The organism is Pseudomonas sp. NPDC077408 (assembly GCF_050269105.1).
Lineage (GTDB): Bacteria > Pseudomonadota > Gammaproteobacteria > Pseudomonadales > Pseudomonadaceae > Stutzerimonas.
In genome coordinates this window covers 1-54822 of the sequence record NZ_JBNNHS010000008.1, presented here as the reverse complement: position 1 = coordinate 54822, position 54822 = coordinate 1, and the positions used below count along the sequence as shown (strand labels likewise).

Sequence of the window (54822 nt, the reverse complement as noted above, 5' to 3'; positions counted from 1 at the left end):
AGGATGCCCTGTAGGGTTTCGTCCGCCTTGGCCAGGCTCCTGTCGCCGTGCTCGCGGCCGCTCAAATAGCGATTTTTCAACTCTTCTTGAGCCAGCAGCAGATGCCGGCGCAGCGCCGCCTGTTCGACCAGCAGCAGGGCCGCGCTGGCGCGCAGGTCGGCTTTTTCGATCCAAGGACGGCGTTGTTCGGCGCTGAGCGCTAGCCAGGCTTCGACATCGGTCTGCGGCAAGCCCAGACGCTCGCGAAGCACGGTGAACATGGCCTGGTAGCGATCACGGTAGGAATCGAAGCGATACCCCAGGCGCAGCGCCTCTTGTGGGTCGTCGAGTACGCTGGCATCGGCCAGGCCACGGCTGATCAGGAGCTCCAGCAGGCCGCTGGGCAGGATGCTGTCCAGCGCAACGAGTTCGGGGCGGGCGGTGCCGCTGCGTAGCAGCTTGAGCGTTTCCACCGCGCAATTGTTGGACAGGAAGTAGTAATTACCGTCGTAGCTCCAGTGCATTTCGGCGCTGCGGGTCACCAGGTTCTCGATCTCGTCACGCTGCAGTTTCAGCGGGATCGAGGCGAGGCTGCGCAGTTCGACCTTGGTGTACTCGTCGATCACCTGGCCCAGCGGCAGGACGAACAGGCGTGACGGATAGACGCCGGTGAGTCCGTCCCAGCTCGACAGCTGCACGTCGCCAACGAAGGCGCGGAAAGACAGCACCAGGTGATGGTCCAGATCCAGGCGGCAGTCTGCTCCGCGCGGCCGACCGGGCGCACAGATAACCAGGCGCAGCATGCTGTGGCCCCAGCGACTGACCCATGCGTCGTTGGCCTCGGCGAACAGATAATCAACGGCGTAGACGCGCGCGGGGTCGAGCTCGATCAGCGGGGTGCGCGCAAAGTCGTGTCCGGCATTGAGGATCGGCAATGCGCCTTTGCATGCCTCCGCACTGGCCGGGTGCCAGCCGAAATGCTCAGTGAAATAGCGATGCAGCAGCGGCCGACGACAGGCGTAGCTGGGGTCCAGAAGAAAGTACTCCAGGTTCACCGCAACGAATTCCAGTGGGCTGGTCAGCTCATAGGCATCGGGGCTGCGCGCCTGTTGCGCATTTTCGCGCTCGCGCTCGCCACGCTCGCCGACGCGTTGCGGCCAGCCGGCAAGATCAAGCAGATATGGATCATCACTGAGGGTAAAGCGGCGCTCGGTCTGGCCGCGGCAACTGTCCGGCAACCCGACCAGGCCGAGGCTGCCGGCGCGTTGATTACAGAAACCCAGTTGCCGATGGGTTTCCGCTGACCAGAGGTGGGCGCGGTCATACAGATGGGCAACCTCATGGACCAGTGTCGCCAACATCTCGCGCCGCACCGTGCCGTGCGGTCGTTCCGTTCGTTGATTGGCCGCGCTGCCATCGGTCAGTGCTGGCAACAGGCGCCGATTGAGCAGCAGCAGGTCGCCGCCGGCACTTCCATAAACGTCGTGGGTCAGCCCGTCATGCCAGCGGACGCGGACGTCCCGGTCCAGGCGTTCCATCATTCGCGGCGGCAGCGCGGCTACCGCTTCGTCCAGCAATTGCTGGCTGGCTGCCCGTTCGGCCGGTTGCAGGTCGGCGTCATCCAGGGTCAGGCGCAGTTCGGCCAGGCACACATTGCCGAACGCCATGACCGCAGTGAGCGCAACGCCCAGCCAGCGGGCCCAGGACGGTTTCACTGAGCGAGGATGGCTTCGGCCAGCGCCAGGTCACTGGCTTGCTGTGCTTCCGGGAACGCACTGCGCAAGCGGCCGAGCGCGGCTTCCAGTCGCGCGCCACGAATCTCACCACCGCTGGCGACAAAGCCGGCGGCTTCATCGCGGGCTTCGCTGACGACCTTCATGTCGCTGATGCGGCTGGTCACGTCGGAGGTGAAATTAATGCTGCGGTCCAGGGCATTGACGACGATATTGCTGGTAGCCACCAGCGTCTGTGCCTGAGCACCGCTGGCAAGAAGGGCCAGGGCAAAAGGCGCGGCGATCAGCTTGAGGTTCATGAGTCTTCTCGAGGGAACGGAGTGGGTGATTGGACGAGGATTGCCTCGGCCAGTTCAAGGTCGCTGGCCGTCAGCTGCGGTTGCCGCTCGCGCAGCCAGCGCAAGGCACCTTCCAGGCGAGCGCCACGAAGCTCGCCGTGGCTGGCAACGAACCCGGCGGCGTCGTCGCGGGCGTTGAGGATCAGCTTGTTGTCGAAGGGGGCGCTGGTCACCTGGCTGGCGACGTAGGAAGACGCGACGGTGCTGCCGATGAGGCTGTCGAAGGCCTGCGCGCTGCCGCCGACGCAGCAGCCAGCGAGTACAAGGTAAAGCGAACGCATGTGAATCCTGAGGCTGGACAATCAGCCGGCAAGGCTAGCGAAACGCCAGCCCCAGAGCCAGCGTCATGCTCGCTCACGCCGCGGATCAGAGCGCCAGTATCGCGCCGGCCAGCTGAAGGTCAGTGGCGTGCAGGGCCGGTGCCTGGGTGCGGATGTGCTTCAGTGCCGCTTCCAGTTGAGCGCCACGGGATTCGCCATTGCTGGCAACGAAGCGGGCCGCATCGTCCTTGGCATCGATCACCAGCTTGTCATCGCCCAGGTTCGAAGTGATATCGGAGGTGCCTTCCACGGTGTTGACCAGCGAGGCGCCGATGGCGTCGATGGTGCCGGTGATGCTTCCCGCCGATGCGGTGCCTGCAACCAGGCAGGCAGCGGTGGCAACTGACAACAGATACTTGTTCATGGTGTTCTCCAGACTAGACGCGGCTTCCCGCCGATAGTCGCTTTGACCGTCGCGCGGGGCATGCCGTTCAGCTTACGGCTCGACGACATCGCCTGGAAAGCACCGTATCAGCGCCAGAAAGGCTTGTTCAGCTCGTCCAGGCGCTCGCTGTGGCTGATCCCGACGTCCGCCAATTGGCGCTCGTCGAGCACCGCCAGCTGCCGCCGGGTCCGCATGCGTTGTTGCCACAGGCGTAGCTGCTGCAGCACCCGATGCAGCGGCGGCAGGCCGATTGCAAGTGTTTGCTTCCGAGTCAGTATGCGCTCCATGAGCCGCTCCTTCCCGCAATCAACGGGGATGGGTTATGGGCAGATAGAGTCGCGTGCCGGGCTGTTACGTAACAGTCACAGGGAGCTTGAATTGTGTCGGTTCAGTTGCGCGAGCAGCACTACTGTACCGGTGCTCCAGGCGCCGAAGTGTTCGGCTGCTGATGGTCTTAAAAACAAAACCCCTCGCGGCAGGCCGGGAGGGGTTTCGGTGTCACGGTGTCGCTTACTCCACGGCTTTAACCATGTCCTCGACGACCTTCTTGGCATCGCCGAAGACCATCATGGTCTTGTCCATGTAGAACAGTTCGTTATCCAAGCCGGCATAACCGCTGGCCATGGAGCGCTTGTTGACGATGACCGTCTTGGCTTTGTAAGCCTCGAGGATCGGCATGCCGGCGATGGGCGACTTCGGATCGTTCTTCGCCGCCGGGTTGACCACGTCGTTGGCACCGAGTACCAGCACCACGTCGGCCTGGCCGAACTCGGAGTTGATGTCGTCCATCTCGAACACCATCTCGTACGGCACTTCAGCTTCCGCCAGCAATACGTTCATGTGACCTGGCATCCGACCGGCGACCGGGTGGATCGCATACTTCACGGTCACGCCCATGTGGGTCAACTTTTCGGCCAGCTCCATCAGCGCGTGCTGCGCGCGGGCCACCGCCAGGCCGTAGCCCGGGACGATGATCACGGTGTCGGCGTTCGACAGGAGGAAAGCGGCATCATCGCTGGAGCCGGATTTGACTGGGCGTTGCTCTTTGCTTCCCGTCGCCGGGCCGGCATCCACGTCGCCACCGAAGCCGCCGAGGATGACGTTGAAGAACGAGCGGTTCATCGCCTTGCACATGATGTACGAGAGGATTGCGCCGCTCGAACCTACCAGCGAACCGGCGATGATCAGCATCGAGTTGTTCAGCGAGAAGCCGATACCGGCCGCGGCCCAGCCCGAGTAGCTGTTGAGCATCGAGACCACCACCGGCATGTCGGCGCCGCCGATGGGGATGATGATCAGCACGCCGATGACGAACGCCAGCGCCACCAGAATCATGAACGCAGTGAAGTTGCCGGTGAAGGTATAGAACAGGCCCAGCACCAGGATCGCCACGCCGACGGCGAGGTTGATCTTGTGCTGGTTGGGGAACGACACCGGTGCGCCCTGGAACAGGCGGAACTTGTACTTGCCCGACAGCTTGCCGAACGCGATCACCGAACCGGAGAAGGTGATGGCGCCGATGGCTGCACCGAGGAACAGTTCCAGACGGTTACCGGCAGGGATCGGATAGCCGATGGCCTGGACGATACCCAGCGACTGCGGCTCCAGCACTGCGGCGATGGCGATGAACACCGCGGCCAGGCCGATCATGCTGTGCATGAAGGCGACCAGCTCGGGCATCTTGGTCATCTCGACGCGCTTGGCCATCAGCGTACCGATGGTGCCGCCGATCAGCAGGCCGAGGACGATAAAGCCCAGGCCGCTCCAGGGGCTGGCGCTCTCGGCCAGCTGTGAGCCGAGCTTGAACACCAGGAACACCGTTGTGACCACGGCGATGCCCATGCCGATCATGCCGAACAGGTTGCCGCGGCGCGAGGTGGTGGGGTGCGACAGGCCTTTAAGGGCCTGGATGAAGCTCACCGAAGCGATGAGGTACAGCAGGGTGATCAGGTTCATGCTCATGGCTTGGACTCCGCCTTGGCGCCAGCGCGCTCCTTCTTCTTGAACATTTCCAGCATGCGCCGGGTAACCAGGAAGCCACCGAAGACGTTAACGGCGGCCAGGGTCACCGCCAGGGTGCCCATCAGCTTGCCCATCGGGGTGACGGTCAGGGCGGCGGCGAGCATGGCGCCGACGATGACGATCGCTGAGATGGCGTTGGTGACCGCCATCAGCGGGGTATGCAGCGCGGGGGTGACGTTCCAGACCACGTGGTAGCCGACGTAGATCGCCAGCACGAAGATGATCAGGTTGTAGATGCCATCAGAAATCATGTCCATGTTCAGGCTCCCTTAACCGTTGGTGCGTACGACCTGGCCGTCACGGCACATCAGGCACGCAGCGACGATGTCGTCTTCAAGATTGAGCTGGAACTTGGCTTCGCCATCGATCACCAGCTTGAGGAAGTCCAGCAGGTTGCGGGCGTATAGCGCCGAAGCGTCCGCCGGCACGAGGGTCGCCAGGTTGGTGTAGCCAACCAGGGTCACGCCGTGCTTGACCACCACCTGATCGGCTTCGGTCAATGGACAGTTACCGCCCTGGGAGGCGGCGAGGTCGATCACCACCGAACCGGGCTTCATCTGCTGCACGGTTTCTTCCTGCAACAGGGTCGGCGCCTTGCGGCCCGGAATCAGCGCAGTGGTGATGATGATGTCGGCCTGCTTGGCGCGCTCGTGCACGGCCTGTGCCTGGCGGGCCATCCAGCTGGCCGGCATCGGCCGGGCATAGCCGCCGACACCCTCGGCACATTCACGCTCCTCGTCGGTCTCGCACGGCACATCGACGAATTTTGCGCCGAGCGATTCGATCTGCTCCTTCACCGCCGGACGCACGTCCGAGGCTTCGATCACCGCGCCCAGACGCTTGGCCGTGGCGATGGCCTGCAGGCCGGCAACACCGGCACCGAGGATCAACACGCGTGCGGCTTTCACCGTACCGGCGGCGGTCATCAGCATCGGCATGAAGCGCGGGTACTGGTTGGCAGCGACCATCACGGCCTTGTAGCCGGCGATGTTGGCCTGGGAGGAGAGCACGTCGAGGCTCTGCGCGCGCGAGGTGCGCGGCGCCGCTTCCAGGGCGAAGGCAGTGATGCCGCGTTCGGCCATGCGTGCGATGTTTTCGTTGTCGAAGGGGTTGAGCATGCCGACCAAGACCGTACCTGGCTGCATCTGAGCCAGTTCGGTTTCGCTCGGTGCGTTCACCTTCAGCAGGATCTCTGCTGCGAACGCCGCAGCGGCATCGGCGATGGTTGCGCCTGCCGCTTCGAAGGCACTGTCCGGAACACTGGCCTGTACGCCAGCTCCGCTCTGCACCGTCACCCGATGCCCTTGCCCGATCAGCTTTTTGATGGTTTCCGGTGTCGCGGCAACGCGCGTTTCACCGGGCCTGGTTTCGAGAGGAACACCAATGTGCATTGTTCTTGTTCTCCTGCTTGATCGTAACCAGCGTGCTGCCCGGTAAACCGGTTATCGCACCGCTGGTGTTACTTTTCGCCCGGCCACTGCGGATGGTGACTGGGTGTGGATCGGCTAACGGGCCCTGCACTAGTTGGTTTGAGCCTGCTGCGGCGCGGCATTCTGCAAGGGCTGCGGAAATCAAACAACTGTTTTAATCGGAACGCAACAGTGGCGATTCGTTCACGACGTGACCATTAGGTTGCTTTGTATCGCTGCAGGCTGCGTCGGTATTGGGTTCGACCTTCGTCTAAGGTTCCGTGCCCGGTTATGCGCGGCGCAATCATGAATGACGGACCATAGACGTTGTATTCGTCGGCGGGCTTGTCTGTATGCGACCTTGGTGCCGGTCGGCGCGGCGCATGTGCAAAAAAAATCGGATCAGGGCCTGTAATGTCATGGATTCCCTGTAGTCCAATGCATTTGGTTGCGCTGGCTTCGGAATGCCGACGACGTTCGATCGCATTACTCATGAGAAATTCACATGGCCGATCTAGACGTGAATGAAATGATCCTGATGGAAGAAGCGCAGCCCAGGCGGCTGCCGTTCGCCTTCGCTCGCCGCCACGGCGTGCTTCTGTTGGAACGCCCGGAAGGCCTGCGTTTGTGCGTGCGCGAAGGTGCGCCACTGACCGCCTTGCAGGAAGCACAGCGCGTCGCCGGCGGGCCGTTGGCGATGCAGTGGCTGGCGCAGGACGAGTTCGAGCAGGCCTTGAGCGCGGCCTACCAGCATGACTCTTCGGCTGCGATGCAGATGGTTGAAGGCCTCGGCGACGACATGGATCTGCATAGCCTGGCCGATCAGATCCAGGAAACCGAAGACCTGTTGGAGCAGGAAGACGACGCGCCGATTATCCGCCTGATCAACGCGATCCTCGGCGAGGCGATCAAGGAAAACGCCTCGGATATCCACGTCGAAACCTTCGAGAAGCGTCTGGTCATCCGTTTTCGCATCGATGGCATCCTGCGTGAAGTGGTGCAGCCCAAGCGCGAGCTGGCGGCTTTGCTGGTATCGCGAATCAAGGTCATGGCGCGGCTGGACATCGCAGAGAAGCGCATCCCGCAGGACGGTCGGATTTCCCTGCGGGTCGGCGGGCGGGAGGTCGATATCCGTGTGTCGACGCTGCCTTCGGCCAACGGCGAACGCGTTGTGCTGCGTCTGCTGGACAAGCAGGCCGGTCGCCTGACCCTGCGCCATCTGGGCATGAGCGACCGGGATCGCAAGATTATGGAGCAGGCGGTGCAAAAGCCGCACGGGATCATCCTCGTCACCGGCCCCACCGGCTCGGGTAAGACCACTACCCTTTACGCCAGCCTGGTCACGCTCAACGACCGCACGCGCAATATTCTCACCGTTGAGGATCCGATCGAATACAACCTCGAGGGCATCGGCCAGACCCAGGTCAATACCAAGGTCGACATGACCTTTGCCCGCGGCTTGCGCGCCATCCTGCGTCAGGACCCGGATGTGGTGATGGTCGGCGAGATCCGCGACCAGGAAACCGCCGACATGGCGGTGCAGGCGTCGCTGACCGGTCACCTGGTGCTCTCGACACTGCACACCAACAGCGCCATCGGCGCCGTGACCCGCCTGGTGGACATGGGCGTCGAGCCCTTCCTGATCTCGTCGTCGCTGCTCGGCGTGCTGGCCCAACGCCTCGTCCGGGTGCTGTGTAATGACTGCAAACGCGCCTATGTGGCCGATGAAGCTGAGTGCGCGCTGTTCGGCCTCGACCCGAGCGAGGCGCCGACGCTGTACCACGCCGAAGGCTGTGAGGTGTGCCGGCAGCTAGGCTATCGCGGGCGGACCGGGATCTACGAGCTGGTGATGTTCGATGACACCCTGCGCAGCATGATCCACACCCGAGCGGCCGAGCAGGACATGGTTCGCCATGCCCGCCGCCTGGGCCCGAGCATTCGTGACGACGGCCTGCGCAAGGTGCGTGAAGGCGTGACGACTATCGAAGAAGTGTTGCGCGTGACCCGCGAGGAATAAGCGCATGAGTTGTACCGGCACAAGGACCGCTACCCAGGCCATGACGGTGTTCGAATTCTCACTCTCGGCCGACGGCCGCTGCAATCATCGCGATGACGCCGTAAATGGCGTTGCGCCTGGCCTGCTACTGTTGGCTGAACACTGATGGCAGCGTTCGAATACATCGCCCTCGATCCGCGTGGTCGCGAGCAGAAGGGCCTGATCGAGGCCGATAGCGCGCGCCAGGCGCGGCAGCTGTTGCGCGAGAAGCAATGGTCGCCGTTGGAGGTCAAGCAGGCCAAGGCCAAGGAGGACATCAGTGGCGGAGGTTTCGCGTTTGGCCGTGGGCTGTCGGCGCGCGACCTGGCGCTGGTGACCCGGCAGCTGGCGACCCTGGTGCAGGCTGCGTTGCCCATCGAGGAAGCGCTGCGTGCGGCAGCGGCGCAGTCGTCGTCACAGAAGATCAAGTCGATGCTGCTGGCTGTTCGGGCACGGGTGATGGAAGGCCATAGCCTGGCGGGATCGCTGCGTGAATACCCGTCGGCGTTTCCCGAGCTTTACCGCGCCACCGTTGCGGCCGGCGAGCATGCCGGTCACCTCGGGTTGGTGCTCGATCAGCTGGCCGATTACACCGATCAACGCCAGCAGTCGCGGCAGAAGATTCAACTGGCGCTGCTGTATCCGGTGATCCTGCTGGTGGCTTCGCTGGCCATCGTGGTGTTGCTGCTGGGCTATGTGGTGCCGGACGTGGTGAAGGTATTCGTCAACACCGGGCAGGCGCTGCCGGCCCTGACCACAGGGCTGATCGCGGTAAGCGAAGTTGTGCAGAATTGGGGTTGGCTGATGCTCATTGGGATTGTGGCGGCAGCCCTGGCGATGCGGCAGGCGCTGCGTGATGAAAAGATAAAGCGCCGCTGGCATGCCTTGATCCTGCGCATTCCGCTGGTGGGTCGGCTGGCGCGGGCGACCAACACCGCGCGTTTCGCCTCGACGCTGGCGATTCTGACGCGCAGTGGCGTGCCGCTGGTAGATGCGCTGGGGATCGCGGCGGCGGTGATCGCCAACCTGCGTATCCGTGGCAAGGTCATCGAGGCGGCGCAGCGCGTGCGCGAGGGCGGCAGCCTGACCCGTGCGCTGGACGCCACCGGCGAGTTTCCGCCGATGATGCTGCACATGATTGCCAGCGGTGAGAAATCCGGTGAGCTGGATCAGATGCTGGCGCGCACCGCGCGCAACCAGGAGAACGATCTGGCTGCGCAAATATCGCTGATGGTGGGACTTTTCGAGCCCTTCATGCTGGTGTTCATGGGGGCTGTGGTATTGGTAATCGTGCTGGCGATCCTGCTGCCGATCCTTTCTCTCAATCAACTGGTGGGCTAGTGAGAATGATGTTGAACGAACGCAAACAGGGTGGCTTCACCCTTATCGAAATCATGGTGGTGGTGGTGATCCTGGGGATTCTCGCCGCGCTGGTGGTACCGCAGGTGATGAACCGCCCGGATCAGGCCAAGGTCACCGTGGCCAAGGGCGATATCAAGGCCATCGGCGCCGCCCTCGACATGTACAAGCTGGATAACTATTCCTACCCCAGCACGCAGCAGGGGCTGGATGCGTTGGTCGAGAAGCCGGGCGGCAATCCGCAGCCGAAGAACTGGAACCGCGACGGCTACCTCAAGCGTGTGCCGAAGGATCCATGGGGCAACGAATACCAGTATCTGTCGCCCGGCACCGAAGGCGCGTACGACCTGTACTCCTATGGTGCCGATGGTAAGCAGGGCGGCTCCGAGCTGAACGCGGACATCGGTAACTGGGACCTCTGATCCATGCCCCAGGCGCGCCGGGACGGTGGCTTCACGCTGATCGAGCTGCTGGTGGTGATCGTCATCCTTGGCAGCCTGGTGGGCCTGGCGGTGCTATCGACAGGTAACACCAGCTCATCGCGTGAAATCCGTGATGAAGCCCAGCGTGTGGCGACGCTGATCAGCCTGATGGCCGACGAAGCCGTACTCGATAGCCGCGAATATGGCCTGCGGTTCGACCGGGACGGTTACCGGGTGATGCAGTACGACGAAGCCGATGCGCGCTGGCGCGATGTTGGTGATCGCGAGGCGCACCAGGCTCCCGAATGGATGCGCCTGGAGCTGGAACTCGACGGCACGCCGTTGCAATTGGTGGCGCCGGTCAAGCGCGAGGATGACCCGGCCGGGCTGTCCAACGACGAGGATCGAGAGCGTCGGCGAGCCCCTCGCGTGCAGCCGCAGCTGCTGATCCTTTCCAGCGGTGAGCTGTCTCCGTTCACCCTGACCCTGTCCGATCAGCGACCTGGAGGGAGCCGCTGGATGGTGTCCAGCGATGGCTTTCGCATGCCTCGTGCCGAACCCGTGGAGACCCGTCGATGAGCCATCGTCCGGCGCGCTCGCGCGGCTTTACCCTGCTTGAAGTGCTGGTGGCGCTGGCGATTTTCGCCATCGTCGCTGCTGTGGTGTTGACCGCGGCCGCGCGCAGCGTGAGCAATGCCGGGCGGCTGGAAGCGCTGACTCTGGCCGGCTGGATCGCCGACAACCGCCTCACCGAGCTGCAGCTGCAACAACCGGCACCGAGCGTTGGCCGCGAAGATACCCGCCTGGAATTCGCTGGCCGTCAATGGCAGACCCTGAGCGAAGTGGAAACCAGTGGCGCGCCCGGTTTGCTGCGTATTCGCGTCTGGGTCGCGGCCGTCGAGCAGCGGCGGGGTGTCGGGGCCGGCTCTATCGAAGAGCGCGCGGTGACCAGCCTCACCGGCTTCGTTGGCGTTGACCCATGACGATCCGCACACCTCGTGCCACCGCAGGCTTCACGCTACTCGAATTGCTGATTGCCATCGCGCTGTTCGCGCTGTTGGGCTTGGCCACCTACCGCATGCTCGAAGCGGTGATGCGCAGCGATGAGGTGGTGCGGGCGCAGGAAGTGCAGCTGCGCGAACTCGGTCGCGCGATGTGGAGTTTGGAACGCGACCTCATTCAGGCCATGCCACGACCGGTGCGCGACGGCTATGGCGACGAGCAGAACGCGTTCATCGGCCAGATGGCCGGCGCCGCAGACGGCGTGTCGCTGGAGCTGACCCGCAGCGGCTGGCGAAACCCCACCGGTATGCGTCGGGCCAACCTGCAGCGGGTACGCTGGCGGCTGGTTGGCGACACGCTGGAGCGGGTCTATTGGGTGGTGCTCGATCGCGACGTGGACAGCGAACCACGGGTGCAGCCTGTGCTCGACAATGTGTTGGCGCTGCGGCTGCGCTATCTGGATGCGGAGAACACCTGGCACGAGGAATGGCCGCCGTTCGAATTCGGTCGCGGTGACCCGGCTGAGCAAGCGCGGCGGCTGCCGCTCGCCGTGGAGGTCTCCATTGACCATCAGCGTTACGGCACCATCACCCGCCTGCTGCGGTTGCCGGATGGCCCGACGCCGGCTCCGCAATTCATCCAGCCCGACTCCCAGGGCGTACCGGAGCCCGGCGGCGTGGGAGAGATGCAATGAAGGCCCAGCGCGGCGTCGCGCTCATCACCGTGCTGCTGGTGGTCGCTATCGTTACGGTGATTTGCGCCGGGATGATTGCGCGTCAGCAGCTGTCCATCCGTGGCACCGGCAACCAGCTGCAGGCGCGCCAGGCCTGGCACTACGCGCTGGGTGGGGAGGCATTGGCGCAAACCATGCTGCGCCGTGATCAGCAACTGTCCGGCCAGGGCACAGGGCAACCGGCGGTGGATCATCTGCTGGAGCCCTGGGCGCTGCCGCAACCAGCGTACGATCTTGACGAGGGTCAGGGGCAGGTCCAGGTACGAATCGAGGACCTGGCCGGGCGTTTCAATCTCAACAGCCTGGTGCAGGAACAACAGCCCAACGCGGCAGCGCTCGCACAGTTTCGCCGGCTGCTGCTGCGCCTGCAGATCACCGAGCCTTATGCCGAACGGCTGGTGGACTGGATCGACAGCGATCAGCAGCCCAGCGGCGAATTCGGCGCGGAGGACAACGCCTACCTGCTGCTTGATCCGCCGTATCGCACCGCGGGCAGACGGCTGGAGGATCTCTCTGAACTGCGCCTGCTGCTCGGCATGCGCGATGAAGACTTTCAGCGTCTGGCGCCCTATGTCAGTGTGCTGCCAGCGGATACACCGCTGAACGTCAACACGGCCAGTGCCATGGTGCTGTCGAGCCTTGCCGACAGCCTCAGCCCCAGCGCCGCCGAATCGCTGGTGAAGGCACGACAATCTGCCCCGTTCCGTGACACGGCCAGTTTCATGGCGCAACCAGCGCTCAGCGGTGTCCAACTTCAAACCACCAACATCGCTGTGACCAGTCAATTCTTCCAGGCCATCAGCGAGGTGCGCCTGGCGGACCGCCGTCTGGCACTGGTGAGTCAGCTGCGACGTGAGGACGACGGTGATGTTCGCGTGCTGCAGCGCAACCTGGGACAGCCGCCACGGCTGCCCCGACCAACCAATGACGGAGATCGATAGCCGATGGACTGCCTGTTTCTGCCCGCTGATTGCGGTTCCCGGATCGACAGCGATACGCGCGTCTACTGGCTGCCGGGTGAAGGGGATGACGGCTGGATGCCGTTGGCAAACGTCATCGAACGGGCGCCAGCGGCTGTGACTCTAGTGCTGCCAGCTGAAGTCTGCAGCTCGTTCGCGGTCAACCTGCCGACGCGCAAGGCGCGCTGGGTCAATCAGGCACTGGCCTATGCCGTGGAGGAACTGCTCGCCGAAAACGTCGATGACCTGCACCTGACCCATGGCGATGCGCTGGAAGACGGGCGGCGTCGGGTCATCGCCATTCGCCGGCAGCTGCTGGCCGACTGGCTGGAGGATCTGCAGGCGCTTGGCCTGACCCACGTTGCGATTCATGTCGATGCCGACTTGTTGCCGCGCGACGGTACACAGCTACTGTTCATCGACGGTCGTGCGCTGCTCGGAGGCAAGCCGGAAGCGCGGCTGGCGTTCGAGAGTGCCCAGTGGCCGCACCTGGCTGGTCAGTGCCCTGCGCCGCATCACGGACATGGCACGCTGGAAGCAGCGCCCTCACCGCTGGACGACTACCAGCAGCTGGACGAGCCCTATCGTTTCCTGGCATCGGGGCGCGCTGCTGCGCTCAATCTGGCGCAGGGCGATTTCGCCATTCACGCCGCGGGTAGCGGGCTGGGTCAATGGAAGCCGGTCATGATCGTGCTGGCGCTGGTGTTGGCAGTGCAACTGGTGTTCAACCTGGTCCAGGCCTGGACGCTGGAAAACCAGGCCGAGCAGTATGCAGAGGGAAGTCGGGCGCTCTACACCGAGCTGTTTCCCGAGGACCGACGCATCGTCAATCTGCGTGCTCAGTTCGACGACCATATCAGCCAGAACGCCGGTGCTTCGGCAGAGTTCATGCGCTTGTTGAATGAGGTGGCGCTGGCATTGGCTGAGGGTATTCCGGTGTCGATCGGGCAGCTTGATTTCAACCAGGCCCGAGGTGATCTTGCCCTGCAGGTGCGTGCCAGCGATTTCGCTGCGCTCGAGCAGCTGCGACAGCGACTTGGGCAAACCGGGGAGAGCGTCCAGTTGGGGTCGGCCAGTCGTGACGGCGATGCCGTCAGCGCGCGTGTGGTGATCGGAGGCCGAGGATGAATTTGAGACAACAGATGCGCGTGCGCCTGGCCGAGTCGCCCCTGTGGCTGCGCTGGCAACGGCTGCAACCCCGCGAGCGCCTGTCGCTTACCTTGCTTGGCGCCTTTTTGCTGGTGGTGCTGTTCTACGTTCTGCTCTGGGCGCCTGCGCAGCAGCGCGTGCGGGACGCGCAAGCGTACTTCCAGCAGGAGCGTGAGCTGCATGCCTATCTCGAGCAAAACACCGAGTTGGCGCGACAGATGTCGCGTAGCAACCCGGTTTCGCTGGCACCGGATCAGTTGCAAGGGCTGGTAACGCAAAGTGCGCAGCAGAGCGGCCTGATCATCGAGAGCTTCGATTTCGGCAATGACGGTAGCCTGCAGGTAACTCTACCCAGTGCGTCCTATGGGGCGTTGTTGCGCTGGTTCGACGAGCTTCAGGCCGCAGGTGCGAGCCTCGCTGAGGTCAGCATCAGTCAGGTCGGAGAGGGGCTGGTTGATGCGCGCGTAAGTTTTCGTGCAGAGGGCTAGACCGTTGCACAACGGAAGGGGGCAGGGCTCGGTGGCCAGCAGCGCCGCGTAGGCGCTGCTGGTCAAGGCTCACGGCGCAGGATGGATCTGCATCGCCAGGGCGCGTAGCGCGGCTTCGGCCTCAAGCACCTTGTTCAACACCTCGTTGGCCTTCTCACGGCTCAGCCCAAGGCGATCGAAAAGATCCTGTGGGATCTCGCTGTAGGGGCCGGAGCCGATGCCACGGTTACGCAGCAGGCGGACCGCCAGGCAGACGAGGTTGGCATGCCCGGCATGCTCGCCCTGATAGTGCGGGTCATGCTGGAAGCGCAGTGCCGTCGACAGCTCGTCAGGCATCCCCCAGTAGCGCATCAGCCAGGCCCCGATCTGCTCACGGGTAATGCCCAGCAGGTGCTGTTCGATCACGCTGTGACTCAGATGCGGATTGACCTCCAGGTGTCGACAAATCAGCGAAAAATGCGGCGGAAAGACATGCGCGAGCACCAGGTAGCCGAAGTTGTGCAATAACCCGGCAAGATAGCTGATGCCTGCCTCGGGCCGCTGGGTGCGCGGAATGGCGCGGTTCAGCCCCTCGATCACCGCCGCGGTATAGATCGACTGCTGCCAGTAAGGTGTGGCCTGCTGCGGCTGATCCTTGGGCAGGCTCAGGCTCTTGCCCAGCGCCAGGCCGAGCGCCAGGTTGATCACCAGGTCGAAACCGAGCACCCGCACGATGGCATCTTCCACCGAGCGGATCTTGCCGGGCGCGGCGTAGTAGGGCGAAGCGGCCCAGCTGACCACTTGGGCGGCCAGCGCCGGGTCGGTTTCGACCACGCCGGTGATATCGTCCACTGTGGCGTCAGGGTCGACACGTAGCTTGATGATTTTCTGCGCCGTCTGTGCCAGCGGAGGAATCTCGATGGTTTCCTCCAGCCGCTTCTGAATGCGCCGGGCGGTGAAGCTTTGCACCGCCTTGGTGATTTCCGCGCGGTCCTCTTCGGGACGGTCGAGGTTCGGCTGGATGGTACTCAACGGAACGGCGAACTGACCGGCGCTGGCTTTGCTGAGCAGTTGCTTGAAATCCTGGCTCGCCAGCGCCAGCAGCAAGCCGGGCTGACCGGATTCGATGAACAACTCCGGCTGTTGCAGCAGCCGGTCCTCGTACAGGCAGGGTGAGCTGGTCAGCGGCGGCAGGCCGGGCAGAACCTTCAGGTCATGCTTGGACAACATTCGAGTGAGCCGCTCGGGCTTTACCGCCACCAACTGGCGCCCGGTCAGTTCAACCAGACGTGGCAGGTCGAGCAAATGGTCGCTGGGATAGAGCACCAGCAGCGCGCCGATGGCATCGTCGACCAGAATGGCCTGCACGCGCCGGGCCGGATCAAGATCCGGTAGGTCCTCGCAGGCGCGGTAAGGCAGCGCCAGCTTGTCCAGCAGCTGAACGATCATGGGTGGGAGCGTAATGTTGTTTTTGGTTTCAGCAGCCGAATTCATGGAAAGTCCGTCTTTATTCCCGATCGGCGCAGTATAGCCTTAGCTTTAGTGCGGTTTGGGTTTGCCGACGAGCGTCAAACCTGCCCGTACTGCTGGCCGTGACGCAGCCAGCGCTCTAGCAAGGGGCTTACGTGCTGTGGCCAGCGTTCCAACAATGCATGCGCTGCATCGCGCACGGCAGGCAGCAAATCGGCATCGCGCATCAAATCGGCGACCTTGAACTGCAGCAGACCGGTCTGTCGAGTGCCGAGCATTTCGCCGGGGCCGCGCAGTTCCAGATCCTTTTCGGCAATGATGAAGCCGTCGCAGGTCTCGCGCATGATCGCCAAACGTTCACGGCCGATCTGAGACAGCGGCGGGTGGTAGAGCAGCACGCAATGGCTGGCAGCACTGCCGCGACCGACCCGTCCGCGCAGCTGGTGCAGTTGTGCGAGCCCGAGGCGCTCGGGGTTCTCGATGATCATCAGGCTCGAGTTGGGCACGTCGACCCCCACCTCGATCACTGTAGTGGCAACCAACAGTTGCAGGCGGCCTTCCTTGAACTCGGCCATCACCGCCGCTTTTTCGGCGGGCTTCATGCGGCCATGGATCAGCCCGACATTCAGTCCGCCAAGCGCGGCGGAGAGGTCTTCGAAGGTGGTTTCCGCCGCCTGACAGGTCAGCTCTTCGGACTCCTCGATCAGGGTGCAGACCCAGTAGGCCTGGCGGCCTTCGTTACAGGCCGAGCGCACCCGCTCGATAACCTCCAGGCGGCGGCTGTCGGCCACCAGTACGGTGTTGACCGGCGTACGACCGGGCGGCAGCTCGTCGAGGATCGAAGTGTCTAGATCGGCGTAGGCGCTCATGGCCAACGTCCGCGGGATCGGCGTGGCGGTCATGATCAGCTGGTGCGGGCAGAGTCGACCCTCGACGCCCTTGCGGCGCAGTGCCAGGCGCTGCTGCACGCCGAACCGGTGTTGCTCGTCGATGATCACCAGCGCGAGCCTGCTGAACCGAACCTCATCCTGAAACAGCGCGTGAGTGCCGACCACCATTGGGCAGCCTGAGGCGATGCGTTCGAGTGCCGTGGCTCGTGCCTTGCCCTTGAGTTTGCCGGCCAGCCAAGCGACTTCGATGCCCAGCGGCTCCAGCCATTTGCAGAAGGTGATGAAGTGCTGTTCGGCGAGGATCTCGGTAGGCGCCATCAAGGCCACCTGATAGCCCGCCTCCAAGGCTTGCAAGGCGGCAAGGGCGGCAACCACGGTCTTGCCGGCGCCGACGTCGCCTTGCACCAGGCGCAGCATGGGTTCGTCCTGAGCGAGGTCATAGGCGATCTCGGCACCCACGCGGTGCTGGGCGCCGGTGGGCTGAAAGCCGAGATTCTGCAGGTAACGCTGCGGCAGCTCGCGCGCCGCCGGCAACGGCGGTGCGTGCTGAGCGCGGCTGCTTTCGCGCAGGCGCTGCATGGAAAGCTGATGCGTCAGCAGTTCTTCGAAGGCCAGACGATGCTGCGCCCAATGACGGCCTTCAGCGAGCTCTTCCAGATCGGCATCCGGCGGCGGGCGGTGCAGGTAGCGGATCGCTTCGTCCAGCTTGGCCAGCCGATAGTCGCGGGTCAGCTCGTCGGGCAGCCAATCGGGCAGGCTGTGCGGGCCGAGCCGCGCCAGCGCCTGTGCGGTCAGCTGGCGCAGCCGCTGCTGCGTCAGGCCTTCGGTGGTTGGGTAGATCGGCGTCAGAGTCTGTTCGACGGCCACCGGCTCGTTGTCATTCAGTGCGCGGTATTCGGGATGATAGATCTCCAGCCCCGACGCGCCCGGGCGTGCTTCGCCATAACAACGCACCTGGGTGCCGCGCTTGAGCGCCTCTTTCTGGGCCTGGCTGAAATGGTAGAAGCGCAGGCTCAGACTGCCGCTGCCGTCATGCAGGCGAACCAGCAGGCTGCGGCGTCGGCCCATCACCACGTCGGCGCCGGTAACGGTGCCTTCGACGACCGCATCCTGACCGGGGCGCAGGGCACCGATCGGCACGATGCGGGTACGGTCCTGGTAACGCAATGGCAGATGGAACAGCAGGTCCTGCAAGGTTTCCAGGCCAACCTTGGCGAGCTTTTCGGCCAGCGCCGCGCCGACGCCTTTTATCGCGGTCACCGGGACCGCAGCCAGCTCGCTCATGGCTTCAGGCTTTGTCGGCGGGCGGTTTTGCAACCGAGCACAGGCGGATGGAGTCGGCCAGCACTTCGATGGCCTTCGGCCGTGGGAAGCTGGCGCGCCAGGCAATGGCCACGGTGCGGAACGGCACGGGTGGCGTCAGCGGGCGGATGTCCAGCACACCGGGGGAGTAATGGTGACTGTCCACCGCCGACAGCGGCAGGATGGATACGCCAAGGCCGGAAGCGACCATGTGGCGGATGGTTTCCAGTGACGAGGATTCCACCGTGGTGTGGCTCGGCGCCTCACCCTTGCGCGTGGTAGGGCAAGCTTCGAGCACCTGATCGCGGAAGCAGTGGCCTTCGCCCAACAGCAGCAGGCTCTTGTCGTTGAGCATCTCGCTGTCGATGGTTTCCTTCTTCGTCCAGGGATGCCCGGCGGGCATCAGCACATAGAAGGGCTCGTCATACAGCGGCAGGGTCAGAACGTCAGCTTCTTGGAACGGCAGCGCGATGATGATCGCGTCCAGCTCGCCGGTGCGCAGCTTGTCGCGCAGGATGTGGGTGAAATTCTCTTCGATGTACAACGGCATGTCCGGCGCCACGCGATGCAGCTGCGGGATCAGATGCGGGAACATGTAGGGACCGACCGTGTAGATGGCGCCGACCTTGAGCGGGGCGGCCAACTGATTCTTTCCAGCCTGGGCCAGCTCACGGATGCTCTGCGCCTGCTCCAGCACTTTCTGTGCCTGGGTGACGATGCCCTCACCGACCGGCGTCAGCCGTACCGCGCTCTTGGTCCGCTCGAATATCAGCACGCCGAGTTCGTCCTCGAGCTTTTTCACACCCACCGAGAGGGTAGGCTGGCTGACGTGGCAACGTTCGGCGGCGCGGCCGAAGTGAGATTCCTGGGCGAGCGTGACGATGTAGCGCAGTTCGGTCAGTGTCATAGCGTTATTCCATCAGAGTGCGGGCTAGCATAGCCTTTGCTCGTGTTCGAACCAACTGGCCAGCAGCCGTTCCCTTATTAAGGGATCAGCGGAAATCCTGCTGCAAGCAGTACACTCAAAAAAGGCGGGCCGAATCGGTGGTCCGCATCGGTTATGGAGCAACCGCCATGGCAACTCGACCCTCTGTAATGATCGCCGGCTGCGGCGATGTCGGTATTCGCCTCGGCCTGCAGCTGAGCCGCGCAGGTTGGACGGTGTACGGCCTGCGACGTCAGGCGGCGAGCCTGCCGGTACCGATCCTTCCGGTACGTGGCGACCTTGCCTCAAGCGAGGTGCCGCGTGGCTGGCCTAATGGCAAGCTGGACTACCTCGTATATGCCGCCTCGGCCAGCCAGCACGACGAGCCCGGTTATCGGCAGGCCTACGTTGAGGGCCTGCGCAATGCGCTTGGCTGGCTGGAGCAGCGGGGGCAACGCCCGCAGCGCGTTTTCTTTGTTTCCAGCACTGGTGTCTATGCGCAGAACGGCGGCGAGTGGATCGATGAAGCCTCGGCCACCGAGCCTACTGGTTACACCGGGCAGGTCATGCTCGAGGCCGAACAGTTGGCGCTTGAGTGCGGACTTCCAGCGACGCGGGTGCGCATGGCGGGGTTGTATGACCCGGTGCGGCCGTGGATGCAGAACCAGGTGCGCTCGGGTCTGCGGGTCGAGCGCGATCCGCCGCAGTACAGCAACCGCATCCATCGTGACGATGCGGCCGCCCTATTGGCCTGCCTGCTGCAGACCGATCTGAACGGTGGCGCTCTGGAAGATTGCTACTTGGGTGTCGACGATGACCCTGCGCCGTTGCACGAAGTGGTGGACTGGTTGCGCGAGCGACTCGGCGTGACCCAATGGGCCGAGCAGACCATGACCCGCCGTGCTGGCAGCAAACGGTGCAGCAACGCCCGAGCGCGGGCGCTTGGTTGGGTGCCGCAATACCCCAGCTATCGTAACGGATACGCCTCCATCCGCCCGGGCAAAGGCTGAGCGGCAACGAGGCCCGCGATGATGGCCGCGGCTTCTGTAGGAGCCAGGGGGACGCCCAGTCCTTGCTGGCGATCCGTATTCTGCTGTTGCACCGGAGCCGCGCCAGCCCCTGATCGCGAGCAAGCTCACTCCTACGAAAAGCGCTATGCAGGCCCGCGATGACCGCCGCAGCTCCTACGAAAAGCGCTGTGCCCGGCCCGCGATGGTCGCCACAGAAATGACACGAACGCGCTGTGAATAGTTGATATAACGTTTCAATTCGGCACAAACGATCACTGTTCGTCGGTGATTTCGCTTCATTGCGCCGGAACCAGGCAACTCTGCCGGCACGCTGCTTACTAAAAATCTGATAGCACGCACGCCGTACACCCTGCCGCATGGCACCAGTCGGGTCAGGAGCAGCTGCCGCAGCGCGGCGCAGAGATCAGGAAGAACCACCACGGCGGCGTTTTCGAACACCGAAGCAGGAGATTTTTCCAATGAGAGCCCTTCGCTGGCACGGCAAGCACGACATTCGCTGCGACAACCACGTACCTGATCCGTCGATAGAAGACCCCCGCGACGCCATCATCAAAGTGTCGTCCTGTGCCATCTGCGGCTCCGACCTGCACCTCTACGACGGCTTCATGCCCGGCATGCAGCACGGCGACATCATGGGCCATGAGTTCATGGGCGAAGTGATGGAGGTCGGCTCGGCGAACAAGAAGCTCAAGGTCGGCGACCGTGTAGTGGTGCCCTTCACCATCGTCTGCGGTGAGTGTGATCAGTGCCGGCGCGGCAATTTCTCCGTCTGCGAGCGCACCAACCGCAACAAGGACGTGGCCGATAAGGTATTCGGCCACACCACCGCCGGCCTCTATGGCTACACACACCTCACCGGTGGCTATGCCGGCGGCCAGGCCGAATTCGTCCGTGTGCCCTATGCCGACGTCGGCCCCGTCGTGGTGCCGGATGGCATGACCGACGAACAGGTGCTGTTCCTCGGCGACATCCTGCCCACCGGCTGGCAGGCCGCGGCTCAGTGCGATATCCAGCCCACCGATACCGTGGCCGTCTGGGGTGCAGGTCCGGTCGGCCAGTTCGCCATCCGCAGCGCGATCATGATGGGTGCCGAGCAGGTCATCTGCATCGACAACGTGCCTGAGCGGCTGTCTATGGCCCGCGCCGGTGGCGCCATCACCATCAACTTCGACGAAGAAAGCGTACTCGAACGCCTCAAGGAACTGACCCGCGGCAAGGGCCCGGAAAAGTGCATCGACTCGGTGGGCATGGAGGCCCATGCCGCGCGTTCCATCGACTCCATGTACGACCGCGCGAAGCAGGCGCTGATGATGGAAACCGACCGTCCTCACGTGCTGCGCGAGATGATCTATGTCTGCCGGCCGGGCGGCATTATCTCGATACCAGGCGTCTATGGCGGATTGGTCGACAAGATTCCGTTTGGCGCGGCGATGAACAAAGCGCTGACCTTCCGTATGGGCCAGACCCACGTCAACCGCTGGACCGATGATCTGCTCAAGCGAATTCAGGAAGGGCAGATCGACCCCAGCTTCGTCATTACCCACAGCGTCAGCCTCGAGCAGGGTCCGGAGATGTACAAGACCTTCCGCGACAAGCATGACGGCTGTATCAAGGTCGTTCTCAAACCCTGAGGGCCGGGCCTCGCGTCTCGCTAGCGGGACGTGGTCGGCTGTTTCTCCCAGCCCCGAGGAGGGACTGATTCATGAGCGTTCCACATCGTGTCACCCATACCAACCACTCCGCCCGTACGCTGGCCCGTGGCCTCGGCTGGTTCAGCATCGGGCTGGGCCTGGCCGAAGTGCTGATGCCCGGCAAACTGGCGCGCTTTCTCGGCGTGCCCGGCAACGAAGGACTAATTCGCGCCTGTGGCGCGCGGGAAATCGCCACTGGCGTCGGGCTATTGCTGAGTGATGATCCCAAACCCTGGATATACGGCCGCATCGGCGGCGATGCGCTGGACCTTGTCGGCCTGGGCTTGAGCATCGAGAAGGGCACCGAGCAGGCCAACGCTGCCATCGCAGCGGGCGCTGTGGCCGGCATCACTGCGCTGGACATCTCCTGTGCAAAGGGGCTGGCGAGCGAAGGCCAGTTGGTGACGGAATGGGATTACAGCGACCGCAGCGGCTTCCCGCAGGGTGCGGATGCCATGCGTGGCCGAGTCGAAGCGGAGTTTGCCGCGGGGCGTGCCGAGCCAAATGGGTACCCCGTGTCGACTCTGTTGCATTAGATGAGCGTGCTCGACGGCAGCTGATTTGGTGAGGTTGGGTGTGTGGGTTGGGCGTTTCGCTTTCACGGCAATTGCTGGCTTTTGCGGGCTTGGCTTCGCCCTGCTGGGCGACTCACTTTTTGCAGTCGCCGGAAGGCCGGCCCGAAAAAAGTGAGCAAAAATGCTTGCCCGCCATCCGGCCCTGGCTGCGGTGACGTTCCAGGGCCCGCCGCGAAGGGCCATTCATGGCTGGGCACCTCCGAGCAGTAATGGCTCTCGCGGCATTCATGCCGCTCAACCCCTACGTGCCGCCTGCCTTCAGGCCTCCTGAAAGGGAGGACGGTGTCGTCTGCCAGGCCGTGCGCTAATAAGCGAAGCAAAACCGGCCACCACCAAGCTCCCAACCCACTGGTCCATCGGCGTGAAAGCGAAACGCCCAGCCAACCCCGTTTGCAAGTCGAGTGACAATCCGCCTCCAGGCATGCGATGAGCCATTTTTTGCTAAGGTCCGCAGCCGGCCCCTACCACCATCCTATGGTGGCCACCACACAATGAGAGTCCATGTCCGCCGTCGTTAACATCGTCCTCCCGGTCTTCGCTCTGATCCTGCTGGGTTTCATCTGTCGCCGTACCGGGCGTATGGGGCCGACGGGCGCCTCCGAGCTGAACCGATTCGTGGTCTGGCTGGGGTTGCCAGCGCTGCTGTTCAGCGTCGTCGCCAATTCCACCTGGGAGCAGCTTTGGCAGCCAGGCTTCATCACGGCGTTCTCGGTGGGCTGCCTCGGTGTGTTCGGCTTCACGCTTGGCTATCGACTACTACAAAAGCAGCCGCTGGCCGATGCCAGTCTCGATGCGCTCGGCGCGTCCTATGCCAATACCGGCTACATCGGCATTCCGCTGTGCATGTTGGTGCTGGGCGACGAAGCGCTGCAGCCAGCCATGGTGGCGTCGATCATCGTCGTCTGTGTGCTGTTCGCCATTGCGCTGGCCTGCGTGGAAACCGGCTTGCACGCCGGTCAGGGCTTCAACCAGACGTTGCGAAAAGTCAGTGTTGCGCTGCTGCGTAATCCGCTGGTGGTGGCGCCACTGCTGGGTGGGGTATGGGCGGCGAGCGGTTTGGATCTGCCGGTGCCGGTGGCGACGCTGCTGAAGTTGCTAGGTGCGGCGGCGGCACCTTGCGCATTGGTCTCGCTGGGGTTGTTCCTGGCGCAACCGCAGCCGGGTGGCACGGTGAGTGGTGTCTGGCCGTTGGTCACGCTGAAGCTGGTAGTCCAGCCGCTGATCACCTGGTATCTGGCCTTTCAGGTGTTCGAGCTGCCGCCGCTATGGGCGTATTCGGCGCTCTTGCTCAGCGCACTACCCACCGGCACCGGGCCTTACATGCTCGCTGAGTTCTACGGACGCGAGGCGTCGCGAGTGTCGCGTGTGGTGTTGCTGTCGACACTCGGCTCGCTGATCACATTGTCGGCCTGCCTGGTGCTGCTGCCCATATAAAGGTCCTGGTACCCGTGGATAGGCCTGTGGCGTTATCCACCCTACGTCAGGGCCGGTCGTAGGGTGGAAAACCGCGAAGCGTTTTCCACGCGGTAACGTTCAGCCCGCCGATCGGGTGACTTCCAGCACCACCGCCGCAATCCGGTCGCATTCGGTATAGGCGCCGTCGAGCAGCTCTTCACCGAAGACATCGGGATCGACTTCTCGATATCGCCATTCCAGCCCGTGACCTTCAAGACGCTGCTCGATTTCGCGGCGGAACGGGTCCTGATTGCCCTTCATCGCTACGCCGGTATAGAGCAGCAAGGTGCCGCACGGGGCGAGACGCGCCAGTGCGCTGTCGAAAATCGCCAGGGAAAGCCCGGCCCCCAAGGGTCCACCACCGTGGCGATAGGCGCGCTCGTCCGGATCGACCAGATAGGGCGGGTTGGCCAGGATCAGGTCGAACTGACCGTCTATGTCATTGAGCAGATCGCTATGGTGGGCCTTCAGGTTGTCGGCCTCGGCCAAGGCCGCGTTGATGCGGGTCATGCGCAGCGCGGCCGGGTTGATGTCCACCGCCAGCACCTCGGCCTGTGGCCGTGCCAGTGCCGTCAGGATGGCCCCTGCACCGGAGCCGCATCCGATGTCCACGGCACGCCCGATATGACCTTTGTGATTGTTCAGGTGGGCCAGGATTGCATTGGCGAACCGGTAGGTATCTGGGCCGAAAAACACGGCGTCTGGCGCGTCGGTGGGGTAGGCCGAGTGCACGAACAATTGGCCGTCGAGGCTCGACATCCGCACCCGGCTACGCCAGCGTGAGTCGCTGGGGGCGAGCACGCCAGCTTGATCCATCAGACTGAAAATTGCCGGCGGCAGCAGCTCATGCTGGAACGGCCGGCTCCAGCCGAACACACCTTCCAAATCTCTAGCCAGCTGGTTTTCCACCCGCGCGTTGACCCGCTCGTGCGTCAGCGGCGTGGGGGTGATGAAGTGATAGCCGCGCTCGCGCAGCGCCTGGGCCAGGTGCAGCAGCGCGCGGTCCTGGGCAGTTTCCGTGGTCATGTCAGATTCCCTGGCGAGTTCGCCTCAATTGAACAATCCGGTGAAGATGCGGGTGGCCAGCAGCCCGGCCGCGCTGTGATGGCGCGTCGGTGCCAACAGCGGCAGCAAGTGGCGCATGCGTGCTTCACGTGTGGGCAGCTGGGTCAGTTGCTGCTCAAGCAGCAAGGCTTCCTGATCGAAGTCGCTGACGTGCTGGCCCTGCTGCACCAGCGCCGGCTTTGCCGGCCGCTCGGTAGACGTCCGTCGACGGCTGCTGAACGGCACCTGGCGTTGTGCAAGCGACGGGTGCGGCTTGCCACGGGTGGGCGTCTGCTCAGCCAGCCAGTCGCCAGCGATCCAGTCGTGAATCAGTTGCTGCTCGTGGGCGCTGAATACGCCGAACATCGGGCCCTGTTCGCCGGTAATCAGCTGCCAGAATCGGCTGTTTTGCGGGTCTTCGTGGCGCTTGATCCAGCTGCGGCGCTGCAGGGTCTCGATGAATTGCGGGATCTGTTCCGGCTCGGCCAGCCATTGGTTCACGGTACGCCCATCGAAGCGGCAGTAGTCCGAATGCACGAACTGGCCGACGCCGGCCTTCTTCTCCAGCACGCGCATCACTTCCTGCTCCGGGTCGAAACCGCCAATCACCGAAAGCGTGCTTGCACCCAGATCATTCAGGCGATAGCCGTTCATGACTCGTCGGTAGAATTCTTCGCTGTCGCCCACCTGCGGCCAGGCCGCAAGCAAGCCTTGAATGGCCTTCTTCGCATGGCCGTTGTCGGCGTTGTCGACCGTCACGTGCAAGGTGAAGTAATAGGGGTCGATGCCCAGCTCGGTGAGCTCATAGGAGCTGATCAAGAGGTGCAGCGGGAGTTGTTCATAGCCGAGGTTGAAACCGATCACCTCAGGCAGGAACTGCTCGGCGTGCTCGGCCAGCGCCAGCTGGATGGCCCCCTGAACGAAGTTGTCGTCATCCAGCGTCTGCCAGTCGTCACAGCCCTGGCTGGCGAGCAGCTTGCGGTAAAGCACCACGTGGTTCTTTTCCGGCTGACCTTCGCCCAGCTCCTCGAGATAGGTCTGAATCAGCGAAGTGAAGCGCGCATCGTCCCAGCGCTGCAGCAGGCCATAGAGCCAGGCGCCATCGACCAGTTTGGTCGGCGCTACACCGCGCAGAAAGTGCAGCGCATGAGCCTTGCTGGTGAAGTAGCGGCGTGGCGCGCCGGCGCGTCGTTCGTCAAGGTAGGCCTGATATTGCCCGCCGATCTTTGCCGTGTGCGCCTCCAGCCAATCCCCAAGCCCGGCTGGGTCTGGCGGCAGGTCGCAGGGCAGCGCTGAGGCTTCGTCCAGCTGTGCATTGAGGTAGTCGGCGGCGCGATTGCGCACGGCTGCGTCATCCGGGGCGTCGAGCAGGGCGAAGTAAAGCGCCCTGGAAGGCGCTGCCACCTCACAGGTCACTGGCGTGGTGTCGACGGGCAGGCTTCGAGTCAGTTGCATAGATTCACACGGTGGCAGTGGGGAACCCCCAGATGATTTTTTGGCCGTCGCTATGCCGGATTAGTTCAGCGCGCCTGCCGAATGGCCGGCCATCTCGGCAGATTTGCATGCAACTTCTGCGATCGCGCGTCTTCCTAACCTATAGAGATGCCGAGCGGTGTCCGAATGAGCAACCAGACGGAGGTCACCATGAATCAATCCGAACGCGGCAAGGAAAACCTGGAAACGATCAACGATCGCAACGATGAGCGCATCGACCAGGCGGGCAGGACCACCAATGGCGAAGCCGCTGGCGGTGATCGTGACGACGTCCCAGGCGGCGCCTACAACGTCCCGCCGGGCATGGCCGATGAGGTCAGCGATGAAGAGGCGTTGAAGCGCAACAAGCAGAATCGCCCCGAGCGCTAGCCAGGGTTGCGGAGCGGAGCCGTGGCCCCGCTCCGCTAGCTGTAAAAAATAATTGGCTGATCCCTTAATTTTCGTTGTGTTTCGGTCGCTTGCAGCCTTTAAGCACGCCGCCACCGTTATGCCTGGGAGGACGATCCCGGCCGTTTCGCAGCGGAACAAAGGACTGCCAGAGCCTCGCCATGCGCCAACACAGCCGACTCACCTTCCGCCATCTCAGCCGTATCCAGGTCACCAATCGTCTCAGCGGCGACCCTATGGGTTATGTGGCTGACCTGTCGAAAGGCGGGTTGCGCCTGGTCGCCAAGCAGCCATTGGGCGTGAACGGCTGCTATGAGATGTGCCTGCACGTGCCGACCGTGGGTGATCGAACCCGTGAAGTGCAGATCGTGGTGCTCTGCCAGTGGGTGCGCAAGGATTCCCGCCGCGACAGTTTCGAAATGGGCTTCTCCCTGGATCGCCCGAGTGAGGAATACACCCGGTTGATTGGCGAACTGATGCCCAAGCGGCGCGATTAGCGATTCACCACCTTGGCCGGCAGCGCGATCACCAGCAGCGAGCCGAGCACCAGACACGCTGCGAAGAACCACAACGCCGCACCGCTTTCCCCGGTGAGGTCGAGCGTGACGCCAATCAGCGTATTGCTGACCAGCCCGGCGATGTTCGCCAAGGAGCAGGCCAGGGCGAAGCCGGTTGCTGCCGCGGTGCCGGTGAGAAAGGTCGCCGGCAGGCTGAAAAATACCGGAACCGCACCGATGATTGCCGCCTGGGCAATGGAGAACAGCAGCACCGTCATGATCACGTTGTCGGTGAACGCGGTGCTGGTTGCCATGGCGACGGCGCCGATCCAGAACGGCAGGATGATGTGCCAGCGGCGCTCGCGGAAGCGGTCGGAGCTGGCGCCCAGCACAAGCATGCCGAGCACCGCGGCGATGCTGGGCACGGCGGTCAGCAGGCCGATCTCCGACACATCACTGACGCCGGCGTTGCGGATGAAGGTCGGCATCCAGAAGCCGAGCGCATAGGCGCTCAGCAAGATCGCGAAATCGATGCCGCCGAGCATCCACACCTTGAGGTTGCAGAAGCCCTGGCGAAAGGTCTCGCCACTGGCCGGGCTCTGCGCTTCATCGAGGGTCAGGTCGCGCAGCACCTGGCCCTGCTCGTTGATATCCAGCCAGTCGGCGCGTTTCGGGCCGTCGGGCAGTACGCGTAGCGCCATCAGCCCGAGCAGCACGCTGGGAATGCCTTCGAGCAGGAACAGCCATTGCCAGCCACGCAGGCCCTGTACCTGATCGAATGCACCGAGAATCCAGCCGGACAAGGGCGCGCCGATCACGCTCGACAGTGGCAGGCCGATCATGAACAGCGCGATGATCCGCCCTCGGCGATAGGTCGGGAACCACAACGTCAGGTAATAGAGCACGCCCGGCAGGAAGCCCGCCTCGGCGACGCCCAGCAGCAGGCGCACCACGTAGAACTGCGCCGGTGTGGTGACCAGCATGGTGCAGGCCGACAGCACGCCCCAGGTGATCATGATCCGCGCAATCCAGACCCGTGCGCCGACACGCTTGAGGATCAGGTTGCTGGGCACTTCGAAGAGGATGTAACCGACGAAGAACAGGCCCGCACCCAGGCCGAAGGCCGCTTCGCTGAGCTGCAGCTGCTCGGCCATCTGCAACTTGGCGAAGCCGACGTTGATGCGGTCCAGATAGGCGGCCAGGTAGCAGAAGCACAGAAACGGAATCAGCCGCCAGGCGATCTTTCGATAAAGACGCGGGTTGTTCGGCTCGCCGCTAAGGGCGTGAGCGTCTGGCGCGGGCGCCTGAGGCATCGGTCGTCTCCGTGTTGGTTAGGTGTCGAAGCAAGCCCGGCATGTTAATGGAGCCGGGCTGTCGAGTCAGAACCTCTGACCCAAGGCGCGCGGCGGAATGTTCCTCGTTGCCTCTGCCGTGATGACAGGCGGACATAGCGTGACTGAACACAGGGCTGAGCCCGCGCGAACTCAGCCCCTTTGTACCTGTCGCACCTGTTCGACCGGTGCTCTTAGGTGCGCCTGAAATTGTCCGGCAACTCGCAACCCAACGGAGACAGGCATGACTTCACAGTGGATCGACATTCCCGCGCAAGACGGCAAGACCTTCAAGGGCTACCTGGCGCTTCCGCCGGCCGGCCATGGCCCGGGCATCGTGCTGATTCAGGAAATCTTCGGTGTCAACGAACACATCCAGTCGGTCGCCGACCAGTACGCGTCCGATGGCTACGTTGTAGTGGCCCCGGACCTGTTCTGGCGCAGCGAACCGGGTGTCCAGCTCGGTTATGGCGAGGAGGACTGGGAGCAGGCGTTCTCGCTGATGCAGGCGCTGGATTTCGATCTGGCGATCGACGATCTACGGCGCAGCGTCGAGCTGCTTCGTGATCGCGACGAGTGCAATGGTCGCGTGGCCTCGGTGGGCTATTGCATGGGCGGCGTGCTGTCGTTTCTGAGCGCGGCCAATGCGGGCGTCGATGCAGCGGTCTGCTACTACCCCGGCAGCATCGAGAAACGCCTTGACCAGGCCGAGCGGATCACCTGCCCGACGCTGTTCCACTTCGCCGAAGAAGACGACCACATTGACTCCGACGCGGTAGCCGCCGTGCAGGAAAAGATGGCCCAGGTCGGTCAAGCGCAGATCGAGACCTATCCGGGCGTCGACCACGGCTTCAACTGCTGGGCACGGCCCATGTACAACCAGAACGCTGCGGCGCTGGCCCATGGGCGGAGCTTGGTGTTCCTGGCCGAGAATCTCTGAGCAATCCAGACGGCCCGTGTTTGCTCGGAGGGCTGTAGGCATACGCTCTGCTGGCAGTCTGCAGCCACGCAGGGCCCTTGATCGCGACCAAGGTCGCTCCTACAAAGGTGGCTCGCTCGGGGCGAACGGTTGCGCCGTTCCACACCTGTAGGAGCCAGCTTGCTGGCGATCCTTGGTCTGCGTGCGAGTAGCCACGACGGATCCTTGATCGCGACCAAGGTCGCTCCTACAAAGGCAGCTCGCTCGGACAGTGAGCGGGACCGCCTCCCCGCACCCGTAGGAGCCAACTTGCTGGCGATCCTTGGTCTGCGTGCGAGTAGCCACGACGGATCCTTGATCGCGACCAAGGTTGCTCCTACATAAGCAGCCCGCACGGACAGTGAGCGGGATCGCCTCCCCGCACCCGTAGGAGCCAGCTTGCTGGCGATCCGTGGTCGTTCGGGCGGGCCGCTGACAGGCCGCACGAAACTGGGCGCCCTTGGCCTTCTCACGACGGGCCAAGGGCTACGGCTGTTAACCCAGCGTCCCGAGAATATTCACGCCAACCCGATCCGGAATTTCGTTCTGCGACAGCACGTGCAGGCCTGGGCTGAATACCCGCGCGTAACGCGACAACAGGGGACGCAGTTGCGGCATCACGGTAAGGATCGGCGGGTGGCCGTCCTTGCGCAGCTTTTCCTTCACCACCGGCATGCTGTTCTGCAGCTGGTTGAGCAGGCTCGGCTCCACCGGAATGTTGTCCAGGCTCACCTGACCGGCTTGCTGGGCGATCGCCAGCGCATTGAGCAACGTGTTTTCCAGCGCATTTTCCAGCACGAAAACCGCCAGTTCGCGGCGATCACCGGCGATCATCGAAACGATGCTGCGGCGCAGCGCGTAGCGCACGTCGGCAGCCAGCAGCACCGGGTCCTTGGTGGTTTCGCTGCATTCAAGCAGGGTGCTGGCGATGGTTTCGATATCGCGCAGCGGGACTTCTTCCAGTAGCAGCTGGCGGTAGACGCGCATCTGCTGGGTGTAGCTCAGGGCGTTCTTGAGGCTTTCAGCGAGCTTCGGCGCCTGCAGCGTCAAGCGCTGCATCAGGTGCTCGACGTCGTCGTGCTTGAACAGATCCGGCAGGTGCTCACGCACCACCTTGTTCAGGTGCGTGGCAACCACGCTGGCGCAATCGATGACCTGATAGCCAAGGTTCAGCGCGCGGGATTTGTCCGACGGCTGAATCCACACCACCTGCATGCGGTAGGCCGGGTCGGTGCCGAGGATGCCGTCGATCTCGCCGTACAGCTCGGGTGACGGAATCGCCATCAGGCGATCGGCATGCAGCTCGGCGCCGTCGATCTTTTCGCCATTGATGTAGATGTCATATTGCGACGCCTTGAGCCGCAAGCTGTCGCGAATCTGCACTTCGGGCAGCAGGAAGCCCAGGTGCTCCGACAGGGTCTGGCGCACGCCACGCACCCGCGCCGGCAAGGGCGCGCCGGAGGCTTCGTTGACCAGCCCGACCAGCTTGTAACCCAGCGAAATCGACAGCCGCTCGACCAGCGGAATGTCTTCCCAGGCCAGCGATTGCGCCTTTTCCTTGTCCATCGCCTGGCCGATGGCCTGGATCTCCTTGAGATCGGCCCCAGCGGCAGGCGGCTCGTGCAGCGACACCCGCCAGCCGATGAAACCGATCAGCGCCGCGAAACCGATAAACGCCAGATGCGGCATGCCCGGCACCAGGCCGAGCACGAAGAGAATGCCGGCTACGGTGTACAGCGACGCCGGGTTGGCCAGCAGCTGGCGCTGAACCTGGCTGGTGATGTCGCTGGATTCGTTGATGCGAGTGACGATGATCGCCGCTGCGGTGGACAGCAGCAGAGCCGGAATCTGCGCGACCAGGCCGTCACCGATGGTCAGCAGGGCGTACTGCTTGAAGGCTTCGCCCGCCGCCAGGTCGTGAACGAACACGCCGATGGCAAAACCACCGAAGAGGTTGATCAGCAGGATCAGGATGCCTGCGATGGCGTCACCGCGAACGAACTTCGAGGCACCATCCATCGCACCGTAGAAGTCGGCTTCCTTGGCCACTTCCTGGCGCCGGGCCTTGGCTTCTTCGTTGGTCAGCAGGCCGGCGTTGAGGTCGGCGTCGATGGCCATCTGTTTGCCGGGCAGGGCGTCCAGGGTAAAGCGCGCGGTGACCTCGGAGATCCGCTCGCCGCCCTTGGTGATCACGATGAAGTTGATCAGCATCAGGATCACGAACACCACCAGACCGACGATGAAGTTACCGCCGATCACCACCTCACCGAAGGCCTCGATCACCTTGCCCGCTGCGCCCGTGCCGCTGTGACCTTCGAGCAGCACCACCCGCGTCGAGGCGACGTTCAGGGTCAGGCGCATCAGCGTGGTGACCAGAATCACCGTCGGGAACAGCGAGAAATCCAGCGGACTCTTCGACGACACGCTGACCAGCAACACCAGAATCGACATGGCGATGTTGAAGGTAAACAGCACGTCCAGCAGCTGCGGTGGCAGCGGCAGGATGATCATCGCCAGAATCGACAGGATGATCAGCGGAATCCCAATCCGTCCGCTGCTGAAGGTCGGTGTCAGTTTCTGAATCAGGCTCATGATCGGGCTCGGTTGAACAGTTCTTCGGGAATATGAATGTCACTGGTCAGCTTGGGCTTGGCCCGGCGACCCTGCTTCCAGGCCTTAAGCTGGAGGATGTAGGTCAGCACATGGGCCACCGCGGTGTAGAGCGGCGCCGGGATCTGCTGGTTGACCTGGGTACTGAAGTAGATCGCCCGTGCCAGCGGGGGCAGCTCGACCACTTCCAGGTTGTTGGCCTGGGCCAGCTTGCGGATGTACAGCGCCGTTTCATCGACACCACGGGCGATGACGAAAGGTGTTTCGGCCTTCTTGGGGTCGTACTTGAGCGCCACGGCGTAATGCGTCGGGTTGACGATCACCACGTCGGCGTCCTTGATCACTCGGCTGATCTGCCGTTGGGCCAGTTGGCGCTGCAGCTGCTTGATCCGCGCCTTTACCTCGGGCCGGCCTTCCTGGTTCTTGTGCTCTTCCTTGCGCTCCTGCTTGGTCATGCGCATCTTTTTCAGAAAGAAGAAGCGCTGCAGCGGGATGTCGATGAACGAGAACAGCACGAATACCAGCAGCAGCGAAATCGCCAGATCGAAGGTCAGCGAAAAGGCACTGCTGATGGCATTGGTGATGTCGCTGCGCTGCAAGGCGATCAGTTTGGGCGCGGCGTAATACAGCTGGCCGACGGCGATGCCCAGCAGGGTGGTGATCTTCAGCAGCGACTTGAGCAGCTCGGTCCAGTTCTGCGCGCCCACCATCCGGCCCAGGCCGGTAATGGGGTTGAGCTTGCTGAACTGGGGGGAGAAGTTCTTCGAGGCGAACACCCAGCCGCCCGGCACCAGGGCGAAGGCGATCACCAGGATCGGCGTGACCAGCAATGGCAGCAGCACGCTGATGAACACCAGCAGGTTATGGGTGAGGATCAGCTGCAGATCATCGACGGTGATTTCGCTCTTGTGAAAGTCAATGTACGAGTAACTGAACGCCTGCTGCAGGCCGTCAAAAAAAAAGCCCAAGCTGAATTTGAGTACCAGTAGCGTGGCCAGCAGCGAGACGGTGGTGGCCACGTCCTTGGAGCGGGTCACCTGGCCATCGTCGCGACTCTTCTTGAGTTTCTGCTCGGAGGCCTCTTCGGTTTTTTCCTGGCTGCTGTTCTGCTCAGACATCGCGGCCGCTCCGCAGAATCTCGCCGATGTTGCCCAGTAGCTCGCGGGTCAGGTGCAGGTAGGCTTCCGACAGGTTTGGCAGGGTCAGGAAAATCAGGATCAGCCCGGCGATGATCGCCATCGGAAAGCCCAGAGAGAATAGGTTCATCGCTGGCGAGATGCGGTTGAGCAGGCCAAAGCAGAACTGCACCAGCGTCATGCAGAAGACGATGGGTAGCGCGATCAGCAGGGCGGCGGAAATGACCCAGCTCAGCGACATCGCGATGGTCTGCAGGCCGTCGAAATGGATGCCGCTGCCGACCGGCCAGAAAATGAAGCTCTGATAGATGATGGTCACGATCACCAGGTGGCCGTCAGTGGCGAAGAACAGCAGCGCCAGCAGGATGAAATACAGCTGATAGACGATCGAGGCCGACGACACACCGTTCATAGGATCGTTGAACACCGCCATGGACAGCCCTAGCTGGGTCGAGACGATATCGCCGATGAGGGTGAATACGGTGAACACCAGCATCAGCGCCACGCCCAGCAGCAGGCCCATGGCGATCTGCTCGAGGGCAGTGAGAATGCCTTTGAGCGACAGCGGGTCGATGGGCGCCGTTGCCGGTAGCGCCGCGGTGAGCACCACCGTCAGCGCAATGGCCAGCAGCACCCGCGCGCGGATGCTCAGTGATTTGTGGCTGAACATCGGCGCCAGGCTGAACACCGCCATGATCCGGCAGAACGGCCACCAGTAACCCAGCAGCGACTGCAGGTACTGACCGACCTGCATGATGGGTTCATTGCCCACGGCTAACCGACCAGCCGCCCGGCTTGGGTGAAGGTTTCGATGAACAGGTCGCTGAAGGTCCGGAGGATCCAGTGCCCGGCGAACACCAGCATGCCGAGGGTGATCAGCAGGCGCGGCAAGAAGCTGAGCATCTGTTCGTTGATCTGCGTGGCGGCCTGAAAAATGCTCACGAGCAAGCCGCCGAGCAGGCTCGGCACCACCAGTACGCAGACCACCAGCACGATGACGTGGATGGCGTTGGAGACGATATTGACGGCGGTGTCGGGGGTCAGCATGGGAGCACCTGGGAGGTGAGGGTGGTTGTGCCGGTTAGCGCGGCGGCATGCAAAGCGTGTGGGCTTTGGATTCGCTGAATGGTCCCCATTGGCCGGGCTGGCTGAGGCATGGGGTTCGCCCTGCTGGGCGACTCACTTTTTTCAGTTGCCAAAAAAGTAAGCAAAAACGCTTGCCCCTGCATCCGGGTCTCGCTGCGCTCGACTTCCCTCGCTCCGGTGACGTTCCAGGGGCCCGCCGCGAAGGGCCATCCCTGGCCCATCGAGGCTCTCGCGGCATCCATGCCGCTCAACCCCTTCCACGCCACCTGCGCTCGGCCTTCTGAAAGGGGCGATTCGGTGGTGTCTGTTGGGCCGTGCAGCGAAGCGGTTGTAGGAGCTAAACGTGGGGTGGGTAACGCGAAGCTTACCCACCGGTTTTCGGAAAGGTTGGGTGCAGACGACTCAAGCGCCGATCTCGGCGGAAAATGCTCCGCAGTTTTCCACCCTACGAATTCCCCACTGCTATCAGTCAATCCACCTTGGCTCGACACGGCTTCTTGCTTTTCCATTGCACGACTTGCCAGACGACGCCGAACGCCCCTTTCAGGAGGCCGAATGGAATCCGCGCGGAGGGGAGCGAGCGGCATGGATGCCGCGAGAGGACTAGGCGTCCCCGCGATAAAGGGCCATGGATGGCCCTTGTACGCCGGCCCCCGAAGCGCGGATGGAATGAGGGAAGTCGAGCGAAGCGAGACCCGGATGGAGGGGCAAGCGTTTTTGCTTACTTTTTTGGCAACTGAAAAAAGTGAGTCGCCCAGCAGGGCGAAACCTGAGGCTGGACCCACCAGCAGAGCGGCGTCGTCGTCGTTATCAGGTTGCGGCAACTCCGCCGGATCGCGAGCAAGCTCGCTCCTACGAAAAGCGACAGACCGATCAGCGGTTATGGCATAAGGAGAGCGACGACTGTTCACGGCGCCTCCTAAAACGGCTGAATACTGGTGGTCAGGGTCCCCATCAACAACGCCCACCCGTCCACCAACACAAACACCATCAGCTTGAATGGCAACGAGATCATCATCGGCGAGAGCATCATCATGCCCATCGCCATCAGCACGCTGGCGACTACCAGGTCGATTACCAGAAACGGCACGAAGATCATGAAGCCGAGCTGAAAGGCTGTTTTCAGCTCGCTGAGCACGAACGCCGGCAACAGCAGGAAGAAGTCCAGATCATCGAGGTTCTCCGGCACTTCCTCGCCTGCCAGCGAGACCATGGTTTCCAGCGAGGTCTTGTTGGTCTGCGCCAGCATGAACGCCGAGAGGCTGGTTTTGGACACGTCCAGCGCCTGTTCCAGGCTGATCTCGTCGTTCTGGAAGGGCTCGAAGGCGGCGCTATGAATCTCCTGCCAGACCGGGCGCATCACCAGCAGGGTGACGATCAGTGCAATGCCGATCAGCACCTGGTTCGGCGGGCTCTGTTGCAGGCCGATGGCCTGGCGCAGGATGGCCAGCACGATGATGAAGCGGGTAAAGCAGGTCATCATCATCAGCATCGCCGGCAGGAAGCCCAGCAGCGTCATGATGATCAGGATCTGCAGCTTGATGCTGAATTCCTGGCCGTTCTCGGTATCGTTCAGGTTGAACAGAGTGATTTCGCCACCGGCAGCCTGCGCCACCAGCGGGAACAGGCTGGCCAGCAGCAGACACAGCAGCGACAGCCCGCGGCGCAGCTTCATTGCGTCAGCGCATCCAGACCGACGCCGGACAGTTCGACGATACGCAGGCCGTAGCTGCCGTTCATCACCACCACTTCGGCCTTGGCGAACAGGGTGCCGTTGACCTTCACGTCCAGCGGCTCGCCGGCCACTTTGTCGAGCACGATGACGCTGCTGGTGTCGCACTCCATCAATTCTTTCAGCGAAATCTCTGCCGAGGCCACTTCCAGGGTGACGTTCACCGGGATCTTGCCGAAGAAGCTCAGGTCCTGGCGTGGCGCCTGGGGCTGGGGAGCGGGCGCGGCGGCTGGCTCGTCGGTGCCGTCGAGGCTCAGGTCGCCCTCGTTGATGAGGTTCTCGAATTCGTTGTCGGACAGTTGACCGGTCATTGGGATTTCACGCTTTCAAGTGAAGTGAGGAACAAGGCGCCGTCTTCTTCGAAGACAGTCCCCCGATAGAGCTTCTGCTGGTTGATGCGCACTTCGTAACGGTCCAGCGGGCGCACCATGAGAATGTCGTTGAGCTGCAGGGCAAGCACCTGCGACAGCGGCATCTGCACCGAGGCGACCACGCAATCCAGGCGTACCGGCAGGTGTTTGATGTGATCGACCGGGTTACCGGTCAGCCGGGCGGGCACCGGGCCGGCCAGGCGACTGGTCAGTTCATCGACCAGATCGGTGTCCAGATGAATGAAAATCGATGAGCGGCTATTGGTCAGGTGGCTGATGTATTCGAACTCAGCGACATATTCCCAAGTGGTTTCTTCGTAATCGTTTTCATAGCGCTCAAGTGCGCCGAATGTGTCGCCGGATAATATCGAGCGCGCAAAAATATAAGTCAGATCCAAGCCCAGTCGATCACGCATCCGTTGTTCGGAAGTGCTGATCGGCGGTGCTTCCTGACTGGGCACGATTGTTCCGCCGTAATAGCACTCGAGTGCCTCGGTGAGCAGGGCCCGGTCAATTGAAAAACCAACTTTCCCCATAGGCGAACGGTAGATGCATTCCGGTGCGTTATCTGCCGGCTCCTGAACATCGACCTTGCTCAGTTCGAGGCTGATCCGGTAATTGCGCAGAAAATAGTCGCCGATCAAGCGAGGGTTCTTGTTGGTGGTTTCCTTGATGAACTGAGGAATCTTGTGGTGGTGCCGGCCAAGCTTCTGCGGTTTTAATACAGTCAGGCTTTGGGCGGGCACGCCATGGTGGACTTTTGAATTGCCAGACATGTTGTGAACGGTAGTTCCTGGTTCTTGCACGGCTGGCGAAGGCCTGTCGCGCGGGTATAAGCAGAAGAAGGTTTGGCCAGGGCGGGTCTGCAATGCCTGAGGTCACGGGCACGGCTCTAGCGTGCCGCCAGTCTAGGCTTGGGCGCGAGGAAGAATTAAATCAATAGGTATCAATTGATCTTTTTTGAGATCACTGATGAGCATTTGATTTTAATTTAGCGGAACTGATTGGGCAGTTCCGGGCGGGCTTGTTAGCGTGCGCGCAATTGTTTCGGAGTGGTCGGCTGCAGTTACCTGTCTCGTTCGGCGAGTTGGACAGGCAGGGCGACAAAAGTTCCGAAAGACTTAAATAAATTTTTCAGCGAATCCGGCGTTGTGCTCGAGCAACAGGCGTAACAGCGCCAAGGTGGTCACATTGAATAGTGTCAGTCATGCAATGAACTACTCCCGCGAAGAGCTATTCGCTCCAGCGCCGGCGCGCAAGAAAATACTTATTGTCGGCAATCCCGCAGAGGCGGGTTGCGAGTTCCTTGAAGCGGGTCTGCGCAAGGAAGGTTGTGCGGTCTTTTCCTATGCCGGCCTGAATGATCTGGATAACGCCGCATTGAAGGGCGCGTCGCTGGTTTTTATCCTGATCAGCGGCATGCAACAGCCAACTCTCTATACGCAGGTCGATTCACTGATTCGTCGTGGACGCGCCATCAGCGTTATTCCCGTCGTGCAGTATGCCGATCAGGAAAAGGCCGCGGCCTTACTTGAGCTGGGTTGTGTTGATTATTTGTTGTCGCCGTTTAGCGAAAGTCAGTTAAGCGCATTATTGCGTCGTCAGGAATTCGCCGACGCGGCCCAGGAAAGTTTCGTCTCCTGCTCCCAGGCTGGCCGTCGTTTGCTGGCCATGGCGCAGCGTGTGTCGCTGACCCGGGCGCCGATCCTGATCACCGGTGAAACCGGAACCGGCAAGGAACTGATGGCACGCTACATCCATCGTTTCTCGGCCAGTGCCGATGCACCCTTCATTGCAGTCAATTGCGCGGCCATCCCCGAGCAGATGCTCGAATCGATTCTGTTCGGTCACGAGAAGGGCGCCTTCACCGGTGCGGTGACGGCCCAGCCGGGCAAGTTCGAACTGGCCAACGGCGGCACCCTGCTACTCGACGAAATCGGCGAGCTGCCGCTGGGGCTGCAAGCCAAGCTGCTTCGCGTGCTGCAGGAACAGCGTGTGGAGCGCCTCGGCGGGCGCAAGGAAATCGAACTCAACGTGCGCATCATCGCCGCCACCAACCGCGATCTGCAGCTGGAAGTGGCGCAAGGGCGCTTCCGCGCCGACCTGATGTTCCGTCTCGACGTGCTGCCGTTGCACATCAGCCCGCTGCGTGAGCGCAAGGAAGACGTGCTGCCACTGGCTCGCCGTTTCGTGGCCAAGTACGCGCCGCAGGAGGCCGGTGAAGAATTGTTCACCAGCGATGCCTGCCGCGCCCTTTTGCAACACGACTGGCCGGGCAACGCTCGCGAGCTGGAGAACACCGTGCAGCGCGCCCTGGTACTGCGCAACGGCCTGTTCATTCAGCCGCAAGACCTCGGCCTGGCAGCACCGGCACAAGCCGAAGTGCGCACCGAGCGGCTGCCGCTACCCACCGCCGAGACCGGCAAGGCCGCCCTGCGCGCCAGCGGCAAGTGGGCCGAGTACCAGCACGTGATCGACACCATTCGCAAGTTCGACGGGCACAAGACCAAGGCCGCAGCCAGCCTCGGCATGACTTCACGCGCTTTGCGCTACCGCCTCAATGCCATGCGCGAGCAGGGCATTGAGCTGAATTTCTGATTTAAACAAGTCAAGGGAGAGCCAGCGATGAGTTCAATCACTCAGGTACAGCAGGAACTGCTGGGCCGGATGCAGCAGCTCCAGGGTGTCGCCTCAGGCGCGACCATCAAGCCGGCTGACCAGACGGCGCCCGATGCGGGCGGGATGTTCATGGCGGCAATGCGTTCGGTCGACGCCCAGCAACACCAGGCCGGTGCAGCCATGGCCGCGGTCGACAGTGGTAAGAGTGACGACCTGGTGGGCGCAATGATCGACAGCCAGAAGGCTAGCGTGTCGTTCTCCGCGTTGCTGCAAGTGCGCAACAAACTGACCACGGCGTTCGATGACGTCATGAGAATGCCGCTGTGATCGAGCGTGAGAGCTAAGCCGTGTTTGAAAAACTGAAAAGCAGGATGCCAGCAGGTGGCTTCCAACTCGACCCGCGGGTAACGCTCGCCGGCATGGCGGTGATCGCTGCTGCGCTGGCGGTGGCCGTGGCCTTCTACCTGTGGCGCGACAACGGCTCGTTCCGGCCGCTGCATGGCGCCGGTGAAGCCTTTCCGGTCGCCGAGGTGATGCAGGTTCTCGATGCAGAGGCCGTGCAATACCGCATCCATCCGCAGAGCGGGCAGATTCTGGTGCGTGAGGACCAGCTGTCCCGTGCGCGCATGCTGCTCGCCGCCAAGGGTGTGAAGGTGGCGCTGCCGGCTGGCTACGAGCTGTTCGACAAGGAAGAGCCGCTGGGCACCAGCCAGTTCGTTCAGGACGTGCGGCTCAAGCGCAGCCTCGAAGGCGAGCTGGCGCGCACCGTGATGTCGCTCAAGGGCATCCAGCATGCCCGTGTGCACCTGGCGCAGGAGGAGAACAGCTCCTTCGTGGTCAGCAAGCGCGCACCGACCAAGGCTTCGGTGATGGTGCAGCTGGAGCCCGGCTACAAGCTGAGCGCGGATCAGGTTGGCGCGATCGTCAATCTGGTGGCCGGCAGCGTGCCCAACCTCAAGGGCGAAGACGTCGGCGTGGTCGATCAATACGGTGCACTGCTGTCTCGCGGTCTGAATGTCGGTGGTGGCCCGTCGCAGAGCTGGGGTGCGGTGGAGGAGTACCAGCAGAAGGCCGTAGCCAATATCGAGGAAGTGCTGGCGCCGGTGCTGGGCAGCGGTAACTACCGCATCAGCGTGGCGGCCGATATCGATTTCAGCCAGAAGGAAGAGACGCTCCAGTCCTACGGCGAAACCCCACGTCTGCGTCGCGAAGTGCTGAGCAATGAAAGCGCGCTGGATCAACTGGCGCTCGGCGTGCCCGGCTCACTGGCCAACCGACCTGTGGCCCCGCCGAAGGAAGGTGAGGAGCCCAAGCCGGCCCCAGGCGAGACCAAGGGGGCGACCTCCCTGCGCGAAGAATCCACCCGTCAACTGGACTACGACCAGAGCGTGATCCACGTGAAGCACGCCGGTTTTGCCCTGCGCCAGCAGAGCGTGGCGGTGGTGCTCAACGCCGCCGCCGCGCCGGAAGGTGGCTGGAGCGACGAGGCCCGCGCGGAACTCGAAGCCATGGTACGCAGCGCCGTTGGTTTCAAGGAAACGCGTGGCGACCTGCTGACCCTCAGCGTGCTGCCCTTCGCCGCTGTTGAAACCGTCACTGAAGAAGTGCCGTGGTGGGAAAACAGTCAAGTGCATGCCCTGGCCAAGCTCGGCGTGGCCGGCCTGATCGCACTGCTGCTGCTGTTGATCGTGGTACGTCCGGCTGTTCGCAGCCTGACCCAGCGCAACGCGCCAGGCGAAGCTGATCCGGTTGCACTTGAAGGCACCCTGGCGGCTGCGCCCGGGCCGCTGCCCATCGAGGCCGAGGCCCGCGCGGCATTGGCCAGCCCACGGCCCAGTGGCGACGGCATCCACGTATTCGGCGAACTCAATCCGCTCTCGGAAATTCGCCTGCCAGCGCCCGGTTCGGGGCTGGAGCTACAGATCGAGCATCTACAGATGCTCGCCAAGAACGACCCGGAGCGCGTTTCGGAAGTCATCAAGCATTGGATAGGCCGCAATGAAAGAGACCTCAACCCAGCCAGCTGAGTCGGTGACCGGCTCGAGTAAGGAAATCAAGGCGCGCCCGGTGCAGTTGCGCTCGGTGAGTTCGCTGGATCAGGCGGCGATCCTCATGCTGAGCATGGGCGACGACATTTCCGCGGGCATCCTGCGCAACTTTTCCCGTGAGGAAATCATCAGCATCAGCCAGGCGATGGCGCGTCTGTCCAACGTCAAGCAGCCGATGGTTTCCGATGTGATCAGCCGCTTCTTCGACGATTACAAGGAGCAAAGCAGCATCAAGGGCGCCTCGCGCACCTACCTGTCCGGCATGCTTGGCAAGGCGCTGGGCGGCGACATCACCCGTTCGCTGCTCGACTCCATCTATGGCGAGGAGATCCGCGCCAAGATGGCCAAGATGGAGTGGCTCGATCCCAAGCAGTTCGCTGCGCTGATCGCCAAGGAGCACGCGCAGATGCAGGCGGTGTTCCTCGCGTTCCTGCCGCCGGGCATGGCCACCGACGTGCTCGAGTGCATGCCGGCCGAGCGTCAGGACGAGCTGCTCTACCGCATCGCCAACCTCAACGAGGTCAACAGCGACGTGATCGCCGAGCTGGAACAGCTCATCGATCGCAGCTTGCAGGTGCTCTCGAATCAGGGTTCGCAGGTGCGCGGCGTCAAGCAGGCGGCGGACATCATGAACCGCTTCAAGGGCAACCGTGACCAGATGTTCGAGTTGTTGCGCGCCCACAACGAAGAGCTGGTGGGCAAGATCGAGGATGAGATGTATGACTTCTTCATCCTCTCGCGGCAGAACCAGGACGTATTGCAGACCCTGCTGGAAGTGATCCCGCTAGAAGAGTGGGTGGTCGCGCTCAAGGGCGCCGAACCCGCGCTGGTCAAGGCCATCCAGGGTGCGATGCCCAAGCGGCAGGCGCAGCAGATGGAATCGATCAACCGTCGCCAGGGCCCGGTGCCGCTGTCGCGGGTGGAGCAGGTGCGCAAGGACATCATGGCGGTGGTCCGCGACATGTCCAACGAAGGCGATCTGCAGGTTCAGCTGTTCCGCGAACAGACCGTCGAGTAAGCGCCGATGAGCATCAAGATCATCAAGGGTGAAGGCCGCTCCTGGCGCCCGTTCCGCTTTCCGCCTCGCGTGCGCACCGCCGCCGAACTGGCCGACAGCATGGCCGGTGATCCGGCCGCTTTACAGCGCGCGGTTGCCGATGGCTTTCAGGAAGGCATCGACAAGGGCTACGAGCAGGGCCTGGAGCAGGGTCGTGAGGCCGGGCACCGCGAAGGGTTCGAGCGCGGTGTCGAGGACGGCAAGGCCATCGGCCGCGAAGAAGGTCGTGCCCAGGGACGTCGCGCATTCGACGAAGCGGCCCGGCCCATGGATGAACTGGTCGAGCGCTTCGAGCGCTTCCGTCAGGAGTTCGAGCAGGCGCGTCGCGAGCAACTGCTGGAGTTGGTGCAGAAAGTCTCCAAGCAGGTGATTCGCTGTGAGCTGACCCTCCATCCGACCCAGCTGCTGACGCTGGCGGAGGAAGCCCTGGCCGCCATGCCGGGCGATCAGGAAGACGTACGCATCCTGCTCAACCCCGAGGAATGCACCCGCATCAAGGAGCTGGCGCCGGAGCGCGCAACAGCCTGGCGTCTGGTGCCAGATGAAAAACTGGCGCTCGGCGAGTGCCGCGTGATCACGGCGCAGGCCGAAGCCGATATCGGCTGCCAGCAGCGCCTGGATTCATGCATGGACACGCTGGGCGAACACATCCGGGCGGAAGCCTGAGATGTCCCTGCGCGAGAGCTTCCGGCTCGACGAGGCGTTGCGCTCGCTGGATACCGTGCAGCTGGCGAAAGTCAGCGGCCGGCTGGTGCGCGTCTCCGGCATGCTCTTGGAAAGCCTCGGCTGCCAGCGCATGACCGGCCAGCGCTGCTTCGTCGAACAGGGCGACGGCAGCATGCTCGAAGCGCAGGTGGTGGGCTTCAATCGCGATATCACCTATCTGATGCCATTCAAGAAGCCGGTTGGGCTGACATCCGGTTCGCGTGTTTTTCCGGCACCGGATGACGCCAAGCTACATATCGACGAATCCTGGTTGGGGCGTGTGGTCAACGGCCTCGGCGAGCCCTTGGATGAGATGGGCAAGCTCAGTGGACGCGATCCACTGCCCACCGAGCTGCCATCGGTCAACCCGCTCAAGCGCAAGCCGGTCAGTGAACCGCTGGACGTCGGCGTGCGGGCGATCAATGCCATGCTTACCCTCGGCAAGGGCCAGCGCGTTGGCCTGTTCGCCGGTTCCGGTGTGGGCAAGAGCGTGCTGCTGGGCATGATCACCCGGCAGACCAAGGCCGACGTGGTAGTAGTCGGGTTGATCGGCGAGCGGGGTCGCGAGGTGCAGGAGTTTCTGCTGCATTCGCTGGGCGAGGAGGGCCTGAAGAAGGCCGTGGTCGTCGTCGCGCCAGCCAACGAGTCGCCCTTGATGCGCCTCAAGGCCACCGAGCTGTGCCACAGCATCGCGGCGTATTTCCGCGACCAGGGCAACGATGTGCTGTTGCTGGTCGATTCCTTGACCCGCTATGCGATGGCCCAGCGCGAAATCGCCCTGGCCCTGGGCGAACCGCCGGCCACCAAGGGCTATCCGCCTTCGGTATTCGGCATGCTGCCGGAACTGGTGGAGAGCGCCGGCAATGGTGCCAACGACAATGGCAGCCTCAGTGCGCTGTACACCGTGTTGGCCGAAGGCGACGACCAGCAGGACCCGATCGTCGATTGCGCGCGGGCGATTCTCGACGGCCACATCGTTCTGTCGCGTCGGTTGGCCGACGCCGGCCATTACCCGGCCATCGACATCTGCGCCTCGGTCAGCCGCTGCATGAGCCAGGTCGGTCAGCCGCCGCATCTCGGCGCGGCGCGCCAGCTCAAGGAGTTCTACAGCACCTACGAGAAGATCAAGGAACTGATCCCGCTGGGCGGTTACAGCCCGGGCGCAGACCTGAAAACCGACCGCGCCGTGAAGCTGGCACCCACCATCGAGCGCTTCCTGCGCCAGGAAGTGGGCGAAGCCGCGGAGCTGGAAACCAGTCTCACCATCCTGCAGAGCATCATCAAACAACCATGAAGCAGCAGATCGAAACGCTCACGCGCCTGGCCAGCCTGCGTGGCAACCGGGTCAAGCAGATGCTCGGGCAGGTTCAGTATCAGCAGAATCTCTGCCAGCGCTATCGCAACAACATCACTGGCCTCAGCCGTCTGTGCGGCTTCAGCGTGCCGATGAGCACACCCTTGCAGCGCGACAACCAGCAGCGCTACAAGGCCACGCTGTACAAGATGGTCGAGTTGCAGCGCCGTGAACTGGCGGTGGCCGAGCAGGCGCTGACACGGATTCAGCAGGAGCTATTGCAGGCCATGCGCAGCGAGAAGGTGGTCGAGCATGTGATCGAGGCCAAGATGCAGCAGTGGCAGCAACTGTTGATGGCGCAGGAACAGAAGATTCAGGATGGCCTGGCCGCGCAGACCTGGTGGCGTAACCAGATTGCCTAGGTGGTGGGCTGGGCTACAAGTTTGCTTGGCCCCGGCGAAGGTTACGCAAAGGCAACCCGGGCACGTCGGCAACGGCCCGTAGGGCCAAATCCCTCTCCCTGATGGCGCAGAACCAAAAGATTCAAGGATGGCCTGGCGACGAAAAGGCCAACCCGGCACACCGGCAACGACCCGCAGGGCGAACTTGCCCTCCCTGATGGCGCAGAACCAGAAGATTCAAGGATGGCCTGGCGACGAAAAGGCCACCCTGGGCATGCCGGCAATGACTTGCACGGCCGACTCCCTCGCCCCGCTTGCGGGGAGAGGGCTGGGGTGAGGGGGGGCTTGGACACCGCACCGGAGGACCGGCTGAAAACGGTCCGCCTGTCAGCCCCAGCAAAAAAATATTTAAGGTTTCCGCCCGAGCGGTCGCTTGTTAGGCAGTAACCACCGAGTTGGAACGAAATCATGGAAATCAGCCGGCAGTTCAAGCCCGCCATTGCAATGCCCATCGAGACCGCCGCGGCGCGTCCGGCCAGCGCCCGTCCTGCAGCCCAGGCGGCCGCACGTCCAGCCGCAAGCCTGCCGCTGGAGCAAATGCAGGATGCCCTGCGCGCCATGCCCGAGGTCGATCTGGATCGTGTAGCGGCCATCAAGCAAGCCCTGCAGCGCGGCGAGATCTCTACCGATGTGGGCGAACTGGCCAGCAGCATGCTCAGCTACCACCGCGGAAATGATGCGTGAGCCAGCGCGAAAAGCTGCTGGCCGTCGTCGATGACGATCTCCAGCAGGACTGCGGCGATTACCTCGCCTTGCGCGAACTGATGCAGGAACTCTACGGCCGTCTGCTCGAACGCGATGTGCCGGAAATCGACCGCATCAATATGCAAATCACAGTCCGCGTCGAAGCCATTGCCGCGCGTGCCCAGCGTCGCAGCAAGGTGCTGGCGGCTTTCCGTCTGGAAACCTCGGGCGTGGGCATGCGCCGGCTGTTGTCCAGCTGCACCGGCGAGCGCGGCGAATCCCTTCAGCAGCACTGGCGGCAGGTCGGTGACCTCGCCGTGCAGTGCCAGCAGTTCAACGAGCACAACGGCAAGCTGCTCGCCATGCACCACGACATCCTTCAGCAACTGCTCGCCGGTGGGCAGGACGCTCGGCTCTACTCGCCTCAGGCTTACTGAGGCGCAACGTTCGGCTTCCTGCGCCTTCCGTTAGCAAGCGCGCCGCGCTGGCCTCATGTTGGGGTAACCCACCCGCATATCCACCGCGAATGTTGGATGGGAAAACAACATCCGTCCTGCATCCAGTGGCGCTCGAAGTCGCTTCTAGCCTTGCAGATCGCCAGCAAGCTGGCTCCTACAGAGCGCGCTATCGCGGCGGCGGCTGCCAGTCGTGATGCGCTCAATCTGCACGCAACGCTTTTGGTAGGAGCCAGCTTGCTGGCGATCGAAGCCTGCGAGCGCCATCAGGTCAAAAGGCTCGTCTCGAGCCAAAGCCTTCCACAGCTCAATCCACTTCATGGCGCTTTCGGGAGCGACCCACGCTTGTCAGGTCGCTCGCGCTGATAAGGATTAATCCTTTTCGGTTGCCGCTTTAACTCCCTCGCCTTTCACGTCGCCTTTATAGACAGATGTTCCGCCATCGGCCGAGGCGGAAACGGTGCTTCCCCGTTTCCTGGTCTTGTCGCGTTGCGGAAGCCTTTTTTCTGCATGGCCGGCTCTGAAACGCCCGTAATACGCGTATTCGAGAACTGGCATCCAACTTGCTCTACCTGTTTCAAGAGGGGATGGTGATGGCTATAAATTCCGATTACGTACAACAGATGTCGACGCAGTTGGCCACCTACGAAGTTCAGGGTTCGTTGGATCGGCTTAACCGCAACGAATCGCGCTACAAAGCTCAGCGCGACGCGTTGAACTCGCTGCGCACGTCGATGACGACTTTCAAGTCCGCCATCACCAAGCTCAACAGCAGCACGTCGAGCATGCTGACCAACAGTGCGACCTTCAGTCAGGACGGGTACGCCACCGCTACCGTGGGCACCACGGCAAAAGCCGGCACCTACGACTTCTTCGTCGAGCGCCTGGCCGCCAAGCAGCAGGTCGCTGTACAGGGCCTGGTCGATGGCAGCCTGAGCGGCACCCTGACGCTGAATGCCCAGGCCTTCGACCTGAGCCAATACGCCACGCTGAGCGATGCTGCCACGGCTATAAACGATGCTGGGCTCGGTGTACAAGCAACGCTGGTACGCAGCGATGGCGCGGTCAGCCTGGTGGCCAGCAGCGAGCAAACCGGCGCCGCCAATGCGTTCAGTCTCAGCATGACGGGCAACGCTGCCGCAACCACCACCCAGCTATCCACTGCTCAAGACGCCATGGTGCGTCTGGGTGGTAGTTATGGCACCGGCGGCATTGAGCTGACCAGCGCCAGCAACACCTTCACCGACGTCATCGATGGCGTCAGCCTGACCGTGAGCAAGACCCATACGGCGACTGACACCGCGTTGACTGTCACGGTGGGTCAGGACAAGGCCGGCACCCAGGCCAAGGCGCAGACCTTCATCGACGCCTTTAACGCGCTGATGACGAGTTTCGACTCGCTCACCGCCAGCGGCAGCGACAGTGCCAAACGCGGCGCTCTGGCTGGCGATTCCAGCGTGCGCTCCATCGAGAGCCGCCTGAACGGCCTGCTGCGTGCCGATTTCGGTGGCAAGAGCCTGATCGAGTTCGGCATCAGTGCCGACCGTAACGGCAAGCTGACCATCGACGCCAAGCGCTTCGAAGCCGCGGTCGCTAATGATCCCGCGGGCTTCGAGGAGCTGTTCACTGGCACCGACAAGCTGCTCGACAGCATGGACAAGACCGTCGCCGCGTACACCAGCAGCACCAACGGGCTGCTGAAGAACCGCATGGACACGCTGGACATGAACCTGCGCCGTATCGACGAGCAGTTCGACAACCTCCAGCAGCAGTACGACACCCATTACAGCCGCTACCTGCGGCAGTTCACCACGATGATGCAGACCATGCAGAGCATGGAGCAGACCAGCGGAATGTTCTCGATGCCAACCACACCGCAAGCTAACGGATTGTTCTCATGAACAGCTATCACCCTAACGACAGTTATGACAGCTACCGCTCGGTAGACCTCGAGGCGCGTGCAGCCTCGGCTTCGCCTTACGAACTGGTGCTGGTGCTGATGGACGGCCTGCTGGATGAGCTGGCCCGTGCCCGCGGCCACATCGAACACAAGCGTTACCAGCAGAAGGGCGTGTCGCTGGAAAAGTGCATGAACATACTCAACGGCCTTAACGGTGCACTCGACGAAGAGGGCGGTGGCGAGGTGGTTCAGGGGCTGGCGCGTCTGTATGAGTACTGCATCTACCGGCTTTCGGACGTCAGCGTGTCGCTGTCGCTGGAAGGGCTGGACGAGGTGATCAACCTGCTCAGCATTCTCCGCGAGGGCTGGGAGGGCGTCAGTGCCGCCCGTAAGTGACAGCGAGCGCCTGATGGCGCTGCACGGCGAATTGCAGCAGGCGTTGCAGAGCAACGACTGGACGGCGGTCGCCGCGGTTGACGCGGCGATCCGGCAGTGTCTCGAAACACTGGCCGGGCGGCTTGAGCTGGACGAGCCGACCCACGCTGCAAAGAGCCGCCTCAAGCAGCTCCACGGTGAAGGCTTGCAAGCCTGCGCCGACGAATGTGAGCGCCTGCGCCTGTTGTTGTTGAACCACCTCGAACACGCCGAAGGGCGTGCCGCCTACCAGCGCATAGACATGTTCCAAGTCGGAGACAGGGGATGATCATCCAGTCAATTTCCGCCACGCGTGCCGCCGCAGCAAGTGCTGAAGCCGCATTGCCGGTTGCTGCGCGCGCGAGCCACGGTGGGCAAGCCACCGCCGGCCGGGCGATGGCAGCCGATGCCCTGCGAGGCTTCGCTGAGCGCATGCAGCGGGCGTCGACCGCAGCTGATGATCAGTCCTCTGAGTTCTCCGCCGCCCTGCTGCAAGGTGCGCTGCCTGAGCTGGCAGCCGAGCAGGGCCAGGTGATGCAGGTAGGCGGCAATTCCAGCCAGGGCAATGAAGCGCCCCAGGAGCTGACCCCTGAACAATGGTTGCTGGGCATGATCGACCAGCAGCTGGCCGAAATTCAGGCGCGCGATGCGGCACAAGTTGCCGCCCCACCTGTGCCACAGGCACTGTCGCAAACCGTCACACCGACGAGCGACGACCTGCTGAGCCTCTTGCCGGGGCAGGCCCAGCTTGCCAACGCCCCGCTCGACGCCGTGCCGGGCGACTCGCTGAACATCGTGAAAGTGGCTGTTCAGGGCCGCGCCGTCGAGCTGAACCCGGTGGCGACGGCCATGCCCAAGCCCATCGTCGAGATGAGCGTCGGCCAATCTCTGGCCGCCGCAGTCACGCCGGCCGATGCCATGCCGGCCGTGTCGCTGGACCCGCTTCTGGACGTCGCTGAGCCACTGGACGCGGGCGACCCGCTGACCGCGACGGTCGAGCGCGGACAAAGCGCGCCGCTGCAGTCTGCCGATCGTGCGCTGAAGTTGCAGGCACCGGAGGCCAAGTGGGGCGAGCAGATGCTCCACGCCTTGCGTGAAAACGCGGATCTGCAAATCCAGCAGAAGATCCAGAGCGCCACCATCCGCCTCGATCCGCCGGAACTGGGCAGCATGGAAATCCTGCTCAGCCACGAGTCGGGCCGGCTCAACGTGCACCTGTCTGCCGCGAACGCCGACGTGGCGCGCCTGCTGCAGCAGACCAGCGAGCGTCTGCGCCATGAACTGGTGGGCCAGCACTTCGTCCAGGTCAACGTGCAGGTCGGCGCCGACAGCGGTGGTCAGCAAGGTCAGCCGCGTCAACGGCCGGTGCTCCCAGGGGAAGAGGCACCGCTGGCGGCTCGGCCGCAGGAGCAGGAACAGCAACGCGAAAGCGGCCGCACCCGGGACGTCCTGGTAACGGTTTGACCCGTTTCAACCTAATTAGCCATTTGTGAGTGAGTTATGTCGACGTCCCGTATTGTCCTGCTGATGCTGTTGCTCAACGTCCTGACCGTTGCCGGTGGCGTGGGTGCCAGTTACTGGCTGCTCAAGCCCGGCCTGGAAGGGGCCAGCTCAGGTGAGGTTGAGCAGGCTGAGCCGGTCGAGCCTTCGGAGTACGTGTTCTTCCCGGTGGACAAAGTGATCGTCAGCGTCCGTGGCGACGGCCGTGAGCATTACTTCGTGCTGGATCTGGCGCTGCAGGCGGATGCGTCAAAAGAGCCGCCTAAGTTCGAGCAAGCCGAGCCCATCGTGCGTAACTCGGTGGTGGGCTACCTGTCGTCCCTTCCGTTCGATGAATTGCGTGGGCTGAAGATCGGTGAGTTGCAGGAGCGCCTGGAAACAGCCCTGTTCGCCGATTTTGCAGCCAAGAATGCAGCGGTGCCCTTCAAGCACGTGCTGGTCAACAAGCTGATCGTGCAGTAAAGGCCGCGCCATGAGTGCCACTTGCCCCATCGACTACTATGGCGCCACGCCGGCCGGCCCCTCGGTGTTCGCACCGGCGGTCGAACAGCGCTGGCTGATGCAGTACCTGCCGCTGGTTAAACGCATCGTTCGCCAGCTGTCACTGCAGGCCAACCAGGTGCTCGACCGCGAGGACATGGAACAGATCGGCATGATGGGGCTGCTCGAAGGCCTGCGCCGCTACGGCGAACCCGATGAAGGCTTCGGCAAGTTCGCGTCCCTGAGAATCCGTGGTGCCATTCTCGATGAGCTGCGCCGCCAGGACTGGCGCCCGCGTCAGGTCCGCCAGCAGGCGCACAAGGTGCGTGATGCGATCCGTGACCTGTCGCGTCAGCTGGGCCATGAGCCCAGCGATGAGGAAATCAAGGCCCACACCGGCCTCGATGAAAAGGAATACCAGGCGTTTCTCTGCGCCGATTCATCCGAGGCCATCGAAAGCCTCGACGAGCTGCTGCAGAGCGGCCACGAACATTTTCCGGATACCACCGAGCTGTTCGAGGAGCGCCTGATCAAGGAGCGCGTGCTGGCGCAAGCGCTGGCGCGACTGGACGAACGCGAACGCCTGGTGCTGACACTGTATTACCAGCACGAACTGAGCCTGAAGGAAATCGCCCTGGTGCTGGAAGTCAGCGATGCCCGGGTTTGTCAGCTAAGCAAGCAGGCGATCGGCAAGGCCTGTCGCTTTTTAACCGAGAGAAGTCAGTAGTCATGCAGAAAGTATTAGGTGCCTTCATCATCATCGGTTGCGTGCTGGGCGGCTACGCCATGGCCAATGGCGATATGCGCATGCTCTGGCAGCCAGCCGAGGTGGTCATCATTCTCGGCGCCGCGCTCGGCAGTCTGGTGGTCGGTAACCCCAAGGAAGTCCTGATCGAGATGCTGCATCAGATCAAGGGCGTCTTTGCCTACCAGCGCCGTGGCGAGGAGTTTCAGCGTCAGTTGCTGATGCTGCTCTATGAATTGCTGGAGATGGTCGACGTGGGTGGCCTGAAGGTTCTCGACTCGCATATCGAAGAGCCGGAGCAGAGCGACCTGTTCGTGCGCTATCCCCTTATCCTCCAAGAAAAGAACCTGATGGCCTTCATCGCCGACAATTTCCGTCTGATGGCCATGGGCAAGATCACCGCGCACGAGCTGGAAGGCTTTCTTGAACAAGAGCTCGAAGCCATGGAGCACGCCCTGCTGCAGCCGGCGCGCTCGCTGCACAAGATCGGCGAAGCCATGCCCGGCTTCGGCATCCTCGCGGCGATCATGGGCATCATCATCACCATGGGCAGCATCGGCGGCAGCGTCGCGGAAATCGGCGCCCATGTGGCCGCAGCGCTGGTGGGTACTTTCCTCGGCATCTTCTTCTGCTACTGCCTGATGGACCCACTGTCGAACGCTATGAGTCAGCGCATCAAGACCGAGCTGTCGGCGCTGGAATGCGTGCGCACCACGCTGGTCGCCCATGTGGCCGGCAAGCCCACGCTGCTGGCGGTGGACGCCGGGCGCAAGTTGATCGAGCAGGACGTGAAACCCGCTTTCCGTCAGCTGGAAAAATGGGTGACCCAGTATGAGGAAGAAAGGGACGCCGCATGAGGAGCCGGGACAAGAGCAAGGGCGGCGGCGAGCACGAGATCATCATCAAGCGCCGCAGCAAGAAAGGCCATGGCGACGAACATGGTGGTGCCTGGAAGGTCGCCTTTGCCGACTTCACCCTGGCGATGATGGCGCTGTTCATGGTGCTCTGGATCATCCAGCCGCAGATGAATCAGACCAACCCCTCCTTTGGTGAGATGGAAAGCAACCCGCTGGTTGATGGCGGAGCCGGAATCTTCGATGGCACCAGCACCTCGCCGCTGGAACTCGACGGCGTGCCGGTGCGCCCACCGCAGGCTGACGACACCGACCGTAAGGAAGGGAAAGGCGATCAGGACGGCAGCCATAACTACGGCTCGACCGAAGAGCTGAAGAAACTCGCCGAGCTGATGCGCGAGGTTGCCAGCGAAGTCGATGCACTGGCCAACCTGGAAGTGGACGTGGTCCCGCAGGGGCTGCGCATTCTGATCAAGGACGACCAGGAGCGCTTCATGTTCCAGCGCGGCAGCGCGACGCTCAATCCACATTTCCAGAAGCTACTGGGCGTGCTCGCCGGGGTGCTGGCCAAGGTCGACAACAAACTGATCATCAGCGGTCACACTGACGCCACGCCGTATCGGCAGAAGAATGGCTACAACAACTGGAACCTCTCCGGGGATCGCGCCTTACGGGCCCGCAATGCACTGGTCGACTCAGGCCTGGGCGAAGGCTCGGTGCTGCAGGTAACGGCTCAGGCGGACGTCATGCCGCTGCACCCCGAAGACCCACAGAGCGGTGCCAACCGCCGGGTGGAAATCCTGTTGCTCACCGCTTCGGCCGAGGCGCTGTACAAGGAATTGTTCGGCGACAGCTACGGCAAGGTGCGCTTTTCCGAAAGCGGTGCGAGCTATAGCGGAGCTTCCGCGGATTAATCAGCATGGGGGCGGTTGGCGCGAATGACCGCCTATGGAGCGAGCCACTTAAGCTTGGATCGCGAGCAAGCTCGCTCCTACAGAATGGGCCGATGGCTGGCCCGGCATCCGGTACAACATTTCGGATTTGAATCTAGCAGATAGGCCGTTCATAGGAGCCAGCTTGCTGGCGATTGGGTATTTGCAGAGACCGGCTCCTTGGAATTCGCTGCACCTTGTTCGTGAACAAGCTCGCTCCTACAGACTTGGCCGGTGGCCGGTGGCTGGCCCGGCATCCGGAACAACATTTCGGATTTGAATCTAGCAGATAGGCTGTTCGTAGGAGCCAGTTTGCTGGCGATTGGGTATTGCAGAGACCGGCCCCTTGGAGTTCGCTGCACCTTGTTCGCGAACAAGCTCACTCTTACAGGGCGGCTATGGGCCCCGCAACAGGAAGAACGCTTCGGTTTGGTTCAGCGACATGCCGTTTGTAGGAGCCAGCTTGCTGGCGAATGGGCGGCGCGGGGGCTGGATTACGCGGGCGCCGTTACTGGTTCAGGCGCTGGTGTTCACTGCTAGGCATGGGATGGATTGCAGCGCCTATATCGCGATTCCGATAGGCGCCTCTATCAGGCGCATCGCAACCGCTGGCTGGCGTGTACTTCAGCCGCGGTTAGGGTGGTCGTCTGCGCAATAGACCTGGCGGGTTTCGACGCCGTACAGACAGGAGCCGACCTGTTCGAGGGCGATGCGTGCACCCTTGTGGGAGCCGTAGAACAGGTTGAATACCAGCTCATCGTCCATCTGGTCTTTCGGCCCCAGGCCGTGCACCTGACCTTCTTCCACCACCAGCGATGCCCGCCCGAGCAGATCTGTTTCCAGGCGACCGGACGCCTCGACGATGGCCGGCGCGTTGCGTGTCATCGAGTAGAAGCGGCCCTTGTTGAAGACCAGGCTCTGACTGACTTTGACGGTCGTACCGTCGCTCAGCAAGACATGTCCGCTGGAACTGTAATGACCGTCGAGACTGGACGAAGCCGTGCCAGTGGTTCCCATTGCCACGAACGCCCATAGCAGCAGCGCAGCAGGCGCCATCACCCGCAGCATGCGTTTGCCGACTGCGCCGGTTTCGTTCTGGCTATTCATTGCAGGCACTCTTGTAAATGGTCGCTGGGAATGGTCTGGACGCGGCTCTTGTGTACCTTGAGCCAATTGACCCGGCCGTCACCTTGCAGGCAACGAATCTCGTAGAAGCCTGGGGACATGTTGACGATCAACCGCGCCGGCTCGGCACTCATGTTGCTCATCGTATCGACCAGCAGCCCTGTTTCCTTAATCAGCGCATCGAGCAGGTGTTGGCTCTTCTCCACATACAGCACCTCAAGCGCCCCGACATCGACCGTTTGAGTAAACGACGGCGCAGAGCTGCTGGCCAGGCGAAAGCCGAGGGTCGCCAGGCCCAGCAGCACTATCATTCCCGAGCCGGCGAGCGCCATGCTTTGCCACGAACGGAAGCGGCGTGCGGCTTTAGGCTGCTCGGTCTTTGGCAAAGCGCTTGGCGCCGGCGGGACCATCACCACCGCGCCTTTATTTTCAGCAACGGTCGTCAACGGCGCGGCGTTGATTAAGGGCTGCGCCTGATCGACTTTCAAATACTGCGGATTGAACAGGTAGCCGCGTCGCGGCAACGTCTGGATGATCTGGCTACCCGCATCGAACAGGGCCTGGCGCAGCGTGTAGATCTGCTGATTGAGGCTGCCCTGGCCAACTACCCGACCCTCCCAGGCATAGGTCATCAGCTCCTCGCGGGACACCACTTCTCCTGGCACCTGCAGCAGGCGCTCCAGCACTCGGCTACCGGAAAACCCCAGATCGAGCGTTTCTTCGTGTTCATCATGGGTCAGCACGAGCTGGAAGAGCGCGCGGTCGAAGCGAGCCGTGCAACCGTCTCGCCCGGTTTTCAACAGGTGACAGACGAGGGCATCGGTGGCCAGTGGGGTCAGAGATGAGGTCATGAGCGCCTGAGTTCGGGTTTTTCGGATTAATGGTTTTACCGGTGTGATGACCTTGGCAAAACGGGACGCCGGCATATTGGCGTCGTTTTTTTGATAGGGCAAGCGGGTAGACCATTAAAAGCGCTGGGCGGCGAGGGGCCGAGCGCTCCGAACAGATGCCGTTGGAAAGGCAGATATGGCGTTTTACGGCTGAAAATTGGGATTAATCGGGCATATCTAGTGTATGGACGTCTGGCTAAAAATAGCCGCCGTTTGTCGGAGCTTCCATGGGGCAGGGCTGGGAAAGCAAAAAGCCCCGAACCAGTCGTAATGCTGTTCACTTAAGCGGAGCAGCCTTACGATCCACCGGATACCGGGTTTTGGAAATTTTCACCGTCCTTGGCCTCCCTGGCCTTGGACGG

The 54822-nt window shown here is 62.7% G+C and carries 59 protein-coding genes (1 of these 59 only partly in view); 34 read left to right on the top strand and 25 right to left on the bottom strand.

Annotated elements, in window-relative coordinates; all coding sequences use genetic code 11:
* The 8 genes from ACQKEK_RS18115 to ACQKEK_RS18080 form a co-directional block, all read right to left on the bottom strand.
* Positions 1-1646, bottom strand: partial view of a DUF7844 domain-containing protein gene (locus tag ACQKEK_RS18115; protein WP_499144096.1) — the 5' portion only. 274 nt of this gene lie to the left of the window's left edge; 1646 of the gene's 1920 nt are visible here — the first part of the coding sequence; the start codon lies at positions 1644-1646; the stop codon falls past the left edge of the window.
* 44 nt (positions 1647-1690) lie between these two features.
* Complete coding sequence (locus tag ACQKEK_RS18110; protein WP_499144058.1) at positions 1691-2011, bottom strand: DUF2388 domain-containing protein; 321 nt, start codon at positions 2009-2011, stop codon at positions 1691-1693.
* Positions 2008-2331, bottom strand: a complete 324-nt coding sequence (locus tag ACQKEK_RS18105) for a DUF2388 domain-containing protein (protein ID WP_499144059.1) — start codon at positions 2329-2331, stop codon at positions 2008-2010. The genes ACQKEK_RS18110 and ACQKEK_RS18105 overlap by 4 nt, the downstream gene beginning before the upstream one ends.
* A gap of 85 nt (positions 2332-2416) precedes the next feature.
* Positions 2417-2734, bottom strand: a complete 318-nt coding sequence (locus ACQKEK_RS18100; RefSeq protein WP_499144060.1) for a DUF2388 domain-containing protein — start codon at positions 2732-2734, stop codon at positions 2417-2419.
* A gap of 107 nt (positions 2735-2841) precedes the next feature.
* Positions 2842-3042: a DUF1127 domain-containing protein gene (locus ACQKEK_RS18095; protein ID WP_499144061.1), complete on the bottom strand. Its 201-nt coding sequence runs from the start codon at positions 3040-3042 to the stop codon at positions 2842-2844.
* A gap of 223 nt (positions 3043-3265) precedes the next feature.
* The gene (locus ACQKEK_RS18090; RefSeq protein WP_499144062.1) at positions 3266-4717 is read right to left on the bottom strand and encodes an NAD(P)(+) transhydrogenase (Re/Si-specific) subunit beta; all 1452 of its coding nucleotides are present in this window, start codon (positions 4715-4717) and stop codon (positions 3266-3268) included.
* Complete coding sequence (locus ACQKEK_RS18085; protein WP_021209089.1) at positions 4714-5034, bottom strand: NAD(P) transhydrogenase subunit alpha part 2; 321 nt, start codon at positions 5032-5034, stop codon at positions 4714-4716. The genes ACQKEK_RS18090 and ACQKEK_RS18085 overlap by 4 nt, the downstream gene beginning before the upstream one ends.
* Before the next feature lie 12 nt (positions 5035-5046).
* A complete protein-coding gene (locus ACQKEK_RS18080; protein ID WP_046163449.1) occupies positions 5047-6168 on the bottom strand; it encodes a Re/Si-specific NAD(P)(+) transhydrogenase subunit alpha in 1122 nt (373 codons plus the stop codon).
* A gap of 523 nt (positions 6169-6691) precedes the next feature.
* On the opposite strand from ACQKEK_RS18080, the gene gspE reads away from it, so the two are divergent.
* The 10 genes from gspE to ACQKEK_RS18030 are packed head-to-tail and all read left to right on the top strand — an operon-like array spanning position 6692 to position 14333.
* Entirely contained in the window at positions 6692-8203 is a 1512-nt protein-coding gene (gene gspE / locus ACQKEK_RS18075; RefSeq protein ID WP_499144063.1) for a type II secretion system ATPase GspE, read from the top strand.
* 4 nt (positions 8204-8207) lie between these two features.
* Positions 8208-8348 (top strand): hypothetical protein, encoded by a 141-nt coding sequence (locus tag ACQKEK_RS18070; protein ID WP_499144064.1) that lies wholly within the window; start codon positions 8208-8210, stop codon positions 8346-8348.
* Positions 8348-9562 carry a GspF family T2SS innner membrane protein variant XcpS gene (xcpS, locus tag ACQKEK_RS18065; RefSeq protein ID WP_499144065.1) on the top strand — a complete coding sequence of 405 codons (1215 nt, stop codon included), beginning with the start codon at positions 8348-8350 and terminating at the stop codon, positions 9560-9562. The genes ACQKEK_RS18070 and xcpS overlap by 1 nt, the downstream gene beginning before the upstream one ends.
* 5 nt (positions 9563-9567) lie before the next feature.
* Positions 9568-10002: a type II secretion system major pseudopilin GspG gene (gspG, locus tag ACQKEK_RS18060; protein ID WP_499144097.1), complete on the top strand. Its 435-nt coding sequence runs from the start codon at positions 9568-9570 to the stop codon at positions 10000-10002.
* Positions 10003-10005: 3 nt separating this feature from the next.
* On the top strand, positions 10006-10581 hold the full coding sequence (gene gspH, locus ACQKEK_RS18055; RefSeq protein ID WP_499144066.1) for a type II secretion system minor pseudopilin GspH: 576 nt from the start codon (positions 10006-10008) through the stop codon (positions 10579-10581).
* Positions 10578-10985 (top strand): type II secretion system minor pseudopilin GspI, encoded by a 408-nt coding sequence (gene gspI, locus ACQKEK_RS18050; RefSeq protein WP_499144067.1) that lies wholly within the window; start codon positions 10578-10580, stop codon positions 10983-10985. Before gspH ends, gspI begins: the two co-directional genes overlap by 4 nt.
* Positions 10982-11698 (top strand): type II secretion system minor pseudopilin GspJ, encoded by a 717-nt coding sequence (gene gspJ, locus ACQKEK_RS18045; RefSeq protein ID WP_064481177.1) that lies wholly within the window; start codon positions 10982-10984, stop codon positions 11696-11698. Before gspI ends, gspJ begins: the two co-directional genes overlap by 4 nt.
* A complete protein-coding gene (gene gspK, locus ACQKEK_RS18040) occupies positions 11695-12678 on the top strand; it encodes a type II secretion system minor pseudopilin GspK (RefSeq protein WP_499144068.1) in 984 nt (327 codons plus the stop codon). The genes gspJ and gspK overlap by 4 nt, the downstream gene beginning before the upstream one ends.
* Positions 12679-12681: 3 nt before the next feature.
* On the top strand, positions 12682-13824 hold the full coding sequence (gspL, locus tag ACQKEK_RS18035; RefSeq protein WP_499144069.1) for a type II secretion system protein GspL: 1143 nt from the start codon (positions 12682-12684) through the stop codon (positions 13822-13824).
* On the top strand, positions 13821-14333 hold the full coding sequence (locus ACQKEK_RS18030; protein ID WP_128119710.1) for a type II secretion system protein M: 513 nt from the start codon (positions 13821-13823) through the stop codon (positions 14331-14333). Before gspL ends, ACQKEK_RS18030 begins: the two co-directional genes overlap by 4 nt.
* 69 nt (positions 14334-14402) lie before the next feature.
* Here ACQKEK_RS18030 and ACQKEK_RS18025 read toward each other — a convergent pair whose 3' ends face one another.
* From ACQKEK_RS18025 to ACQKEK_RS18015, 3 genes are all read right to left on the bottom strand, one after another.
* Positions 14403-15806, bottom strand: a complete 1404-nt coding sequence (locus ACQKEK_RS18025; protein WP_499144070.1) for an aminoacyl-tRNA deacylase and HDOD domain-containing protein — start codon at positions 15804-15806, stop codon at positions 14403-14405.
* Positions 15807-15880: 74 nt separating this feature from the next.
* Positions 15881-17956, bottom strand: a complete 2076-nt coding sequence (gene recG, locus ACQKEK_RS18020) for an ATP-dependent DNA helicase RecG (RefSeq protein ID WP_499144071.1) — start codon at positions 17954-17956, stop codon at positions 15881-15883.
* Positions 17957-17960: 4 nt separating this feature from the next.
* The gene (locus ACQKEK_RS18015) at positions 17961-18881 is read right to left on the bottom strand and encodes a hydrogen peroxide-inducible genes activator (RefSeq protein WP_045422729.1); all 921 of its coding nucleotides are present in this window, start codon (positions 18879-18881) and stop codon (positions 17961-17963) included.
* 167 nt (positions 18882-19048) lie between these two features.
* On the opposite strand from ACQKEK_RS18015, the gene ACQKEK_RS18010 reads away from it, so the two are divergent.
* The gene (locus ACQKEK_RS18010; RefSeq protein ID WP_499144072.1) at positions 19049-19909 is read left to right on the top strand and encodes a Rossmann-fold NAD(P)-binding domain-containing protein; all 861 of its coding nucleotides are present in this window, start codon (positions 19049-19051) and stop codon (positions 19907-19909) included.
* A gap of 174 nt (positions 19910-20083) precedes the next feature.
* On the opposite strand, the gene ACQKEK_RS18005 is transcribed toward ACQKEK_RS18010, so the two are convergent.
* Positions 20084-20389 carry a hypothetical protein gene (locus ACQKEK_RS18005; RefSeq protein WP_499144073.1) on the bottom strand — a complete coding sequence of 102 codons (306 nt, stop codon included), beginning with the start codon at positions 20387-20389 and terminating at the stop codon, positions 20084-20086.
* Between ACQKEK_RS18005 and ACQKEK_RS18000 the strand changes: the two genes are divergently transcribed.
* The 3 genes from ACQKEK_RS18000 (at position 20389) to ACQKEK_RS17990 (ending at position 23630) form a co-directional block, all read left to right on the top strand.
* Positions 20389-21561 (top strand): zinc-dependent alcohol dehydrogenase, encoded by a 1173-nt coding sequence (locus tag ACQKEK_RS18000; RefSeq protein WP_128119705.1) that lies wholly within the window; start codon positions 20389-20391, stop codon positions 21559-21561. The two genes, ACQKEK_RS18005 and ACQKEK_RS18000, sit on opposite strands and share 1 nt — an antisense overlap.
* A gap of 71 nt (positions 21562-21632) precedes the next feature.
* Entirely contained in the window at positions 21633-22157 is a 525-nt protein-coding gene (locus ACQKEK_RS17995) for a transcriptional regulator (RefSeq protein WP_499144074.1), read from the top strand.
* 540 nt (positions 22158-22697) lie between these two features.
* Positions 22698-23630, top strand: a complete 933-nt coding sequence (locus tag ACQKEK_RS17990; protein ID WP_499144075.1) for an AEC family transporter — start codon at positions 22698-22700, stop codon at positions 23628-23630.
* 99 nt (positions 23631-23729) lie between these two features.
* Here ACQKEK_RS17990 and ACQKEK_RS17985 read toward each other — a convergent pair whose 3' ends face one another.
* Both ACQKEK_RS17985 and ACQKEK_RS17980 read right to left on the bottom strand, forming a co-directional pair.
* Positions 23730-24677 carry a methyltransferase gene (locus tag ACQKEK_RS17985; RefSeq protein WP_499144076.1) on the bottom strand — a complete coding sequence of 316 codons (948 nt, stop codon included), beginning with the start codon at positions 24675-24677 and terminating at the stop codon, positions 23730-23732.
* Between the two features lie 24 nt (positions 24678-24701).
* Entirely contained in the window at positions 24702-26150 is a 1449-nt protein-coding gene (locus ACQKEK_RS17980; RefSeq protein WP_499144077.1) for an iron-containing redox enzyme family protein, read from the bottom strand.
* A 189-nt stretch (positions 26151-26339) separates the two neighbouring features.
* Here ACQKEK_RS17980 and ACQKEK_RS17975 point away from each other — a divergent pair, with 189 nt between their 5' ends.
* A complete protein-coding gene (locus ACQKEK_RS17975; protein WP_128119700.1) occupies positions 26340-26558 on the top strand; it encodes a hypothetical protein in 219 nt (72 codons plus the stop codon).
* A 179-nt stretch (positions 26559-26737) separates the two neighbouring features.
* Positions 26738-27073: a PilZ domain-containing protein gene (locus ACQKEK_RS17970; protein ID WP_046163465.1), complete on the top strand. Its 336-nt coding sequence runs from the start codon at positions 26738-26740 to the stop codon at positions 27071-27073.
* Here the strand turns inward: ACQKEK_RS17970 and ACQKEK_RS17965 are convergent.
* A complete protein-coding gene (locus tag ACQKEK_RS17965) occupies positions 27070-28386 on the bottom strand; it encodes an MFS transporter (protein WP_499144078.1) in 1317 nt (438 codons plus the stop codon). The genes ACQKEK_RS17970 and ACQKEK_RS17965 overlap by 4 nt on opposite strands.
* 262 nt (positions 28387-28648) lie before the next feature.
* Here ACQKEK_RS17965 and ACQKEK_RS17960 point away from each other — a divergent pair, with 262 nt between their 5' ends.
* Complete coding sequence (locus tag ACQKEK_RS17960) at positions 28649-29344, top strand: dienelactone hydrolase family protein (protein WP_499144079.1); 696 nt, start codon at positions 28649-28651, stop codon at positions 29342-29344.
* A gap of 513 nt (positions 29345-29857) precedes the next feature.
* Here ACQKEK_RS17960 and ACQKEK_RS17955 read toward each other — a convergent pair.
* The 7 genes from ACQKEK_RS17955 to ACQKEK_RS17925 all read right to left on the bottom strand — a co-directional run bounded on the left by ACQKEK_RS17955 (position 29858) and on the right by ACQKEK_RS17925 (position 37073).
* On the bottom strand, positions 29858-31954 hold the full coding sequence (locus ACQKEK_RS17955; protein WP_499144081.1) for a flagellar biosynthesis protein FlhA: 2097 nt from the start codon (positions 31952-31954) through the stop codon (positions 29858-29860).
* A complete protein-coding gene (gene flhB, locus ACQKEK_RS17950) occupies positions 31951-33090 on the bottom strand; it encodes a flagellar biosynthesis protein FlhB (RefSeq protein WP_216707016.1) in 1140 nt (379 codons plus the stop codon). Before flhB ends, ACQKEK_RS17955 begins: the two co-directional genes overlap by 4 nt.
* Positions 33083-33862 carry a flagellar biosynthetic protein FliR gene (gene fliR / locus ACQKEK_RS17945; RefSeq protein ID WP_499144098.1) on the bottom strand — a complete coding sequence of 260 codons (780 nt, stop codon included), beginning with the start codon at positions 33860-33862 and terminating at the stop codon, positions 33083-33085. The genes flhB and fliR overlap by 8 nt, the downstream gene beginning before the upstream one ends.
* 20 nt (positions 33863-33882) lie before the next feature.
* Positions 33883-34155, bottom strand: a complete 273-nt coding sequence (locus ACQKEK_RS17940) for a flagellar biosynthetic protein FliQ (RefSeq protein WP_021209062.1) — start codon at positions 34153-34155, stop codon at positions 33883-33885.
* Between the two features lie 958 nt (positions 34156-35113).
* Positions 35114-35869 (bottom strand): flagellar type III secretion system pore protein FliP, encoded by a 756-nt coding sequence (fliP, locus tag ACQKEK_RS17935; protein WP_499144082.1) that lies wholly within the window; start codon positions 35867-35869, stop codon positions 35114-35116.
* The gene (fliN, locus tag ACQKEK_RS17930) at positions 35866-36237 is read right to left on the bottom strand and encodes a flagellar motor switch protein FliN (RefSeq protein WP_046163473.1); all 372 of its coding nucleotides are present in this window, start codon (positions 36235-36237) and stop codon (positions 35866-35868) included. Before fliN ends, fliP begins: the two co-directional genes overlap by 4 nt.
* Positions 36234-37073 (bottom strand): FliM/FliN family flagellar motor C-terminal domain-containing protein, encoded by an 840-nt coding sequence (locus ACQKEK_RS17925; protein WP_128119695.1) that lies wholly within the window; start codon positions 37071-37073, stop codon positions 36234-36236. The genes fliN and ACQKEK_RS17925 overlap by 4 nt, the downstream gene beginning before the upstream one ends.
* Positions 37074-37509: 436 nt before the next feature.
* Between ACQKEK_RS17925 and ACQKEK_RS17920 the strand changes: the two genes are divergently transcribed.
* The 9 genes from ACQKEK_RS17920 to flgN all read left to right on the top strand — a co-directional run bounded on the left by ACQKEK_RS17920 (position 37510) and on the right by flgN (position 45602).
* Positions 37510-38895 (top strand): sigma 54-interacting transcriptional regulator, encoded by a 1386-nt coding sequence (locus tag ACQKEK_RS17920; protein ID WP_499144099.1) that lies wholly within the window; start codon positions 37510-37512, stop codon positions 38893-38895.
* A gap of 27 nt (positions 38896-38922) precedes the next feature.
* Positions 38923-39243, top strand: a complete 321-nt coding sequence (gene fliE, locus ACQKEK_RS17915) for a flagellar hook-basal body complex protein FliE (protein WP_499144083.1) — start codon at positions 38923-38925, stop codon at positions 39241-39243.
* A gap of 20 nt (positions 39244-39263) precedes the next feature.
* On the top strand, positions 39264-40943 hold the full coding sequence (gene fliF / locus ACQKEK_RS17910; protein ID WP_128119693.1) for a flagellar basal-body MS-ring/collar protein FliF: 1680 nt from the start codon (positions 39264-39266) through the stop codon (positions 40941-40943).
* Positions 40915-41982, top strand: a complete 1068-nt coding sequence (locus tag ACQKEK_RS17905; protein WP_128119692.1) for a FliG C-terminal domain-containing protein — start codon at positions 40915-40917, stop codon at positions 41980-41982. Before fliF ends, ACQKEK_RS17905 begins: the two co-directional genes overlap by 29 nt.
* Positions 41983-41988: 6 nt before the next feature.
* Complete coding sequence (gene fliH / locus ACQKEK_RS17900) at positions 41989-42687, top strand: flagellar assembly protein FliH (protein WP_128119691.1); 699 nt, start codon at positions 41989-41991, stop codon at positions 42685-42687.
* A gap of 1 nt (position 42688) precedes the next feature.
* A complete protein-coding gene (gene fliI, locus ACQKEK_RS17895; protein WP_046163480.1) occupies positions 42689-44020 on the top strand; it encodes a flagellar protein export ATPase FliI in 1332 nt (443 codons plus the stop codon).
* Positions 44017-44442 carry a flagellar FliJ family protein gene (locus tag ACQKEK_RS17890; RefSeq protein WP_046163481.1) on the top strand — a complete coding sequence of 142 codons (426 nt, stop codon included), beginning with the start codon at positions 44017-44019 and terminating at the stop codon, positions 44440-44442. Before fliI ends, ACQKEK_RS17890 begins: the two co-directional genes overlap by 4 nt.
* A gap of 447 nt (positions 44443-44889) precedes the next feature.
* Positions 44890-45165 (top strand): flagellar biosynthesis anti-sigma factor FlgM, encoded by a 276-nt coding sequence (flgM, locus tag ACQKEK_RS17885; RefSeq protein WP_499144084.1) that lies wholly within the window; start codon positions 44890-44892, stop codon positions 45163-45165.
* Positions 45162-45602, top strand: a complete 441-nt coding sequence (flgN, locus tag ACQKEK_RS17880) for a flagellar protein FlgN (protein ID WP_128119689.1) — start codon at positions 45162-45164, stop codon at positions 45600-45602. The genes flgM and flgN overlap by 4 nt, the downstream gene beginning before the upstream one ends.
* Before the next feature lie 144 nt (positions 45603-45746).
* Here flgN and ACQKEK_RS17875 read toward each other — a convergent pair whose 3' ends face one another.
* The gene (locus ACQKEK_RS17875; protein ID WP_499144085.1) at positions 45747-45941 is read right to left on the bottom strand and encodes a hypothetical protein; all 195 of its coding nucleotides are present in this window, start codon (positions 45939-45941) and stop codon (positions 45747-45749) included.
* Between the two features lie 272 nt (positions 45942-46213).
* Between ACQKEK_RS17875 and fliD the strand changes: the two genes are divergently transcribed.
* Genes fliD through ACQKEK_RS17835 form a run of 8 tightly spaced genes read left to right on the top strand, consistent with a single transcriptional unit; the run spans position 46214 to position 52427 of the window.
* Positions 46214-47521: a flagellar filament capping protein FliD gene (fliD, locus tag ACQKEK_RS17870; protein WP_499144086.1), complete on the top strand. Its 1308-nt coding sequence runs from the start codon at positions 46214-46216 to the stop codon at positions 47519-47521.
* Positions 47518-47916, top strand: a complete 399-nt coding sequence (gene fliS, locus ACQKEK_RS17865) for a flagellar export chaperone FliS (RefSeq protein WP_045422669.1) — start codon at positions 47518-47520, stop codon at positions 47914-47916. The genes fliD and fliS overlap by 4 nt, the downstream gene beginning before the upstream one ends.
* A complete protein-coding gene (locus ACQKEK_RS17860) occupies positions 47900-48223 on the top strand; it encodes a hypothetical protein (protein ID WP_128119687.1) in 324 nt (107 codons plus the stop codon). Before fliS ends, ACQKEK_RS17860 begins: the two co-directional genes overlap by 17 nt.
* Positions 48220-49398: a flagellar hook-length control protein FliK gene (locus ACQKEK_RS17855; protein ID WP_499144087.1), complete on the top strand. Its 1179-nt coding sequence runs from the start codon at positions 48220-48222 to the stop codon at positions 49396-49398. The genes ACQKEK_RS17860 and ACQKEK_RS17855 overlap by 4 nt, the downstream gene beginning before the upstream one ends.
* Before the next feature lie 36 nt (positions 49399-49434).
* A complete protein-coding gene (locus ACQKEK_RS17850) occupies positions 49435-49896 on the top strand; it encodes a flagellar basal body-associated FliL family protein (protein ID WP_499144088.1) in 462 nt (153 codons plus the stop codon).
* 10 nt (positions 49897-49906) lie between these two features.
* Positions 49907-50641, top strand: coding sequence for a FliA/WhiG family RNA polymerase sigma factor (locus ACQKEK_RS17845; RefSeq protein WP_102837143.1), 735 nt, complete (start codon positions 49907-49909; stop codon positions 50639-50641).
* Between the two features lie 2 nt (positions 50642-50643).
* The gene (motA, locus tag ACQKEK_RS17840; RefSeq protein ID WP_046163488.1) at positions 50644-51516 is read left to right on the top strand and encodes a flagellar motor stator protein MotA; all 873 of its coding nucleotides are present in this window, start codon (positions 50644-50646) and stop codon (positions 51514-51516) included.
* Positions 51513-52427, top strand: a complete 915-nt coding sequence (locus ACQKEK_RS17835; RefSeq protein WP_499144089.1) for an OmpA family protein — start codon at positions 51513-51515, stop codon at positions 52425-52427. The genes motA and ACQKEK_RS17835 overlap by 4 nt, the downstream gene beginning before the upstream one ends.
* A gap of 642 nt (positions 52428-53069) precedes the next feature.
* Here the strand turns inward: ACQKEK_RS17835 and ACQKEK_RS17830 are convergent.
* Positions 53070-53552: a hypothetical protein gene (locus ACQKEK_RS17830; RefSeq protein WP_499144090.1), complete on the bottom strand. Its 483-nt coding sequence runs from the start codon at positions 53550-53552 to the stop codon at positions 53070-53072.
* The gene (locus ACQKEK_RS17825; RefSeq protein WP_499144091.1) at positions 53549-54421 is read right to left on the bottom strand and encodes a winged helix-turn-helix domain-containing protein; all 873 of its coding nucleotides are present in this window, start codon (positions 54419-54421) and stop codon (positions 53549-53551) included. Before ACQKEK_RS17825 ends, ACQKEK_RS17830 begins: the two co-directional genes overlap by 4 nt.
* Positions 54422-54822 lie beyond the last annotated feature (401 nt).

Coding starts and splice junctions, on each gene's coding strand:
- flhB (WP_216707016.1), bottom strand. CDS start 33,090: ATGTCTGAGCAGAACAGCAGCCAGGAAAAAACCGAAGAGGCCTCCGAG.
- ACQKEK_RS17980 (WP_499144077.1), bottom strand. CDS start 26,150: ATGCAACTGACTCGAAGCCTGCCCGTCGACACCACGCCAGTGACCTGT.
- ACQKEK_RS18030 (WP_128119710.1), top strand. CDS start 13,821: ATGAATTTGAGACAACAGATGCGCGTGCGCCTGGCCGAGTCGCCCCTG.
- ACQKEK_RS17925 (WP_128119695.1), bottom strand. CDS start 37,073: ATGTCTGGCAATTCAAAAGTCCACCATGGCGTGCCCGCCCAAAGCCTG.
- flgM (WP_499144084.1), top strand. CDS start 44,890: ATGGAAATCAGCCGGCAGTTCAAGCCCGCCATTGCAATGCCCATCGAG.
- fliN (WP_046163473.1), bottom strand. CDS start 36,237: ATGACCGGTCAACTGTCCGACAACGAATTCGAGAACCTCATCAACGAG.
- ACQKEK_RS17960 (WP_499144079.1), top strand. CDS start 28,649: ATGACTTCACAGTGGATCGACATTCCCGCGCAAGACGGCAAGACCTTC.
- fliP (WP_499144082.1), bottom strand. CDS start 35,869: ATGAAGCTGCGCCGCGGGCTGTCGCTGCTGTGTCTGCTGCTGGCCAGC.
- ACQKEK_RS17975 (WP_128119700.1), top strand. CDS start 26,340: ATGAATCAATCCGAACGCGGCAAGGAAAACCTGGAAACGATCAACGAT.
- ACQKEK_RS18085 (WP_021209089.1), bottom strand. CDS start 5,034: ATGGACATGATTTCTGATGGCATCTACAACCTGATCATCTTCGTGCTG.
- ACQKEK_RS17965 (WP_499144078.1), bottom strand. CDS start 28,386: ATGCCTCAGGCGCCCGCGCCAGACGCTCACGCCCTTAGCGGCGAGCCG.
- gspL (WP_499144069.1), top strand. CDS start 12,682: ATGGACTGCCTGTTTCTGCCCGCTGATTGCGGTTCCCGGATCGACAGC.
- ACQKEK_RS17955 (WP_499144081.1), bottom strand. CDS start 31,954: ATGAGCCTGATTCAGAAACTGACACCGACCTTCAGCAGCGGACGGATT.
- ACQKEK_RS17875 (WP_499144085.1), bottom strand. CDS start 45,941: ATGAAGTGGATTGAGCTGTGGAAGGCTTTGGCTCGAGACGAGCCTTTT.
- ACQKEK_RS17940 (WP_021209062.1), bottom strand. CDS start 34,155: ATGCTGACCCCCGACACCGCCGTCAATATCGTCTCCAACGCCATCCAC.
- ACQKEK_RS18000 (WP_128119705.1), top strand. CDS start 20,389: ATGAGAGCCCTTCGCTGGCACGGCAAGCACGACATTCGCTGCGACAAC.
- ACQKEK_RS17850 (WP_499144088.1), top strand. CDS start 49,435: ATGTCGACGTCCCGTATTGTCCTGCTGATGCTGTTGCTCAACGTCCTG.
- ACQKEK_RS17995 (WP_499144074.1), top strand. CDS start 21,633: ATGAGCGTTCCACATCGTGTCACCCATACCAACCACTCCGCCCGTACG.
- motA (WP_046163488.1), top strand. CDS start 50,644: ATGCAGAAAGTATTAGGTGCCTTCATCATCATCGGTTGCGTGCTGGGC.
- ACQKEK_RS17825 (WP_499144091.1), bottom strand. CDS start 54,421: ATGACCTCATCTCTGACCCCACTGGCCACCGATGCCCTCGTCTGTCAC.
- fliD (WP_499144086.1), top strand. CDS start 46,214: ATGGCTATAAATTCCGATTACGTACAACAGATGTCGACGCAGTTGGCC.
- fliE (WP_499144083.1), top strand. CDS start 38,923: ATGAGTTCAATCACTCAGGTACAGCAGGAACTGCTGGGCCGGATGCAG.
- ACQKEK_RS17905 (WP_128119692.1), top strand. CDS start 40,915: ATGAAAGAGACCTCAACCCAGCCAGCTGAGTCGGTGACCGGCTCGAGT.
- gspE (WP_499144063.1), top strand. CDS start 6,692: ATGGCCGATCTAGACGTGAATGAAATGATCCTGATGGAAGAAGCGCAG.
- gspK (WP_499144068.1), top strand. CDS start 11,695: ATGAAGGCCCAGCGCGGCGTCGCGCTCATCACCGTGCTGCTGGTGGTC.
- gspG (WP_499144097.1), top strand. CDS start 9,568: ATGATGTTGAACGAACGCAAACAGGGTGGCTTCACCCTTATCGAAATC.
- ACQKEK_RS17845 (WP_102837143.1), top strand. CDS start 49,907: ATGAGTGCCACTTGCCCCATCGACTACTATGGCGCCACGCCGGCCGGC.
- ACQKEK_RS17990 (WP_499144075.1), top strand. CDS start 22,698: ATGTCCGCCGTCGTTAACATCGTCCTCCCGGTCTTCGCTCTGATCCTG.
- gspH (WP_499144066.1), top strand. CDS start 10,006: ATGCCCCAGGCGCGCCGGGACGGTGGCTTCACGCTGATCGAGCTGCTG.
- fliI (WP_046163480.1), top strand. CDS start 42,689: ATGTCCCTGCGCGAGAGCTTCCGGCTCGACGAGGCGTTGCGCTCGCTG.
- ACQKEK_RS17890 (WP_046163481.1), top strand. CDS start 44,017: ATGAAGCAGCAGATCGAAACGCTCACGCGCCTGGCCAGCCTGCGTGGC.
- gspJ (WP_064481177.1), top strand. CDS start 10,982: ATGACGATCCGCACACCTCGTGCCACCGCAGGCTTCACGCTACTCGAA.
- gspI (WP_499144067.1), top strand. CDS start 10,578: ATGAGCCATCGTCCGGCGCGCTCGCGCGGCTTTACCCTGCTTGAAGTG.
- ACQKEK_RS17830 (WP_499144090.1), bottom strand. CDS start 53,552: ATGAATAGCCAGAACGAAACCGGCGCAGTCGGCAAACGCATGCTGCGG.
- fliR (WP_499144098.1), bottom strand. CDS start 33,862: ATGCAGGTCGGTCAGTACCTGCAGTCGCTGCTGGGTTACTGGTGGCCG.
- ACQKEK_RS17855 (WP_499144087.1), top strand. CDS start 48,220: ATGATCATCCAGTCAATTTCCGCCACGCGTGCCGCCGCAGCAAGTGCT.
- ACQKEK_RS18110 (WP_499144058.1), bottom strand. CDS start 2,011: ATGAACCTCAAGCTGATCGCCGCGCCTTTTGCCCTGGCCCTTCTTGCC.
- ACQKEK_RS18105 (WP_499144059.1), bottom strand. CDS start 2,331: ATGCGTTCGCTTTACCTTGTACTCGCTGGCTGCTGCGTCGGCGGCAGC.
- ACQKEK_RS18080 (WP_046163449.1), bottom strand. CDS start 6,168: ATGCACATTGGTGTTCCTCTCGAAACCAGGCCCGGTGAAACGCGCGTT.
- ACQKEK_RS17985 (WP_499144076.1), bottom strand. CDS start 24,677: ATGACCACGGAAACTGCCCAGGACCGCGCGCTGCTGCACCTGGCCCAG.
- fliS (WP_045422669.1), top strand. CDS start 47,518: ATGAACAGCTATCACCCTAACGACAGTTATGACAGCTACCGCTCGGTA.
- xcpS (WP_499144065.1), top strand. CDS start 8,348: ATGGCAGCGTTCGAATACATCGCCCTCGATCCGCGTGGTCGCGAGCAG.
- ACQKEK_RS18070 (WP_499144064.1), top strand. CDS start 8,208: ATGAGTTGTACCGGCACAAGGACCGCTACCCAGGCCATGACGGTGTTC.
- ACQKEK_RS18095 (WP_499144061.1), bottom strand. CDS start 3,042: ATGGAGCGCATACTGACTCGGAAGCAAACACTTGCAATCGGCCTGCCG.
- fliH (WP_128119691.1), top strand. CDS start 41,989: ATGAGCATCAAGATCATCAAGGGTGAAGGCCGCTCCTGGCGCCCGTTC.
- ACQKEK_RS17835 (WP_499144089.1), top strand. CDS start 51,513: ATGAGGAGCCGGGACAAGAGCAAGGGCGGCGGCGAGCACGAGATCATC.
- ACQKEK_RS17920 (WP_499144099.1), top strand. CDS start 37,510: ATGAACTACTCCCGCGAAGAGCTATTCGCTCCAGCGCCGGCGCGCAAG.
- recG (WP_499144071.1), bottom strand. CDS start 17,956: ATGAGCGAGCTGGCTGCGGTCCCGGTGACCGCGATAAAAGGCGTCGGC.
- ACQKEK_RS18090 (WP_499144062.1), bottom strand. CDS start 4,717: ATGAGCATGAACCTGATCACCCTGCTGTACCTCATCGCTTCGGTGAGC.
- ACQKEK_RS18015 (WP_045422729.1), bottom strand. CDS start 18,881: ATGACACTGACCGAACTGCGCTACATCGTCACGCTCGCCCAGGAATCT.
- ACQKEK_RS18100 (WP_499144060.1), bottom strand. CDS start 2,734: ATGAACAAGTATCTGTTGTCAGTTGCCACCGCTGCCTGCCTGGTTGCA.
- ACQKEK_RS18010 (WP_499144072.1), top strand. CDS start 19,049: ATGGCAACTCGACCCTCTGTAATGATCGCCGGCTGCGGCGATGTCGGT.
- ACQKEK_RS17970 (WP_046163465.1), top strand. CDS start 26,738: ATGCGCCAACACAGCCGACTCACCTTCCGCCATCTCAGCCGTATCCAG.
- ACQKEK_RS18025 (WP_499144070.1), bottom strand. CDS start 15,806: ATGAATTCGGCTGCTGAAACCAAAAACAACATTACGCTCCCACCCATG.